The 55,103-nt window shown below is 63.2% G+C and carries 59 protein-coding genes and 1 tRNA gene (2 of these 60 only partly in view); 36 read left to right on the top strand and 24 right to left on the bottom strand.

The genetic code is table 11. From position 1 onward, the window contains the following. From pstC to pstB, 3 genes are all read left to right on the top strand, one after another. A protein-coding gene (gene pstC, locus BMY91_RS16960; protein ID WP_090823988.1) for a phosphate ABC transporter permease subunit PstC crosses the window boundary here: on the top strand, positions 1–203 show its 3' portion. Its footprint begins 730 nt before the window's first position; 203 of the gene's 933 nt are visible here — the last part of the coding sequence; the start codon falls outside the window, past its left edge; its stop codon occupies positions 201–203. Beyond that, a complete protein-coding gene (gene pstA / locus BMY91_RS16955; protein ID WP_090823987.1) occupies positions 204–1,307 on the top strand; it encodes a phosphate ABC transporter permease PstA in 1,104 nt (367 codons plus the stop codon). A gap of 70 nt (positions 1,308–1,377) precedes the next feature. Continuing rightward, a complete protein-coding gene (pstB, locus tag BMY91_RS16950; RefSeq protein WP_011772968.1) occupies positions 1,378–2,157 on the top strand; it encodes a phosphate ABC transporter ATP-binding protein PstB in 780 nt (259 codons plus the stop codon). A 160-nt stretch (positions 2,158–2,317) separates the two neighbouring features. Here pstB and BMY91_RS16945 read toward each other — a convergent pair whose 3' ends face one another. After that, a complete protein-coding gene (locus tag BMY91_RS16945; protein WP_090823985.1) occupies positions 2,318–3,334 on the bottom strand; it encodes an inorganic phosphate transporter in 1,017 nt (338 codons plus the stop codon). Position 3,335: 1 nt separating this feature from the next. Beyond that, on the bottom strand, positions 3,336–3,953 hold the full coding sequence (locus tag BMY91_RS16940; RefSeq protein WP_090823983.1) for a DUF47 domain-containing protein: 618 nt from the start codon (positions 3,951–3,953) through the stop codon (positions 3,336–3,338). Positions 3,954–4,149: 196 nt separating this feature from the next. Between BMY91_RS16940 and BMY91_RS16935 the strand changes: the two genes are divergently transcribed. Next, entirely contained in the window at positions 4,150–4,881 is a 732-nt protein-coding gene (locus BMY91_RS16935; RefSeq protein WP_090823981.1) for a hypothetical protein, read from the top strand. A gap of 236 nt (positions 4,882–5,117) precedes the next feature. On the opposite strand, the gene BMY91_RS16930 is transcribed toward BMY91_RS16935, so the two are convergent. Further along, positions 5,118–5,777: a hypothetical protein gene (locus tag BMY91_RS16930; RefSeq protein ID WP_090823979.1), complete on the bottom strand. Its 660-nt coding sequence runs from the start codon at positions 5,775–5,777 to the stop codon at positions 5,118–5,120. A gap of 238 nt (positions 5,778–6,015) precedes the next feature. Between BMY91_RS16930 and BMY91_RS16925 the strand changes: the two genes are divergently transcribed. From BMY91_RS16925 to BMY91_RS16910, 4 genes are all read left to right on the top strand, one after another. Beyond that, positions 6,016–6,088, top strand: a tRNA-Lys gene (locus BMY91_RS16925). Positions 6,089–6,215: 127 nt separating this feature from the next. Further along, a complete protein-coding gene (locus BMY91_RS16920; RefSeq protein ID WP_090823977.1) occupies positions 6,216–8,240 on the top strand; it encodes an alpha/beta hydrolase in 2,025 nt (674 codons plus the stop codon). A 23-nt stretch (positions 8,241–8,263) separates the two neighbouring features. Further along, on the top strand, positions 8,264–8,962 hold the full coding sequence (locus BMY91_RS16915) for a hypothetical protein (protein ID WP_090823975.1): 699 nt from the start codon (positions 8,264–8,266) through the stop codon (positions 8,960–8,962). Further along, positions 8,952–9,542, top strand: coding sequence for a hypothetical protein (locus BMY91_RS16910; protein WP_090823973.1), 591 nt, complete (start codon positions 8,952–8,954; stop codon positions 9,540–9,542). The genes BMY91_RS16915 and BMY91_RS16910 overlap by 11 nt, the downstream gene beginning before the upstream one ends. Before the next feature lie 66 nt (positions 9,543–9,608). On the opposite strand, the gene BMY91_RS16905 is transcribed toward BMY91_RS16910, so the two are convergent. Further along, positions 9,609–10,229, bottom strand: coding sequence for a class I SAM-dependent methyltransferase (locus BMY91_RS16905; protein WP_090823971.1), 621 nt, complete (start codon positions 10,227–10,229; stop codon positions 9,609–9,611). Positions 10,230–10,365: 136 nt separating this feature from the next. Between BMY91_RS16905 and BMY91_RS16900 the strand changes: the two genes are divergently transcribed. Beyond that, positions 10,366–11,892, top strand: a complete 1,527-nt coding sequence (locus BMY91_RS16900) for an arabinosylfuranosidase ArfA (protein WP_090823969.1) — start codon at positions 10,366–10,368, stop codon at positions 11,890–11,892. Positions 11,893–11,908: 16 nt separating this feature from the next. On the opposite strand, the gene BMY91_RS16895 is transcribed toward BMY91_RS16900, so the two are convergent. Beyond that, on the bottom strand, positions 11,909–12,283 hold the full coding sequence (locus tag BMY91_RS16895; RefSeq protein WP_090823967.1) for a hypothetical protein: 375 nt from the start codon (positions 12,281–12,283) through the stop codon (positions 11,909–11,911). Between the two features lie 152 nt (positions 12,284–12,435). Between BMY91_RS16895 and BMY91_RS16890 the strand changes: the two genes are divergently transcribed. The 4 genes from BMY91_RS16890 (at position 12,436) to BMY91_RS16875 (ending at position 15,814) form a co-directional block, all read left to right on the top strand. Then, a complete protein-coding gene (locus BMY91_RS16890; protein WP_090823966.1) occupies positions 12,436–12,849 on the top strand; it encodes a RidA family protein in 414 nt (137 codons plus the stop codon). Positions 12,850–12,911: 62 nt separating this feature from the next. After that, a complete protein-coding gene (locus tag BMY91_RS16885) occupies positions 12,912–13,916 on the top strand; it encodes a LacI family DNA-binding transcriptional regulator (RefSeq protein ID WP_090823964.1) in 1,005 nt (334 codons plus the stop codon). Between the two features lie 18 nt (positions 13,917–13,934). Further along, complete coding sequence (locus BMY91_RS16880; protein ID WP_090823962.1) at positions 13,935–15,035, top strand: D-TA family PLP-dependent enzyme; 1,101 nt, start codon at positions 13,935–13,937, stop codon at positions 15,033–15,035. A 116-nt stretch (positions 15,036–15,151) separates the two neighbouring features. Next, positions 15,152–15,814, top strand: coding sequence for a biliverdin-producing heme oxygenase (locus BMY91_RS16875; RefSeq protein ID WP_177179938.1), 663 nt, complete (start codon positions 15,152–15,154; stop codon positions 15,812–15,814). Positions 15,815–15,840: 26 nt separating this feature from the next. Here BMY91_RS16875 and BMY91_RS16870 read toward each other — a convergent pair whose 3' ends face one another. Continuing rightward, entirely contained in the window at positions 15,841–16,362 is a 522-nt protein-coding gene (locus BMY91_RS16870) for a flavin reductase family protein (protein WP_090823958.1), read from the bottom strand. A 203-nt stretch (positions 16,363–16,565) separates the two neighbouring features. On the opposite strand from BMY91_RS16870, the gene BMY91_RS16865 reads away from it, so the two are divergent. The 8 genes from BMY91_RS16865 to BMY91_RS16830 all read left to right on the top strand — a co-directional run bounded on the left by BMY91_RS16865 (position 16,566) and on the right by BMY91_RS16830 (position 23,060). Beyond that, positions 16,566–16,868, top strand: coding sequence for an urease subunit gamma (locus BMY91_RS16865; RefSeq protein ID WP_090823955.1), 303 nt, complete (start codon positions 16,566–16,568; stop codon positions 16,866–16,868). A gap of 8 nt (positions 16,869–16,876) precedes the next feature. After that, positions 16,877–17,245 carry an urease subunit beta gene (locus tag BMY91_RS16860; RefSeq protein WP_090823954.1) on the top strand — a complete coding sequence of 123 codons (369 nt, stop codon included), beginning with the start codon at positions 16,877–16,879 and terminating at the stop codon, positions 17,243–17,245. Continuing rightward, positions 17,242–18,972, top strand: a complete 1,731-nt coding sequence (ureC, locus tag BMY91_RS16855; RefSeq protein ID WP_090823952.1) for an urease subunit alpha — start codon at positions 17,242–17,244, stop codon at positions 18,970–18,972. Before BMY91_RS16860 ends, ureC begins: the two co-directional genes overlap by 4 nt. Before the next feature lie 8 nt (positions 18,973–18,980). Next, positions 18,981–19,454, top strand: coding sequence for an urease accessory protein UreE (gene ureE, locus BMY91_RS16850; protein WP_090823950.1), 474 nt, complete (start codon positions 18,981–18,983; stop codon positions 19,452–19,454). Between the two features lie 204 nt (positions 19,455–19,658). Then, a complete protein-coding gene (locus BMY91_RS16845) occupies positions 19,659–20,327 on the top strand; it encodes an urease accessory protein UreF (protein WP_090823948.1) in 669 nt (222 codons plus the stop codon). A 21-nt stretch (positions 20,328–20,348) separates the two neighbouring features. Continuing rightward, the gene (ureG, locus tag BMY91_RS16840) at positions 20,349–20,966 is read left to right on the top strand and encodes an urease accessory protein UreG (protein ID WP_090823946.1); all 618 of its coding nucleotides are present in this window, start codon (positions 20,349–20,351) and stop codon (positions 20,964–20,966) included. A 175-nt stretch (positions 20,967–21,141) separates the two neighbouring features. After that, positions 21,142–22,014: an urease accessory protein UreD gene (locus BMY91_RS16835; protein WP_371261058.1), complete on the top strand. Its 873-nt coding sequence runs from the start codon at positions 21,142–21,144 to the stop codon at positions 22,012–22,014. Beyond that, the gene (locus tag BMY91_RS16830; protein WP_090823943.1) at positions 22,014–23,060 is read left to right on the top strand and encodes a HoxN/HupN/NixA family nickel/cobalt transporter; all 1,047 of its coding nucleotides are present in this window, start codon (positions 22,014–22,016) and stop codon (positions 23,058–23,060) included. Before BMY91_RS16835 ends, BMY91_RS16830 begins: the two co-directional genes overlap by 1 nt. Here the strand turns inward: BMY91_RS16830 and BMY91_RS16825 are convergent. Beyond that, entirely contained in the window at positions 23,057–24,034 is a 978-nt protein-coding gene (locus BMY91_RS16825) for a serine hydrolase domain-containing protein (RefSeq protein WP_090823941.1), read from the bottom strand. The genes BMY91_RS16830 and BMY91_RS16825 overlap by 4 nt on opposite strands. Positions 24,035–24,202: 168 nt before the next feature. Here BMY91_RS16825 and BMY91_RS16820 point away from each other — a divergent pair, with 168 nt between their 5' ends. The 4 genes from BMY91_RS16820 (at position 24,203) to BMY91_RS16805 (ending at position 26,329) form a co-directional block, all read left to right on the top strand. Beyond that, complete coding sequence (locus BMY91_RS16820) at positions 24,203–24,694, top strand: RNA polymerase sigma factor (RefSeq protein WP_254779968.1); 492 nt, start codon at positions 24,203–24,205, stop codon at positions 24,692–24,694. A gap of 1 nt (position 24,695) precedes the next feature. Next, positions 24,696–25,739: a hypothetical protein gene (locus BMY91_RS23190; protein ID WP_090823938.1), complete on the top strand. Its 1,044-nt coding sequence runs from the start codon at positions 24,696–24,698 to the stop codon at positions 25,737–25,739. Positions 25,740–25,904: 165 nt separating this feature from the next. Next, positions 25,905–26,102: a hypothetical protein gene (locus BMY91_RS16810; RefSeq protein ID WP_090823937.1), complete on the top strand. Its 198-nt coding sequence runs from the start codon at positions 25,905–25,907 to the stop codon at positions 26,100–26,102. Next, the gene (locus BMY91_RS16805) at positions 26,099–26,329 is read left to right on the top strand and encodes a hypothetical protein (protein ID WP_090823933.1); all 231 of its coding nucleotides are present in this window, start codon (positions 26,099–26,101) and stop codon (positions 26,327–26,329) included. Before BMY91_RS16810 ends, BMY91_RS16805 begins: the two co-directional genes overlap by 4 nt. Positions 26,330–26,401: 72 nt before the next feature. Here the strand turns inward: BMY91_RS16805 and BMY91_RS16800 are convergent, their stop codons facing one another. Genes BMY91_RS16800 through BMY91_RS16780 form a run of 5 tightly spaced genes read right to left on the bottom strand, consistent with a single transcriptional unit; the run spans position 26,402 to position 31,128 of the window. Further along, the gene (locus BMY91_RS16800; RefSeq protein WP_256212799.1) at positions 26,402–27,436 is read right to left on the bottom strand and encodes a lactonase family protein; all 1,035 of its coding nucleotides are present in this window, start codon (positions 27,434–27,436) and stop codon (positions 26,402–26,404) included. Between the two features lie 2 nt (positions 27,437–27,438). Next, positions 27,439–28,269, bottom strand: coding sequence for an aldo/keto reductase (locus BMY91_RS16795; protein WP_090823932.1), 831 nt, complete (start codon positions 28,267–28,269; stop codon positions 27,439–27,441). Beyond that, complete coding sequence (locus tag BMY91_RS16790; protein ID WP_090823930.1) at positions 28,266–29,306, bottom strand: NAD-dependent epimerase/dehydratase family protein; 1,041 nt, start codon at positions 29,304–29,306, stop codon at positions 28,266–28,268. Before BMY91_RS16790 ends, BMY91_RS16795 begins: the two co-directional genes overlap by 4 nt. Next, positions 29,303–30,274 carry an aldo/keto reductase gene (locus tag BMY91_RS16785; protein ID WP_090823928.1) on the bottom strand — a complete coding sequence of 324 codons (972 nt, stop codon included), beginning with the start codon at positions 30,272–30,274 and terminating at the stop codon, positions 29,303–29,305. The genes BMY91_RS16790 and BMY91_RS16785 overlap by 4 nt, the downstream gene beginning before the upstream one ends. 32 nt (positions 30,275–30,306) lie before the next feature. After that, positions 30,307–31,128, bottom strand: coding sequence for an aldo/keto reductase (locus BMY91_RS16780; RefSeq protein WP_090823926.1), 822 nt, complete (start codon positions 31,126–31,128; stop codon positions 30,307–30,309). Between the two features lie 219 nt (positions 31,129–31,347). On the opposite strand from BMY91_RS16780, the gene BMY91_RS16775 reads away from it, so the two are divergent. After that, complete coding sequence (locus BMY91_RS16775) at positions 31,348–32,229, top strand: helix-turn-helix transcriptional regulator (protein ID WP_090823924.1); 882 nt, start codon at positions 31,348–31,350, stop codon at positions 32,227–32,229. Between the two features lie 52 nt (positions 32,230–32,281). Here the strand turns inward: BMY91_RS16775 and BMY91_RS16770 are convergent, their stop codons facing one another. Then, positions 32,282–32,491 (bottom strand): dodecin, encoded by a 210-nt coding sequence (locus BMY91_RS16770; protein ID WP_011773002.1) that lies wholly within the window; start codon positions 32,489–32,491, stop codon positions 32,282–32,284. A gap of 185 nt (positions 32,492–32,676) precedes the next feature. Between BMY91_RS16770 and BMY91_RS16765 the strand changes: the two genes are divergently transcribed. After that, positions 32,677–33,108, top strand: a complete 432-nt coding sequence (locus BMY91_RS16765) for a universal stress protein (protein WP_090823922.1) — start codon at positions 32,677–32,679, stop codon at positions 33,106–33,108. Between the two features lie 81 nt (positions 33,109–33,189). On the opposite strand, the gene BMY91_RS16760 is transcribed toward BMY91_RS16765, so the two are convergent. The 7 genes from BMY91_RS16760 to BMY91_RS23185 form a co-directional block, all read right to left on the bottom strand. Beyond that, positions 33,190–34,875, bottom strand: coding sequence for a thiamine pyrophosphate-binding protein (locus BMY91_RS16760; RefSeq protein WP_090823920.1), 1,686 nt, complete (start codon positions 34,873–34,875; stop codon positions 33,190–33,192). After that, positions 34,872–35,663, bottom strand: a complete 792-nt coding sequence (locus tag BMY91_RS16755; RefSeq protein WP_090823918.1) for a cyclase family protein — start codon at positions 35,661–35,663, stop codon at positions 34,872–34,874. The genes BMY91_RS16760 and BMY91_RS16755 overlap by 4 nt, the downstream gene beginning before the upstream one ends. 7 nt (positions 35,664–35,670) lie before the next feature. Continuing rightward, positions 35,671–37,302: a phytoene desaturase family protein gene (locus BMY91_RS16750; RefSeq protein ID WP_090823916.1), complete on the bottom strand. Its 1,632-nt coding sequence runs from the start codon at positions 37,300–37,302 to the stop codon at positions 35,671–35,673. Between the two features lie 21 nt (positions 37,303–37,323). After that, complete coding sequence (locus BMY91_RS16745; protein ID WP_090823914.1) at positions 37,324–39,051, bottom strand: flavin reductase; 1,728 nt, start codon at positions 39,049–39,051, stop codon at positions 37,324–37,326. A gap of 27 nt (positions 39,052–39,078) precedes the next feature. Continuing rightward, positions 39,079–40,320 carry a styrene monooxygenase/indole monooxygenase family protein gene (locus BMY91_RS16740; protein ID WP_090823912.1) on the bottom strand — a complete coding sequence of 414 codons (1,242 nt, stop codon included), beginning with the start codon at positions 40,318–40,320 and terminating at the stop codon, positions 39,079–39,081. A gap of 34 nt (positions 40,321–40,354) precedes the next feature. Then, positions 40,355–41,143 carry an SDR family oxidoreductase gene (locus BMY91_RS16735; RefSeq protein WP_090823910.1) on the bottom strand — a complete coding sequence of 263 codons (789 nt, stop codon included), beginning with the start codon at positions 41,141–41,143 and terminating at the stop codon, positions 40,355–40,357. A 124-nt stretch (positions 41,144–41,267) separates the two neighbouring features. Beyond that, a complete protein-coding gene (locus tag BMY91_RS23185; RefSeq protein ID WP_175538765.1) occupies positions 41,268–41,417 on the bottom strand; it encodes a hypothetical protein in 150 nt (49 codons plus the stop codon). Positions 41,418–41,587: 170 nt separating this feature from the next. On the opposite strand from BMY91_RS23185, the gene BMY91_RS16730 reads away from it, so the two are divergent. Beyond that, on the top strand, positions 41,588–42,556 hold the full coding sequence (locus BMY91_RS16730) for an AraC-like ligand-binding domain-containing protein (RefSeq protein ID WP_090823909.1): 969 nt from the start codon (positions 41,588–41,590) through the stop codon (positions 42,554–42,556). Positions 42,557–42,568: 12 nt separating this feature from the next. On the opposite strand, the gene BMY91_RS16725 is transcribed toward BMY91_RS16730, so the two are convergent. Beyond that, on the bottom strand, positions 42,569–43,270 hold the full coding sequence (locus BMY91_RS16725) for a FadR/GntR family transcriptional regulator (protein WP_090823906.1): 702 nt from the start codon (positions 43,268–43,270) through the stop codon (positions 42,569–42,571). A gap of 77 nt (positions 43,271–43,347) precedes the next feature. Then, positions 43,348–44,151 carry an alpha/beta fold hydrolase gene (locus tag BMY91_RS16720; RefSeq protein WP_090823904.1) on the bottom strand — a complete coding sequence of 268 codons (804 nt, stop codon included), beginning with the start codon at positions 44,149–44,151 and terminating at the stop codon, positions 43,348–43,350. A 129-nt stretch (positions 44,152–44,280) separates the two neighbouring features. Here BMY91_RS16720 and BMY91_RS16715 point away from each other — a divergent pair, with 129 nt between their 5' ends. From BMY91_RS16715 to BMY91_RS16695, 5 genes are all read left to right on the top strand, one after another. Continuing rightward, complete coding sequence (locus tag BMY91_RS16715) at positions 44,281–45,792, top strand: four-carbon acid sugar kinase family protein (protein WP_090823902.1); 1,512 nt, start codon at positions 44,281–44,283, stop codon at positions 45,790–45,792. Between the two features lie 25 nt (positions 45,793–45,817). Further along, the gene (locus BMY91_RS16710) at positions 45,818–46,720 is read left to right on the top strand and encodes an NAD(P)-dependent oxidoreductase (protein ID WP_090823900.1); all 903 of its coding nucleotides are present in this window, start codon (positions 45,818–45,820) and stop codon (positions 46,718–46,720) included. Between the two features lie 103 nt (positions 46,721–46,823). Further along, the gene (locus BMY91_RS16705) at positions 46,824–48,290 is read left to right on the top strand and encodes a GntP family transporter (RefSeq protein ID WP_090823899.1); all 1,467 of its coding nucleotides are present in this window, start codon (positions 46,824–46,826) and stop codon (positions 48,288–48,290) included. Then, positions 48,290–49,171: a class II fructose-bisphosphate aldolase gene (locus BMY91_RS16700; protein ID WP_090823897.1), complete on the top strand. Its 882-nt coding sequence runs from the start codon at positions 48,290–48,292 to the stop codon at positions 49,169–49,171. Before BMY91_RS16705 ends, BMY91_RS16700 begins: the two co-directional genes overlap by 1 nt. Before the next feature lie 44 nt (positions 49,172–49,215). Then, positions 49,216–49,608, top strand: coding sequence for a DUF1304 domain-containing protein (locus BMY91_RS16695; RefSeq protein WP_090823895.1), 393 nt, complete (start codon positions 49,216–49,218; stop codon positions 49,606–49,608). A gap of 9 nt (positions 49,609–49,617) precedes the next feature. Here the strand turns inward: BMY91_RS16695 and BMY91_RS16690 are convergent, their stop codons facing one another. Then, positions 49,618–50,037, bottom strand: coding sequence for a VOC family protein (locus BMY91_RS16690; protein WP_090823894.1), 420 nt, complete (start codon positions 50,035–50,037; stop codon positions 49,618–49,620). 43 nt (positions 50,038–50,080) lie between these two features. Further along, positions 50,081–51,109: an Lrp/AsnC family transcriptional regulator gene (locus BMY91_RS16685; RefSeq protein WP_177179937.1), complete on the bottom strand. Its 1,029-nt coding sequence runs from the start codon at positions 51,107–51,109 to the stop codon at positions 50,081–50,083. 126 nt (positions 51,110–51,235) lie between these two features. Between BMY91_RS16685 and BMY91_RS16680 the strand changes: the two genes are divergently transcribed. The 3 genes from BMY91_RS16680 to BMY91_RS16670 all read left to right on the top strand — a co-directional run. Further along, positions 51,236–52,654: an MFS transporter gene (locus BMY91_RS16680; RefSeq protein WP_090823890.1), complete on the top strand. Its 1,419-nt coding sequence runs from the start codon at positions 51,236–51,238 to the stop codon at positions 52,652–52,654. After that, complete coding sequence (locus tag BMY91_RS16675; protein ID WP_090823888.1) at positions 52,651–53,856, top strand: M20 family metallopeptidase; 1,206 nt, start codon at positions 52,651–52,653, stop codon at positions 53,854–53,856. The genes BMY91_RS16680 and BMY91_RS16675 overlap by 4 nt, the downstream gene beginning before the upstream one ends. Positions 53,857–53,935: 79 nt before the next feature. Then, positions 53,936–55,103, top strand: partial view of an acyltransferase family protein gene (locus BMY91_RS16670; protein ID WP_090823887.1) — the 5' portion only. Its footprint extends 188 nt past the window's final position; the window shows 1,168 of its 1,356 coding nt (coding positions 1–1,168); its start codon is at positions 53,936–53,938; its stop codon lies off the right edge, out of view.

Here is a 55,103-nt window from a genome sequence, read left to right as displayed (position 1 = left end):
CCGGCGTACTGACCGCCAGCCTCATCCAGTCCGGCAACCAAACCATCGCCGCCGAGATTGCCCTGAACTTCCCTGAAGCCAGCGGCATCAAGGTCAACACGCTGATCGCCGCCGGCCTGGTGCTGTTCGTCATCACGCTCGGCGTGAACATGATTGCCCGCTGGATCATCACCAGGCACAAAGAATTCTCGGGAGCCAACTAAATGACCGCCACAGCAGTCCGCAAGCGCTCCGCGCTCACCAAGGGCCAACTGCCCAAGTTCGCGCCCTATATTGTCCTGGCCGTCGCATTGATCGTAGGTGCGGCCATCCTGGCGCTCATTGGCTTCAACGCCTTCGGCTGGGGGATCGTCTCAGCCATCCTGTTTGCCGTTGGCCTGGTCTCCTGGAGCGGGGCCGTTGAAGGTGCACGCAAAGCCAAGGACAAGCTGGCCACGTGCCTGGTTGTGGGTGCGTTCCTGATCGCGCTGCTGCCACTGATCTCGGTCATTTGGACCGTTCTGGTCAATGGCATCCCCGGCCTCATCACCCCCGGCTTCCTGGGTACGTCCATGAACGGCGTCACCGGAGCGTTCGACAACAAGGCTGTGGAAGAAGGTGCCCCCGTCCTGGGCGGCATCTACCACGCGCTCATGGGAACCCTCCAGATCACCCTCCTGGCCACGGTCATCTCCGTGCCCGTTGGTCTGCTCACCTCGATCTACCTGGTGGAATACGGCAACGACCGTCCGCTGGCCCGCGCCATCACGTTCTTTGTGGATGTCATGACCGGCATCCCGTCCATCGTGGCCGGCCTCTTCGCGGCAGCGTTCTTCTTCGCAATCGTCGGCCCCGGCACCAAGACCGGTGCGGTAGCCGCCGTCGCGCTTTCCGTCCTGATGATCCCGGTGGTGGTCCGCTCCAGCGAAGAAATGCTCAAGATCGTCCCGAACGAACTTCGCGAGGCCTCCTACGCCCTGGGCGTCCGTAAGTGGCGCACCATCACCAAGGTGGTCATTCCGACGGCGATCTCCGGCATCGCGTCCGGCGTCACCTTGGCGATCGCCCGCGTTATCGGCGAAACCGCGCCCATCCTGGTGACGGCCGGCTTCGCCACCACCATCAACAACAACGTGTTCAGCGGCTGGATGGCCTCACTGCCCACGTTCATCTACACACAGATCCTCAACCCGACGTCGCCGTCCAACCCTGAGCCTTCGGATCAGCGGGCATGGGGCGCGGCGCTGGTGCTGATCATCCTGGTGATGCTCCTGAACCTCGGAGCCCGCCTCATCGCCCGTCTGTTCGCTCCCAAAACAGGACGCTAGCCGGGCCGGCCGCCAGTCTTGACGGCGGCACCTTCAAACTTCCCGAACCCCCAAGGAACAAAGGAACACCATGTCCAAGCGCATCGACGTCAAAGACCTGAATGTCTACTACGGCAATTTCCTGGCCGTTGAGGATGTCAACATCAACATCCAGGCTAAGTCAGTCACAGCCTTCATTGGCCCGTCCGGCTGCGGAAAGTCCACCTTCCTCCGCACGCTGAACCGCATGCACGAGGTCCTCCCCGGTGCACGCGTGGAGGGCGAAGTCCTGCTGGACGGCGACAACCTTTACGGCCCCGGCGTGGACCCCGTGACCGTCCGCACCCAGGTGGGCATGGTCTTCCAGCGCCCCAACCCGTTCCCCACCATGTCCATCCGCGACAACGTGCTGGCCGGCGTCAAGCTGAACAACAAGAAGATCTCCAAGGGTGCTGCCGATGCGCTGGTGGAAAAATCCCTGGTTGGAGCCAACCTGTGGAACGAAGTGAAGGACCGCCTGGACAAGCCAGGTTCCGGCCTTTCCGGTGGCCAGCAGCAGCGTCTGTGCATCGCCCGCGCCATCGCCGTTGAGCCCCAGGTGATCCTCATGGACGAGCCCTGCTCCGCACTGGACCCCATCTCCACCCTGGCCGTTGAAGACCTCATCAACGAGCTCAAGGACCAGTACACCGTGGTGATCGTTACCCACAACATGCAGCAGGCCGCCCGCGTATCGGACAAGACTGCGTTCTTCAACATCGCCGGCACCGGCAAGCCCGGCAAGCTCATTGAGTTTGCGGACACCACCAGCATCTTCAACAACCCTGGCCAGAAGGCAACGGAAGACTACGTATCCGGCCGCTTCGGATAAGGGTTCTGAAGGTTCCGGCTTCTATGGGGGGAGTCGGCACAGAACGACGGCGGCCGTCGCCTTGGGGGTACGGCCGCCGTCGTTTTTTGTTGCCCAACTGACTGGCATTAGTGGTTGTTCTGAGGCCTCAAAACAACCACTAATGCCAGCCAATTGGGGGTTACAGGTCCGCGAGGGGCGAGAATGCCAGTTCCAGGATGAAGGCCATGGCTGCCGTGATCAGGGGAGTGGCCACCCAGAACAGCAGGATCCGCCGGACCAGCTGCCTGTTGACGGCGTGGAACCGCTGGTTGATGCCCGCTCCCAGCACGGAAGCGGTCAACGTGTGCGTGGTGGAGAGCGGCAGGTGGAATCCGATGGCGCCGATGAAGAGCATCACGGAGGTCAGGGTCTGTGCCACGAAGCCCCTCAATGGGTCCACCCGGATGAGTTTGTGGCCGAGGGTGTGTGAGATCCGCCAGCCACCGAACATGGTTCCCGCGGTCAGCATGATGGCGGTGAGTAACAGGATCCACAGCGGCACATCGGCGCCGGTGGATAGCCCCGCGGCCACCATGGCCAGCACAACCACCGCAGCCGTCCGCTGGCCATCCTGAAGGCCGTGACCGAACGCCACAGCAGCAGTGGATACGGCCTGTGCGCGGCGGAAGCGCCGGTTCACCACGTTTGGCTGCGTGTACCGGGCGGCCCACGTTACTGGCCAGACAAGCAGGTACGCCGCAGCGAACGCGATGACGGGCGAAAGAACCAGCGGCAGCGCCACCTGGGTAAACAGGATGTTGTCCATGCCGCCCACCGCGTTTCCGCCCACCAGGATGCTCGCGGCCCCTGCACCGATCAGGCCGCCCACCAGTGAGTTGGTGGAGGACAACGGGATGCCCCGCCACCACGCGTAGACGCCCCACAGAATGGATGCCGTGAGTGCCGAGGCGAGGATGGTGAGTCCACTGGTGCCATCGGGCAAAGTGATCCACGACTGCGTGAAGGCCAGAACGAAGGTGCCGCTCAGCATGGCGCCGACAAAGTTGAAGATCGCTGCCAGGAGCACAGCAATGGATGGCGTGAGGGCACGGGTGCGCGTGGAAAGGGCGACGGCGTTGGAGACATCGCGGAAGCCGTTGAGGAATGCGAATCCCGAGGCCAAGCCAACCACCAGGACCAGGATGGCGATGGTCACGTCATGATTCCTTGACGATGATGCTGCCTACCTGCGTAGCGACCTTCCGCATGTCCTTGGTAACTTCCACCAACTGGTTGGCGATGTCCCGGTGCCGCGCGTACTGCGTGGACTTCATGTCCTTGAGCATCTCGGCCACCCAGATTCGATGGGTCCGCTCAGCGCGTTTGGCGAGCCGCAGGATTTCGATCCAGTAGTCCTCAAGCTCATCCAGGTCCTCAAGTTTCCGCATGGCATCCACCGTGAGCTCGGCCTGGCGGCTGATGATTTCCAGTTGGTCTGCTGCACGCTTGGGCAGCCGATCAAGTTTATAGAGGGCCACGAGGTCGCCCGCGGCATCGAGCTTCTCCATGGCCTCGTTGAGGTGGCGGGACAGGGTGTACATGTCTTCGCGGGGGAGTGGATTCACGAAGCTCGTCCGCATGTGCGTCAGCAGCGCGAAGTGCAGGTCCAAGGACTTGGACTCGTGCTCGTGCAGCTCTTCGGCCAGGCGCTGGTGTTCGCTTGCGGGGGCACCGAGGATTTCGGAGAGCGTTCCTGTGGCGGCCACAATGACGCCGGCCATCTGCGCGAGCAGTACGAGCCCGGCAGGTTCCTGGGGGAAAAGGCGCAGCTTCATGTCGCTTCCGGGCTGGGGACGGATGGGCGGGGGCGGCTTGACTTGACGCAGCCCCATTCGATCCCAACTTTACCGGTCAGGGAGCGGCGTCTGCGAAGCCTGCCGGAACGTGGCGGGCAGTTGTCCCCATCGCTGCTGCTGCGCATCCGTGCGAGACTTGGCAAGTCTTCGATTTAATCCAATCAATGGGGGAATTGTGCGCATCAACAATGTAGTGAAAATCACCGGCCTGGCAGCCGCCGGATTGCTGGCGTTGACCGCCTGCGGCGCAACCACGGCGGGCTCGACGACGGGTGGTTCCGAACCGTCGTCGTCCTCCTCCGTGGCTGCCTCACCGTCAGCCTCGGCGTCCCCGTTGGCGTCAACCTCATCCGAGGGCGCCGGTACTTCGTCGGGCTCGTACACGGTGGCCGCTTGGGCGCTGCCGATCTCCGAGTCCGGGGACAAGCTGGGCACCATCAAGGGCGAAAGCTTCAGTGTGGACATCTACCAGGTGGCCACCGACGTAGCGTCGAAGGACAGCATGTTCGTGGACAAGGAAACCAAGGAGAACCTGTTGAAGAAGGGTGCTCCGATCGTGTACCTGAACTACGTGGTCACCAATACCTCCTCGGCAGACATCCCGCTGAGTCACTCGCTGATCACGCCCTCCGCCAAGTACGCGGACTGGAAGTACTTGGGCGGCATGCCCTCGGACTCCAGCAGCGACGGTTACAAGAAGCACGGACTGAGCAGCACCGGTACCAAGCTTAAGGAAGAGGCCCCGTTCGTGCTCAAGCCGGGTGAGTCGTTCAATGTTGCTGAGAACTTTGGCTACGCGTCCGGTAAGGAAACCGAGATCTCCGCAACCATGACTCCCGCGACTGCGGATGGAAAGCTGGATCACGACAAGAAGCAATCAGCGAACACCACTGTCACGCTGAAGTAGTTCCCCGCCCGCGGTTGCCCGGGTCTGCGTTAGTGCTGGCCCGGGCTTGCTGCGTCCGGGCATAAAAATGGTGCCGAACCGGATACGCCTCTCGGCGGTAGGCCGCTCGAAGCGGCTATAAGTTGAAGCCCGGGGGTTTCGCGGTTCGACACCAGTTTTAGTTTTCACCGTCCGGCTGGGTAAGTCAACATTGACAGTCCGTGGCCGACGTGGGTACGTTTCGCCCCTTTTGTTGCTTAGTCGAGTTCGCCCAGACGCCACGCGTTGGCGGCGTGCTCAAGGTCTTCGGCGGTCTTCACCAGCTGATGTGAGTTGCGCGTGAGCTTGCTCGCGTGGCCCTCGTTGCTGTGCTCCGCGCCATCTGCGAGAGTAGCTTGGCCGAGCGCCACGACGCGGCAGAAAGCAGCGGAACGTTCCAGCGCGACGTCGAACTCGCCGTCGAACGCTCCCGACAGAATGGCGTCAGCCATGGTCTTCATTTCGTCGGCTCCCGGCGGCTCGGCAGCACCGGCAACCACGTTGGCTACCTGCGCCGTGTCGCGGCCGGCCCTGAAGTAGACGGAGATTCGCTCAGGGTTCTGGATGGTGGCGGCGCGGAGGGCGTAAAGCCGCCAGAGCGCTCCGGGGAGGCTTCGGGCGGGGCTTTCGGCCCACATCTCGGCGATCGCTTCGAGGCCCTGTTCATCGGCCAGCTTCACCAGTCGGCGGGTGACCTTGGGGTCGTCGCTGTCGCGGCCACGGCGCACCAAGGCCTGTGCCGCGAGGTGGGCGGCCTCGGAAACGCGCGCGGGGTCTGCCCCGCCTGCGAACGGTTCGAAATCGATGGGCGCGAAGGGCTTGGGCTTGTGGTGTCTGTTTGCTCCGCCGTACGCAGGTGGTCCTGGCTGTTCGCTCATGAGTTCACCGTACTCCTGTGCTCTGGTGGGGTCGAGTAACGGTTGCCGGGCCGCGCTGTTGCTGGCGGCGTGCCTTCAGCACCTGCTTTGCGCCCGCTCTGGACCCGACACGCCGCTGGCGCCGCGCGCCGCCGTCGAGCGTTCACCCAAAGAAGGTGGCGACGGCGCACGTCACGTCGAGTTCCTTGTCTGCGTTGACGTTGGGGTACAGTATTCATGGCTGTTTCTACAGCTGGAGGGGCCTTTAGCTCAGTTGGTAGAGCATCGGACTTTTAATCCGTGGGTCGTGGGTTCGATCCCCACAGGGCCCACCCTCCAAGACAGGCCGGAGACCTTGAGTCTCCGGCCTGTTTTTTGTTTCCCGATCAAGGCACACGCCCTGACATGCCTGGGTTATGCTATTCGATGGATTAACTAATTGGCGAAGGGATTCGGGGCGTGGGATTCTTTGATGACGGCGCGATGGCAGGGATTGCCTTCGACGATAGCGCCGCCGACGCTCTGATCAGCGCTGCTGATTCCGCCGATCAGACTCTACGGTCCGAAGGTGGCTTCCTGGGCGTCGCTACGGATTATGCAATGGAGGACTTCAAGGGCGGCTATGCGACCTTGTTCGCCAACGCTTTGGCCGTCCGGGCCGATGACCGGGGCCGTCTTGCCGGTGTCCTCGCGGCGTTGGTGGAGGACGTTAGGCAGGCAAAGCTCAAAGCGCGGGAAGAGAAGGCCCGGCTGAAGGAACTTTCTGCCTGGCAGCAACGCGCCGACATCCGTGAACAACACTTTCAGCTTTTCCAGAGCGTGGCGAGCGATCCGATGCCCATGGAATGGCCGGTCGTTGCGCCGACGATTTCAGCGGTGTTCTCGGCGAGAGACCGGGCCCGGTTCGCCGGCGGATCGGGGGGCGCAACCAGCTCGGCTGATCCTGGAAAGCTGCGCGAATTTGTAGCCCAGTCCCGCGCCTCCACGAACATCCTGGAAGCGGAGCTGGGCAGAATCCGGAACGCGTGGAGCGGTTTCACCTCAGCGTGTTCGTGGGTGAACAGCGGCAGTGTCACGTTCGTGTCCGGACTCGAGCAACTGCTGACGGAGAACTCTGCTGACGCGACGTGGCTTGAACAAATCGCCGCGGCCTTCGAAACAGCCGGCGCTGGCACCATGGCTGACACCATGCTCAACAGCGCCCTCATACAGTACGCACCACCGGGGCAAGTCGGTTTGAACGACATCGGGGCACTGAACGTCGATCAACTAAAAGCGTGGCTCGCCGTGCCTGCAAACAAAGACCGACTACAAGGGCTCCTGCAACAACCTGGCCTGGACCCCGTCGTGATAGCAAAGTGGTGGGCCGGTCTCGGCCACAAAATGGTCGGCCGGGCAATTGAACCCGGCGAGGCTCAGTTGCTCCTGATCGAGGCCCTTCCCGGGGTTATCGGGAACCTGAACGGTGTCACCGCGACGGCCCGGAACCTCGCCAACCGCAAGCGCCTCGTCACCGAGCAGGACCGCATCAACGCCGAACTGGCCAGGACGCCTCAACTCCTGCGCATCAGCACCGGAGAGTCGATAACTAACCCGGCCTGGACGCAGCTGCAAACGCAACAAAAAGCCCTGAACGGCATCACCGATGCACTGAGGAACGCGGGCGGAACCACAGCTGTCCTGCTGGGTTTCGATCTGACCCACGGCTCACCGAAAGCACAGGTCTCCGCGGGTAACCCCGATACGGCTGACAACGTTACCTACGCTGTGTCCGGCATGAACATCACACCCCAAAGCGGCTTCAATGACTGGGCGAAAAACGCCGCGAACCTCCAGCGGCACCAGCAGTTGCTTTCCGAGAACGAGACGTTCGCGGTGGTGGCGTGGATCAATTATGACCCGCCCACAGTTCCGACTGTGAACAGCGGCGATGCAGCACGGGCCGGCGCCGACCGGTTCATCGTTGACCTGCAAGGTTTCAACGCCGTCAGGGAAGGCTTGGGCAACAGGACCTCGGAGACCCTGCACGTACTGGCCCATTCCTACGGCACCACCGTGACGTCCAACGCCCTTGTGGCCGTGGCATTGAACATCGCTTCCTTCACGATGCTCGGCTCCGCCGGCATCGAAAAAAAGATCCGGAACACCGGAGACCTCCACGTGCCTGCCGGTCAGGTCTACGCCACCGAAGCCGTAGGCGACGGGCTGGCTGATCTGGGCCGCTTCCAACGCCAGGATCCGCGCCTGGAATCCTTCGGCGCGAAAGTGTTCACCTCGGAAGAGGCCATGATCGACGGGACCCAGTACCAAGGCACCACAGAACACAACACACTGGTACACAAAGATGCCCGCGATGGCTACGGATACCTCGATCAGGACACCACGGCCCTGCATGAAGCTGCCCTAACAACAACCGGCAACGGAGACCAGATCCTGCCAGGCGCACGACCCCTATCACCGCCGGCGGGATTTGTTGGCCGTTGAACAACTCAGGAAGAGTGAACCATATGCCCCATGAACCCAAGGCCCGTCTAAAGACCAGCCGCATACTCGCAGCGTTGGTCTGCGCGGCCGTTGCACTGAGCGCCTGCACACCCACCACGGAGAACCCCATGACCGGCACAGCCAATCCCAGCGATCCCGCAACCGTCAAGGCCCAGGTAGAAGAGCTCAAACAAGCCCTCAAGGATCTCCACGCGTTCAAAGTCGAAACCCAACAAGCCATCGGACCCCAGAAATGGGTCGATAAGGGCACTCGTAACATGGATTGCAGAACCTCCGACGGGCAAGACGGCGTGAACTACAGCGTCCTGACCCAAACCCCTGACCCCGTGGACCTGGAAGCATCAGTAAGCGTGGTCAAAGCGTTCTGGGAATCCAAGGGCTTCACCACCCGTACCGAAACCAGCCCCAAGGAACCGGGCCTCATCCGCCTCTACGCCAACGAGAACGGCGGACACCTCGTGTCCTACTTCGCAAACATCAAAGGCTCCGGCCTGGAGATGAACAGTGCCTGCGTCGCCGGGGATCAGCACGAAATCTACAAAGAGCTTTATCCCGAAATTTACGGGACCCCTTCCAGTCCCAGCTCCTCTCCGTCTGTTAATTTGGCTGTCTGGTGCGCCAAAGGAGCTGCCTATGTCGCCTCGTGCTGGCTTGTGGGCTGTGGAACGGTTTCAGAAAAGAGTGAACCCCATGTCTTATGAACCCAGAGCCCGGGTAAAGTCCAGCCGCATTCTCGCCGTGTTGGTCGGCGCGGCCGTTGCACTGAGCGCCTGCACACCCACCGCGGAGAACCCCATGACCGGCTCAAGCAATCCCAGCGATCCCGCGACCGTCAAAGCCCAGGTAGAAGAACTCAAACAAGCCCTCAAGGATCTCCACGCGTTCAAAACCGAAACCCAGAAAGCCATCGGACCCCAGAAATGGGCCGATGAGGGCCTCAGAAACAGCGCCTGCAATGCAGGTGATGGCAGGGAGGGCGTGAACTACAGCGTCATGAGCCAAACCATGGAGACCCTCGACTTGGAGGCGTCAACAAAAGTCGTCAAAACGTTGTGGGAATCCAAGGCCTTCACCACCCGCACCGAATCCAACCCGTTGGACCCAGGTCTCATCCGCCTCTACGCCAATCAGAACGGCGGACACCTCATATCCTTCACCGCGAATGTCAAAGGCTCCGGCCTGGAAATGGACAGCGCCTGCATCGCCGGAGATCAGCACGAAATCTACAAGGAATTGGACAGGCAGGAAGCAAGCGCGAGTCCCTCTCCAATCACGAAGTAGAGCTGAAGAGCCCCGCCCCTTGTTGACTCTGGGCTGGTGCAAATTTATCAATGCGGGTAGGTACGTTCAGCCAACGCGACTGGGAGTGATCAGCCGTTGCGCAATGATGGCCGCGTGGGGACGCACCCCGGGGTCGGCGCGGGAGTGCGTGCCAATCACGGCGAAGCCGGCATCCTGCAGCCGTGCTGACATTTCCTCCACTGACCAAAAGTAGGCGGGAGTCACTGCATGCGGGAATGACTCACCCGCCGGGCCATCGAAGAAACCAATCAGGAGGCTACCGCCGGGCTTGAGACACCGGGAGAACTCGTCCAAAACCTGGCTGATCCCAGCCGGGGGAGTGTGGATCAGTGAGTACCAGGCGAGGATTCCCGCCAATGAGTGATCCGGCGTCGGCAACTGTTCGATTGATCCGACAGCGAATTGAGCCTCGCGGCAGTTTTGTTTGGCCGTCTCAATGAACTCCGGCACCAAGTCCACGCCTTGGATGGCTACGCCCCCGGAGTGCAGGAAGGCTGTCCATTGTCCGGGCCCACAGCCGGCGTCGATAACCTTCCCGGACAATCCCCGAGCCCATGACAACACCAACTCCCTATCGACCGGATGCGTGCTGCTGATGGAGTCGAACAGCGAGATGTACTCGGCTGCACGGGCTGAATAGGCGGTTCGCACAACTCCGGACGTCATGGAACTCAGCCTAGGGATCAGTTGGCCACAGCAAGAAATCTCTTGACTCTCGCACCCGCACCCCGCCAGCATGGTTTCTATAACGTTGTAAATTTGCAAGCAGACCAGGCAGCACCAGCAGACAAGGACCCACCCTTTGGGAAACCAAGACAACCCCACGGCCAAAATCACCATCGACCCCGCGTTCGTCGTGGGCCCCGTCCGGAGGAAGACCTTCGGCGCCTTCGTTGAGCACCTCGGCCGCTGCGTCTACACGGGCATCTTCGAGCCCGGGCACCCCAAAGCCGACGACGACGGATTCCGCACCGACGTCTTGGAGCTCACCAAGGAACTCGGCGTCTCCACAGTCCGATACCCGGGCGGCAACTTCGTTTCGGGCTACCGCTGGGAAGACGGAGTGGGACCCAAAGAAGACCGCCCAACAAGGCTGGATCTTGCCTGGCACTCCATTGACCCCAACCTGGTAGGCGTGGACGAGTTCGCCAAATGGTCGGAGAAGGCCGGCGTGGAGCCCATGATGGCCGTGAACCTGGGCACTCGGGGAACACAGGAAGCCCTGGACCTGCTGGAGTACTCCAACATCAAGGGTGGAACCGCCCTATCCGAACAGCGCAAGGCGAATGGCGCCGTCGAGCCTCACAACATCAAAATGTGGTGCCTCGGCAACGAAATGGACGGTTTCTGGCAGATCGGCCACAAGAAGGCCGGGGAGTACGCGCGGGTCGCCGCTGAAACAGCGCGGGCCATGCGCATGGTCAATCCGGACTTGGAACTGGTTGCGTGCGGAAGTTCGGCGCCCTCCATGCCCACATTCGGCGAATGGGAGCGCGTGGTCCTCCACGAAACCTATGAATTGGTGGACCTGATCTCGGCGCACCAGTACTTCGAGGACTTTGGCGACCTCCAGGAGCACCTGTCTGCCGGGCATCGGATGGAGGCCTTCATTAAGGATTTGGTGTCCCACATCGACCACGTGAAGTCGGCAACAAAATCCGAGAAGCAGATCAACATCTCGTTCGATGAGTGGAACGTCTGGCACATGTCCCGGGACGAGTCCAAGGCACCCACCGGGGATGACTGGCCGGTAGCGCCGGTGCTGCTGGAGGACCGCTACACCGTGGCCGACGCGGTGGTGGTGGGTGACCTGCTCATCACGCTGCTGCGCAACACGGACCGGGTGCACTCAGCGAGCCTTGCCCAGTTGGTCAACGTGATCGCGCCCATCATGACCGAGCCGGGCGGCCGGGCATGGAAGCAGACCACGTTCCACCCGTTTGCGCTCACTTCGCAGAATGCCTCGGGCACGGTGTTGAACCTCGCCGTCGAATCCCCGCGCTTGGACAGCGGGAAGACATCGGGCTTCACGTCTCTGTCGGCAGTGGCGACCTTTGATGCACAAGCCAAGGAGGCCGTCGTCTTCGCCGTGAACCGCTCGGCGACCGACGTGCTGACGCTGGATGCCGCCGTCGGAAGCTTGAACCCGGCGCGGATCATCGAGGCCGTCACCTACACGAACAAGGATCCGTACTGGCAGGCGACAGCCGACGATTCGACGTCGGTCCTGCCGTCCGAAAACGTCAGTGTAAAGCTCGACGGCGGTGGTCTCACCGCTGAGCTTCCGGCCGTGAGCTGGAGCATGATCCGGCTCGCAGTGGAATCCTAGGACAGGCCCGGGGCAACTAGGCGATCTGCTGCGAACCGTCCCGGAAGATTGGGTACGGCGAGATCTGTGTGACTGTGGCCGTAGGGGTGGGCTCCGGTGTCTGCGTGGCAGGCGCCGGAGCGGGTTGGTCCACGGTGACAATCTCCATGGATTCCATGTCCAGGAGGCGTCGGCTCCCGGTGTCGTCCTGAAGCCAGAAAAGGTCTGTCCCCGCTACGGTCTTGACCACGGTGCCCCGGTGGTAGAGGCGGCCGTTGTGCCACGCCTCGATGTACTCGCCAGTGCTCAGCGCATGCGGCACCTCAGCGGTCCCCGGCATCGTGCCGAATGCCTGCGCCAGGCTGGCCTGTGTTTTCAATGCTTGGAACAGATCCCTGTTCGCGATGGTCATGTTTGCTCCCCTCAGCTGGTTGCTTCTCCTATGGGACCCAGCTTGGCCCATGTATGTTGCGGGCGCGTTGCACGGGGATGAGCGCTATGTGACGGGTGACAGGGCTGCGGCACGTGATGGGATGTACTCAACCCGACAAACGAAGGAAGCCCATGCCCAGTGCAGTGACCCTCATTCGCTCCGACCGGCTCAGCTCAGCAGCTCAGTACGCGTACGCGGCAACCGTGCCGGCAAATGCGCGGTTGATCTTCCTGGCGGGGTCCTGTCCGCTGAACGCGGATGGGACCACGGCGGGCATCGGGGACTACAAGGCCCAGGCGGAAAAGTCGGTCGAAAACATGCTCCTTGCCCTGAACGCCGCTGGAGCTGGGATTGGGGACGTGGTTTCCACCCGCGTTCTCGTCGCCTCGGCCCGGCGGGCGGACCTGGTCACTGCATGGGAGGTAGTCCGCGCAGCATTTGGGGACCACGATGTGCCGAGTACGCTCATGGGCGTCACAGTCCTCGGTTACGACCACCAGCTGGTGGAAATCGAGGCCGTCGCCGCCGTGATGGACCCAGCATAGGCGGCCACATCTGCAACGATGTACTCCGAGCCGAGAGTAAACCGTAGAGAAGGAGCATCTCCATGGCCGTCACCATGAACGACGTCGCCCGCGCTGCCGGAGTGTCATTGAAGACTGTCTCCAACGTCATCAACAATTACGAGTTCATCCGGCCAACCACCAAGCAACGTGTCCTGGACGCCATCGATGAGCTTGGTTACGAGACAAACCTGACGGCCCGCAGCCTCCGCTCCGGCAAGACCAGCATGCTCGGTTTGGTCCTGGCGGACCTCTCCATTCCGTTCTACGCAGAGCTGGCCTCGGACATCATGAAAGCGGCGTGGGCCCGCGGCTACCGGGTGCTGGTGGAGCAGTCCGGCAACGAGGCCGACCATGAACGCGCAGCACTCCAGGGCCAATTCCGGAGCCTCACCGATGGCCTCCTGTTCATCCCCCTCGCCCTGGACGCTGAGCAGATCATCCAGGCTGCGGGCGCCAAACCGCTGGTCCTCCTGGGCGAATTCGTGCAGGACCCGCGGCTGGACATGGTCCTGATCCAAAACCACCAAGCGGCTGCGGCGGTGACCAGCCACCTGCTGGCGGCAGGCCGCCGTCGGATAGCTGTTCTTGGTGCGAACGACGGCGATACCACCGGCAGCAACGGCCTTCGCCTCAGCGGGTATCGGGCCGCGCTCGCTGCCGCCGGTGTTGAGTATGACCCGGCGCTGGTGGTCGGATGCGATTGGCGGCGCGACGGCGGTGCTGACGCCATCGCCCGTTTGCTGGACAGCGGGGTGGTTTTTGACGCTGTCTTCGGGCTCAACGATGCGCTTGCTTTGGGCGCACTTCATGAGCTTCTGGTGCGCGGTAAGGACGTTCCCGGCGAGGTGGCGGTTGCGGGCTTCGACGACATCGACGAGGCGCGGTTCGCGTCGCCGTCGTTGACTACTGTGGCGCCCGGCCGCACGGAAATCGCGGAGCGGGCCGTCGAACTCCTCATTGAACGCATCGAAAGCAAAGATGCCGTGCTGAAAGTCCAGCAGCCGGAGGCAGCGTTCGAACTCCGGGTCAGGCAGTCCGCGCCGTAGGCCGTTAGTGTTTTAGGAATGAACGTGATTCCCGCTGAAATCGTCACCCCTGCCGTCATGATCGACGTTGATGTTCTGGACCGGAACATCGAACGCATGGCATCGAGCATGCTCAGCAGGGGACTCAGGCTTCGCCCGCACGTGAAGACGCACAAGACGCTGGAGATTGCCCGGAAACAGCTGGCGGCCGGAGCTGCCGGGATCACGGTCGCCACGATCGGCGAGGCCGAGGTTTTCGCCGCGGACGGGGTGAAGGACATCTTCATCGCCTATCCACTGTGGGTGGACGCGCAACGCGCTGAAAGGCTGGTGGCACTGGCATCCTCGTGCCGCATTGCTGTCGGCCTGGATTCGGCGGAGAGCGCGACGGCGATGGGTGACCGGCTCGGTGCGGATGCTGGAAGGGTTGAGGTGCTGATCGAAATCGACAGCGGCCATCACCGCAGCGGCGTACTGCCTGATGAAGCAGCGGATGTGGCGCGCGCGGCAGCCTCTGCCGGGTTGAACGTGGCGGGCGTTTTCACGTTTCCCGGCCACAGCTACAAGCCGGGCATGCCCACTGGAGCGGCCAGCAACGAGAATGAGGCGCTGGGTCAGGCCGCGAATGCCTTGATGCAGGCCGGCTTTGAGGTATCCACCATCAGCGGCGGATCCACGCCTACTGCCCTGATCCACAGTGAAACAGTGGCCAACGAGCTCCGGCCCGGGGTATACGTGTTCGGCGATGCCCAGCAGTTGGAACTCGAGCGGTGCTCGTGGGACGACATCGCGCTGAGCGTCGCTGCAACCGTGGTCAGCCGCCACGATGCCAAGGGTGGAAACGTGCGCCGTGTTGTTGTGGACGCGGGCAGCAAGATTCTCGGCAGTGACCGCCCGGATTGGGCCACAGGGTATGCCCGGCTTCCGGAATATCCGGAGGCCAGGGTCACTGCCCTGTCAGAGCACCACGCCACAGTTGTCTGGCCGGAATCCTCTGAGCTTCCGGCCCTGGGAACCAGGCTCCGGGTGATCCCCAACCACGTCTGCCTGGCCATGAACCTGGTGGACGAGGTCACTGTGGTGCGCAACGGTGGCGTCGTGGACACCTGGCGTGTGGCTGCCCGGGGTCGCAACAGCTGACGGGTTGGAACTACTGACCTGGATTAGGGCACAAAAGCTTTACCTAATGCAGGTCCTGTGACAGAGTGTCATCAAACGTGCTGTTTGGTCCGTTTCGGTTGATGACTGGAGTATCCATGAACCTCTTCTCCGAGGAGCTCAAGAGCCATACGGCGGCCGCCCACGAGCATGCCGAACAGGCAGGATTTGTCACGGAGTTGCTGGCTGGCCGGATGGACTCCAGCCAGGTTGCGGCCATGCTGCTGCAGAACGTGGTCATCTATCGGTCCCTGGAATCCGCTGTGGGAGCCAACCAGGATCCCCGGCTCAAGGCCTTCGTTGACCCTGCCCTCCTGCGCGTGCCGGCCCTGGAATCGGACCTGGCTGTGCACTACGGGGATGACTGGGAGTCCAGGGTGTCCTCCGGAGAGCTGCATGTGACGCCTGGCGCGAAAGCATACGCCGATCAACTCGATGCGCTCGGTCCGGGCTCTGCCACGTACCTCATGGCCCACCACTACGTCCGCTACCTGGGCGATCTTTCAGGCGGGCAAATCATCTCCGCGCTGGTGCAGAGGCATTATGGACTCAGCCCGGAAGGGCTCACCTTCTACGTTTTTGACGGCATCGGAAAGATCAAGCCGTATAAGGACAGCTACCGGCGCCATGTGGACGAGGCCGCATTCTCGGACAGCGAGAAGCAGGAAATCCTTCGTCATGCCGTGGTGGCGTTTGAAACCAACCGCCAGGTCTTCGTGGATCTGATGGCCCACTACGTGCAGGAGTCCTCGCGGCTTTAGCCGCTGGCGGCCCGCCGCCGCAACATCTACGCCAAGGCCGGTGCGCTCTGGAGAAGCGTGTGGAATTCCCGGTTGTGGTAAACCAGCGGGGCAGAGCTGGACGGGTTGGATCGGATATCCAGGACTCTCGCTGCCAACAGTACCGAACCGCCCAGCGGTGCCCGGTGAATGATCTCGCAGCGGAGCGCCCACTGGGCCTCCCTGAGCAGGGGCTCTCCTGTGGGCAGCAGTTCCCAGTCCATGCGATCAGTGAAGCGCGGGGCTGCGGGATCGGCGAAGGTGCGCACGAGCTCCAGCTGATCGGCTCCCACCAGATGCACCACAATTGTCTGTGCGGCTGCAATGAAGGATGCTGAGCGACCACCCGTAACGGAGAATGCGAGGGTGGCCGGATCCACCGCCACGGATGCCACTGAGGATGCCGTGAGCCCTACCGCCCCTTCCGGCCCGCTCGCCGTCACAACGGCAACCCCCGCTGGATGGGCGCGGAACGCAGCCCGGAACAGTTCGCCGACCGGTGCGGGTGGCAGGGACTGGGAATGGGTCATTAATACACCTCTGATGGGACTGGCTGGTGATGGCGCCGTTCTTGGAGCGCACACCGGAATAGATGCTAGGACCTCAACTTATGTTGAGGTCAATTCGATGGAATCCGACCCCCGCCTGTGACGCTGTGGAAACGTGGCCGAAACTTCCGCTCCTTACGCTGATCACCATCTGTCCTTAATGTGCCCAGGTCTCAGGAGAATCCATGCATCTTTTGCCCCGCGAGCAGGAGAAACTCATGATCGTGGTGGCCGCCGACTTGGCCCGGCGCCGCCAGGTACGCGGGCTGAAGCTCAACTACCCCGAGGCTGTCGCCATCATCAGCTACGAGCTCATTGAAGGTGCCCGCGACGGCCGGTCCGTTGCCGAACTCATGAGCTACGGAACCACCGTCCTCCGCCGCGAAGACGTGATGGAAGGCGTGCCGGAGATGATCCACGACGTCCAGATTGAGGCCACTTTTCCTGACGGCACCAAGCTCGTCACCGTCCACAACCCCATCCGTTAGGAGCCCCCATGATCCCCGGTGAATACAGGCTCCAGCCAGGATCCGTCGCGTGCAACAGCGGCCGTGAGGCAACCGCCGTCGAGGTAATTAACCGCGGTGACCGGCCCGTGCAGGTTGGTTCGCATTATCACTTTGCCGAGGCCAACAGGGCCTTGGAATTCGATCGCGAAGCTGCCTTCGGCCGCCGCCTGGACATTCCCGCGGGCACGGCTGCGCGCTTTGAACCCGGCGACCGTAAAACGGTCCAGCTGATCGACCTTGCGGGTTCCCGCGAGGTCTTCGGCCTCAGTAACGCAGTCAACGGAAAGCTCGACGGCGGAACTGCCGTAGCCGGGGAACCCCGCCCGGGCGTCGCAGCGGAAAGGGACCACCAGTGAGCTTCGAGATTCCCCGCCGGCAATACGCCGAGCTGTACGGCCCGACCACCGGTGACGCCATCCGCCTGGCCGACACTGAGCTGTTCCTCGAAATCGAAAAGGACTACACGGTGTACGGCGAGGAGGTGGTGTTCGGTGGCGGCAAGGTCATCCGGGACGGCATGGGCCAGAACGGACAACTCATCCGCGCGGAGGACATCCCGGACACCGTGGTCACCAACGTGGTGGTCCTGGACTACACGGGCATCTACAAAGCAGATGTGGCCCTAAAGGACGGCCACGTCTTCAAGATCGGTAAGGCAGGCAACCCGCAGATCACCGACGGCGTGAACATCGTGATCGGCGCCAGCACGGAAATCATCGCGGGTGAACGGAAGATCCTCACAGCCGGCGGCATCGACACCCACATTCACTTCATCTCCCCGGAGCAGGTCCCCGCGGCGCTCTGCAATGGCATCACCACGATGGTTGGCGGCGGCACCGGCCCTGCCGAAGGAACCAAAGCCACCACCATCACGCCCGGAGCCTGGCACATCTCGCGGATGCTCCAGGCCGCCGAGGGACTCCCCGTCAACATCGGCCTGTTCGGCAAAGGCCACGCCTCCGCCGTCGAGCCCCTCGCGGAGCAGATCCGGGCAGGTGCGGTGGGGCTGAAAGTCCATGAGGACTGGGGATCCACCACCTCCTCAATCGACATGTCCCTGCGGGTTGCCGACGAATTCGACGTTCAGGTGGCCATCCACACCGACACCCTCAACGAGTGCGGCTTCGTGGAAGACACCATCCGCGCGATCGATGGCCGCGTCATCCACACCTTCCACACCGAAGGCGCAGGCGGAGGCCATGCCCCGGACATCATCAAGATCGCCGGGCTGCCCAACGTGCTTCCCGCGTCCACCAACCCCACGCTGCCGTACACCAAAAACACCATCGAAGAGCACCTGGACATGCTCATGGTCTGCCACCACCTCAACCCGGACATCCCCGAAGACGTGGCCTTTGCAGACTCCCGCATCCGCGCTGAAACCATCGCCGCGGAAGACGTCCTCCACGACCTCGGAATCTTCGCCATCACGTCCTCCGACTCCCAAGCCATGGGCAGGGTTGGCGAAGTAGTGACCCGCACCTGGCAGGTTGCCGACGCCATGAAACGCCAGCGGGGCGTCCTGAAGGATCCCTCCGGAACCACCCACGGATCCGCCGAATCGGACAACTTCCGGCTCAAGCGCTACGTAGCCAAATACACCATCAATGCCGCCATCGCCCAAGGAATGGCAGACGTGATCGGCTCTGTGGAAGAAGGCAAATTCGCCGACCTGGTGCTATGGGACCCCGCCTTCTTCGGCGTTAAACCCGAGCTGGTCATCAAGGGAGGGCAGATCGCCTACGCACTCATGGGCGACGCCAACGCCTCCATCCCCACACCGCAACCCCGCACCATGCGGCCCATGTTCGCCACGTACGGCAAAGCGCTCCAGCAAACATCCATCACGTTCCTGTCCCAGGCCGCCATCGACGCCGGAGTGCCCGCCGAACTGGGCCTCGAACGCATCATCAAGCCCGTCTCCGGCATTCGCAACCTCACCAAAGCGGACCTGAAATACAACGGCGAAACCCCGGACATCGCCGTCGACCCCGAAACATACAAAGTGACGGTCGACGGCGCCGAAGTCACCTCCCAGCCCTCCGACGTACTGCCCATGGCGCAGCGCTACTTCCTCTTCTAGGAGCCACCTTGATCATCGAAAAAATCCTGGGCAACCTCCACGAACAACCCGCCGACTACGCAGGCCACCACAAAGAAAAGGTGGTGCTCCCCAGTTCCCTGCTGGTCAAACGCATCCAACGAGTCACCACCGACCACGGCAAAGAACTCGGCATCCGACTCCCCACCGGCACCGGCGACCTCCGCGACGGCGACATCCTCGCCAACGACGGCTCCAACCTGATCGTCGTGTCAGTGCTGCCCACCGACGTCCTGGTCGTAGGGCCGCGGAGCATCCACGAAATGGGCGTCGTGGCACACTCACTAGGCAACCGGCACCTGCAAGCACATTTCTTTGACGCATCATCCGAATACGGGGCCGAAGTCATGGTGTGCCAGTACGACCACACAGTCGAGGACTATCTGAAGAGCGTCGGCGTCCCCTACAACAGGCAAGAGCGGGTCATGCCGGTGCCCTTCCGCCATGCTGCGCATTCGCACTAATACCGCGGCAAGGTCGCGTACCGGGGGCGACTGTGGCTGGGGCGCCGCCCCGGATTTTGGGCCGTGCCCGTCCCCAGCCGCTCCCAACCTTCGCAAGCTCAGGTCGGGGCCCTCGCCGCAGTGGGCCCCCCGCGTGGCCCTCCACACCGCGGCCCAAAAATCCGGCGCGGCTCCGGCTTTTCACCTCACCTTTCGGAGCGACTCATGACCTCCTATCAGCTTGCTCTTCAACAGTTGACCGACTCCGCGTTGCCTACGGGGGCTTTTGCTCATTCTCTTGGGTTTGAGAGCTACATCGAGCGTGGGCTTGTTCGGGATGAGGGGTCTTTTGGGGAGTGGTTGGGGGCTTTTGTGGGGCAGCAGTTGGTTTATTCCGATGGGTTGGCCCTGCGGTTCCTGTATGAGGGCGTGGATGTTGGTTTGTTGGATGGGGTGTTGTCTGCGCAATTGTTGGCCAGGGAGGTTCGGGAGGCTTCACTCAAGATGGGTGGGCGGTTGTTGGAGATTGGTGGGGAAGTGTTCCCGTCGTTCGAGTTGGAGGAGTATCGGGGGCTTGTCCGGGCGGGGAGTGCCGGGGGGCATCAACCCTTGGCTTTTGGGGTCATTGCGCGGTCTTTGGGGGTTCCCTTCGAAGCAGCCCTTGCTGCCTATGTGTTTGCCACGGTCACTTCGCTGACGCAGAACGCCGTGCGAGCCATTCCATTAGGGCAGAACGCCGGGCAACGGGTACTTCGGCAGGCGCACGACGTCGTTGCTGCCGCCATCAAGGATGTAGCACGGCTGTGCTGGGACGACTTCGGGGCCGTGAGCCCCGGACTGGAAATTTCACAAATGCGGCACGAACGGCAACGCGCCCGCATGTTCATGAGCTAACTAGTGCAAAGGACAAAAAACATGACAGAACCCATCAAAATCGGCGTCGGCGGGCCCGTCGGAGCCGGCAAGACGCAACTCGTGGAACGCATCACCCGGCACATGAGCGGCGACATCTCCATGGCCGCCATCACCAACGACATCTACACCATCGAAGACGCCAAAATCCTGGCCGCCAACGGCATCCTGCCAGAGGACCGGATCATCGGCGTCGAAACCGGCGGCTGCCCCCACACCGCCATCCGCGAAGACACCTCCATGAACACCGCAGCCATCGAGGAACTCAAAGCGCGGCACCCGGACCTCCAGGTCATCTTCGTCGAATCCGGCGGCGACAACCTCTCCGCAACCTTCAGCCCCGAACTCGTCGACTTCTCCATCTACATCATCGATGTAGCCCAAGGCGAAAAAATCCCCCGCAAAGCCGGCCAAGGCATGATCAAATCCGACCTCTTCATCATCAACAAAACAGACCTCGCGCCCCACGTCGGAGCGGACCTGGCCGTCATGGAGCGGGACTCCAAGGAATTCCGCGGCAACAAACCGTTCTGCTTTACGAACCTGAAGACGGACGAAGGGCTGGACGAGGTCCTCAACTGGATCCGCCGCGACGTCCTAATGCTCGACTTGGCGCAGTGATCGTGTGTGTTCCGGCGGCTTCGCCGGATATGAGGGGCCGTGCCCGCTTCGCGATGCCCGCCACGCCGCCCCTTATATCCGGCTTCGCCGCCGCAGCGATCCAGCCACCTTGCGTGGGCGGATTATGAGTACGCACTTAGTGGTCTCGAGCATCGACTCCAGTCCTTGGGGGAACGTGGGGCCTGACTCCACGTTGGCCTTGGGCGAAGGGCCGGTTCGGGGGCGGTTGGAGCTCGGGGTTTCTGTGCGTGGTGGGAGGTCCGTTGCTTCGCGGCAGTTCCATGAGGGTGCGCTGCGGGTGCTCAGGCCGCACTATTTGGACGGGTCCGTGCAGGTTTGTTATGTCATGGTCAATCCTGGTGGGGCATATTTGGGGGCCGATCTGTTCCTCATTGATGTGGAGGTTGAGGCCGGGGCGGAATTGTTGTTGACCACGCAATCGGCCACCAAGGTTTATCGGACTCCGGGATCGTTCGCTGAGCAGCGGATGAACATCAGGCTGGGGGAGGGTTCGCGGTTGGAGCTGATGCCGGACCAGTTGATTGCGTATCGGGAGGCGAGTTATCGGCAGAATTCGCACATCAGCCTCCACCCGACGTCGAGCCTTGTCATGGCGGAGGTCATCACGCCGGGGTGGTCCCCGGACGGCGCATCCTTTAAGTACGAAGAGGTGCGGCTGCGCAACGAGATCTGGGTCGAGGACCCAAACGGTGCGAAGTTGTTGGCGCTGGACAACCTCCTGCTCCGGCCACCCCTCAACGACGTGACGGGGATGGGGTTCATGGAGGGCTTCAGCCACGTGGGCTCGTTAGTTGTGGTGGATCCACGGGTTGATCAAGCGCTCGCGGATGACCTGGCCCGAATAGCCGAGGATTTTGCCGCCTACACCGGCGTTTCTTTGACCATGACTATTGCCGGGAGTACCGGGCTTGTGCTGCGATCGTTGTCGAACAGCACTGAGGAACTCAATTATTTGCTGGGTGCCTGCACCGGCGTTCTGCGCGAACGTTGGTATGGTCAGGCGCCCTTGAACCTGAGGAAGTACTGATGACTGCGCTGACCGAGTTCGCCACCATGTACCGGGAGCGGGACACGTTGTCCCTGCGGACGCGGCTGTTGTTCACGTTCGGTGCCGTGGCCGCGTTGCACCTTGCCGCCGTCGTGCTGTTGCTGGCCGGTTCCGCAGGTGCGGCACAACCGCTGGCGCTGGGGCTGGTGATCACCGCCTACGTGGCCGGCATTAAGCACAGCTACGACTGGGACCACATAGCAGCGATCGACAACTCGACGCGCAAGTTCGTGGCGCAGCACAAGGACCCCGTGAGTGTCGGTTTTGCCTTCAGCCTGGGCCACAGTTCTGTGGTGATCCTGGCGGGGTTGCTGGTGGTGGCCGGCGCTACGCTGATCGGGCAGTTTATGGAGGACGGCACCACGGGCAACAAGGTGCTGGGCCTGATAGGAAGTGGAGTGTCCGGGCTGTTCCTGCTGACGATGGGGCTGTTCAACGGATCAGCGTTCGTGCGGGCCACGCAGGCGTACCGGAATGTGCAGGCTGGCGGCGAGGTCCGTCCCGAGGACCTGGAGGCGAAGGGCTTCGTGGCCCGGCTGCTGGCCAAACCGCTGTCCAAAGTGGAGCGGCCACGGAACATCTACGTGATCGGCTTCCTGTTCGGGCTGGGGTTCGATACCGCCACCACCATCGGGCTGCTGGTCATCACCACGACGGCGTCCCTCGCCGGGGTCTCGCCGCTCGCCTTGATGGCGCTCCCGCTGGCCTTCACGGCCGCCATGACGTTGTGCGATTCAGCCAATGGCGTGGCCATGATGAAGATGTACAAATCTGCCATTCACAACCCGCAGCGCAAACTCGGCTTCAACGCCGTGATTACCGGTATCTCAGCTGTCTCTGCGCTGTTCATCTCCGTGATCACGCTGGGCGGTTTCATCAACGCCGCGTTTGAGCTCCAAGATCCCATTACCACCTGGCTTGGGGGGATTGATCTTGGCGACGCCGGTCTGATTCTGGTGGGGTTGTTCGTGATGGTCTGGGCCGTCTCCGCATGGCGAGGGCGGAGTGCCAAGAGCCGGAGCTAGGAAACTGCCACCGCGTTGAACAACTCGGTGGTGTCCACGCCGAGGTCCGGGGTGTCCAGCACGTTGGTCAGGAACACCACGCAGCGGTCCTGCTCGGGCAGCATCCACCACTCGGTTCCGGACCAGCCGGGATGCCCATAAATTCCTTTGGCCAGGAGTTCGGATTCGTTGGCGGGCATCTGGAAGCCCAAACCGGTGTGCCGTGCCGGTGCGGGCCGCGTGGTGATAAATGGTACGCCCGTGGTTCTCGGCCGACGCATGGCCGCGAGAGTGTTTGGATGGACCGCCTTCCCGGAATCCCGGAGCAATTCCGTGCCAAGGTTGAGCAAATCCGTGGCCGTTCCGAACAGCCCCGCCCCGGGGTGCCGGTTCTTGAACATGGCATCCACGGTCAAGCCGGCCGCGTCAGTACCGTGGACGGTATGCGGGTTGCAATCGCTGCCGAACGTGAGGCCGTTGGCGCCGGTATCGCTGGCCAGGGCGAGGACCTGGTCTTCGAACGCCCGCCCATCGGCCCACTCGGCCATGGCCGCTGCGCCCTCGAACGCGATGTTGCAGTACTGGACCAAGGAACCTGCGTAGAAGGTTTGCCCCGCGGCGGTGAGTGCCTCGCGGAGGGGGACTCCGTCGTCGAGTTCCGGATCTGTGATGCCGGACCGGTGGCTGAGCAATTGCTCCAGCGTCACGGTGTCCGTACGACCTGAACCGAAGGCCGGGAGGAGATCGCCCAGTGAGCTGCCCAGCGACAACTTCCCACGTTCCACCTGCCGCATCACGGTCAGGGCGCTGATGGGCTTGGTCACTGAGAACAGCGCAAAGTGATCGTCAGCTGTGGCTTGCCTGCCGGCGTCGGCCCCGAACGCCACAACGTCCTCGATGCCCTGGCTGGAGGCGACTCCGAGCACCGCAACGGGCACGCGTCCACCATCAACCTGCTTGCGGGCCCAGTCTGCTGCCGGTCCTGAGTGCACCATCGTTGTGTCACGCTTTCGCTTGGGGGTTTGTGATTCGAATCTATCGTGGCCGTCTGAAGAAACTTGGCAGCATCTGTAACCGTGGCGCCCCGGCCGGAAACTATACAAGTATCCTGTGCAGTTCAGGGCTCTAATACCAGGGGGAAAATCGTGCTTTCAGAGCGCGAATTGGCGTTCATCGCCATTCACAAGGACAGCTATCCATCCGTGTTCAGGTTTGTCCGCAGGCGGGTGGAATCAGTGGAGATGGCTGAAGAGATCGCCGCCGACGTTTTCCGGGTCGTCTGGCAAAAGTGGTCGGATGATGCCCGGCCCGACGTCGCCTACTTGCTGACCGTTGCGCGCAACTTGGTGGGCAATGCCTACCGCAGCCGCGATCGGCAGCAAGCCCTGCAGGAAAAACTGCGCACGACGGCGGTGGAACGCTATGGCGATCACTCCGAGAACGTCGCGGTACAGGATGCGATGGATCGTTTGCGGGTACAGGACCGCGATATTTTGCAGCTGGCCTACTGGGATGGCCTGGGCACCACTGAAATCGCGCGGGTTCTGCAGTGCAGTGAATCCGCCGCCAAGGTCCGTCTGCACAGGGCACGGACAGCTTTCCGGAAGCAGATGCCTGCCGGTGCCGAAACGACTACACAGAAGATGGGAGTCTGAGATGGATTCGATCAAGAGCCAGATTTCCGCGATCGACCCGCTTGCGAACCAGCCAACGGAGGTCAATTCGGAAGAGGCTTTGGCGCGCATGCTCACTGGGCCGCGCGTCTTCAGCGACAACAATCCGACGGCCACCGTAGTGTCCCTTGAGGACCGCAGGCGCCGTAAAGCGAGGATTGCGGGTGGGCTGCTGCTCGGTGCTGCGGCCGTGACGGCAGGGGTCCTGGTGGCGGCCAACTTCGGCCCGCTCACAACTGCTCCCGCCCCGGCGGTGAGCGTCAACTCTTCTGAAGCGACGCCCACCCCGAGTGCCTCCGTATCGCCTACCGCCACGCCGTCGGTCACCCCCACGCCCTCGTCCACCCCGGAGGCGACTCCAACAACCGCGCCAACCCAGGCGCCGGCTGCCACCGTCCCCGCAGCGGCCACCACCGCGCCGGTAGTCCCGCCGGTGCCGACGTCGCAGACGTTCACGTTCCCGGACGGGCATTTGTCCTTCACATACCCGGTGGGGTGGAGTGTCCGGGCGGAACAGGGGCCCTTCGATCCGCCCGGGACCGCGGAAGCCTCGCGGATCGTGACTGTCTTCGATGGCGCTGGGGCAGAGGTAGCCCGCATCTTCAATGGGAACTACGCGGATGGGACGGGCGGCTTGGTGGATCGAACCATTCTGGACCGGGCTCTTGTGCCGGGAGTTCGGGATAACTCGGGTGGGAGCGTGGAGTTCGGGTTCTCCTCGAATCAGGCGCAGTACATCCCCTATGAAGGGCCTGCCTATGAGGGCATGCCGTCACCTCGTACCGGCCCTGCGGATGGTCCCCCAACGTACATCATGGACGTGCGACTCTCCTCGGAGCTCAACGCTGGAATCAGCTCTTCCGGTACCAACCAAGTCCGCGTTCCTAACGGCATCATGAGTGCTTACGCGGTTTTCGATCCCGCCAAGCAACCAACTTTCGCCACTCCCGGAGCGGCCAAAGCCTGGATGGGCAGCACCCAGTACGCGCAACTGAAGGCGATGTTCCTGAGCCTGAGCTACAAATAGGCCCTACTTGGGGTGGGGTTCACAACTCACTGTGCTGATGCATGATGCTGGATAAAAATGTTATGCATCCGTCCATAACAAAGCGGTTGTGACTTACATAGGGTTGAAGAGATCTGCTTCACACCACGCAGTGCCCCGATCTATCCCCAAGGATGAGTTTCAACGATGAAGAGCATCGCCCTCCTGCGCGAACGAGCCACCCGTGTCATGCCCACCGGGTCCCACTGCCCGGCGTCGGGACTGTGGAGCCCGGACTCCGATCCCGATGCCGTTCAGGTCTTCCCTGAAGGCCACCTGCTGCCCGCCCACAACGGCGTGGCAACGGTATGGCGGCGGCGGACTGCCGCCGAAGTTTCAGCATGACCAGCACCATCCTGAACCGGCCGGCGGATTACCGCCACGTCCCGGCCGCGGAATGGTCCGAGCTCAGCAGCGGTGATCCTGTGTGGATCTACGACGTCGCGTGGGGTGCCGGGACGGGTCGCGTCGACGACGTTTCCAAGCACCAGGAACTGCTTTGGGTAGTCCTCGAGCCGACGGGCCGCAAGCTGATCTGCGGGACGGACGACGTTGAGGTCTGGTCCGTCTAAAGACCCGCCGAGATGGCACATCATGACAATTTCTGAGCGGATGATTGTCATGAAGTGCCATCTCGGTGTCAGTTAAGGCGCCGGAACCAGAGCGCTGGGCGAGCCTGTCTCCACCCGGCCCGTGGGGCCGTCCGGCAGCCCGGTTTCCGGGTCTACCCTGAAACTCACCACGGTGTTGGACCGCTCGTGCGCCACGTACAGCCAGCCATCCGTCACCAGATGGTGGCGGGGCCAGTCGCCGCCGCTCGGCACGTCCGCGAAGGGCTCGATTTCGGTGCCATCGGCAGACACCTTCAGCACGCAGATCCTGTTGGATCCCCGCACACCCACATAGGCGAAACGGCCATCAGGGGATAGCGCGATTTCCGCTGCGGAGTCACCGTCGAACGGTTTGTTGACGCTGGCCGGAACCACAGCGGTGAGCTCGTAGGTGCCGTCCGGTTGTGTTCGTATGCCCGCTACTTCAATGGAGTATTCCGTATCCACCAAGACGGTCCCGCTGTGATGCCGGGCCATGTGCCGTGGGCCGGAACCTTTGGGCAGGATCACGTGATGGTCCGGCAGCAGCCCCTCGCCCGGCGCATACTTCCACACACGGACCAGGTCATGTCCCAGATCGGTGGTCATCACACGGCCGTCGGGAAGCATGAGGCTGGAGTGCGCCCGGCTGGGCCGCGCTGCGTCCGTAGGGGCCGGAGAATGGGGGTCGACGGCGGCTTCCGCGCTGGTGCGCGAGCTGATGGCGCCGTCGTGGTCTAGTTCGTAAAGGACAACCTGCCCGTCGCCCCAGCTGGTGGCCACTATGAAGCGGCCGTGTGGATCCACCGCGACGTGGCAGGTGGCGTCGCCGGCTGGCCAAGGCTCGCCGAAGGACTCGAGTTCCGCTTCGCCTGACCGGCGGTACGCACGCACGGTCTTGCCTTCCTCCGCAACGGCGTAAAGCACCGGAAGCTTCGGGTGCCAGGCGATGAACGACGGTGAATTGGCTTCCACGGCCAAGCCCACGGAAGTGAGTTGGCCGTCATTGTCTGCTGCCAGGACGGTGATGCCCTTGCCGTCGCCGTTCCTGTCCGCCGTGTAGCAGCCGGTCCAGATCAAAGCACCCACGCCTAATGCCCCTGAACGTCGGAGTCCACGCCGGCGTCAGGCCCGCCGTCGAGCGTTTGCAGGGTGGCGAGATCGTCCTGGTCAAGCTGGAAGTCGTAGACGTCCAGGTTTTCCTTCATCCGCTGTGGGTTGGCGGTCTTGGGAATCGCCACCAGCCCTTGCTGGACGTGCCAGCGGAGCACCACCTGGCCCGGTGTCTTTCCGTACTTTTCGCCGATACTGGCCAAAACGGGAGCGTTGAGCAGATCGCTGCTGGCACCCAACGGGCTGTAGGACTCCGTGATGATGCCGTGCTGATCGTTGAAGGCGCGGGCCACTGAACGGGGGATGGAAGGACTCACCTGGATCTGGTTGACCGCCGGCACAACGTCGGTTTCGGAGAACAACCGGTCCAAGTGCGCTGGCTTGAAGTTGGAGACGCCGATGGAGCGTACCTTGCCCGAGGCCTGAAGCTCCTCGAAGGTCTTCCACGTGGAGATAAACTCACCGCGCCGGGGGAGGGGCCAGTGGATCAGGAGCAGGTCAACGTAGTCCAATCCCAGGCGTTCCAAAGAACCGTCCAGCCCGGCAACAGCCTTTCCGGAACCCTGGAATCCGCCGTCCAGTTTGGTGGTAATGAAGAGTTCCTCACGAACCACCCCACTGTCGCGGAGGCCCTTGCCCACACCCTTCTCATTGCCGTACTTCACCGCGGTATCGATGTGCCGGTAGCCGTGAGCCACCGCCTCCACCACGGCATCAGCAACCTGGGCATCATTCAGGGGCCAGGTGCCGAGGCCGAGTTGCGGGATCTTGTGCCCGTCGTTGAGTTCAATGAGTGGGGCAAGTGTCATGGGCGTGCGTTCCTCTCGTAAAGCCGGTCACTGAGCTCCATATAGTCCTCTTTCACCACTTGCAGCTCAGGATGCTGATCATGCCACGCGACGATCTCGCGCGCACCGTCGGCGAAAGGAATCGTGGCCCGGTAGTCAGGGACCAGGGCCTTGATCTTGGTGTTGTCGAACACCACGGAGTGCGAGCGGTCGCCCAGCAGGTTGGGACCCAGCTCTGGACTATGTGCCGCAATGGTCTCCGAAGAAACGTGAAACAGCTCGGGTTCCGCAACACCCGCTGCCCGCGCAAAAAGGCGATAGATCTGGTTCCACGGCAGGTATTCGTCTGAGGTGATGGTGTAGCTCTCGCCAACGGCCTGCGGACGGCCCAGAAGCCCAACAAAGGCCTTGGCGAAATCGCGGCTATGGGTAAGGGTCCACAGGGAAGTGCCATCCCCGTGCACCATGACCGGCATCCCTGCCCGCATCCGGTGGATGTCAGTCCACCCACCCACCATGGCGATCTTGGTCCGGTCATAGGTGTGGGACGGCCGCACCACCGTCACTGGAAAGTCCTGCTCGCGGTAAGCCTCGAACAGCAATTCCTCGCAGGCGATCTTGTCCCGCGAGTACTGCCAGAAAGGGTTCTTCAGCGGGGTCGACTCCCGGATGGGAAGAGTCGTTGGAGGCTTCTGGTATGCCGACGCAGAACTGATGAAGACGTACTGGCCCGTCCGCCCACGGAACAACTCCACGCCGGTCCGCGCCTGGTCCGGGGTGTAGGAGATGAAGTCCGCAACGGCGTCGTACTCCCTGCCCTGAAGTACCTCACGCACAGCCTGGGCATCGCGGACGTCCGCATGCAGGACCTCTGCGCCGTCCGGGACCGGCCGCCCGGCTGACCGCCCCCTGTTGAGGATGGTCAGCCGGTGGCCCAACGCGACGGCGCGTTCAGCCGCCGCCGCACTGATGACCCCCGTGCCGCCGATGAAGAGGATGTTCCGCGGTGAGACGGTGTCCGCCGCTTGTCCAAGGCTGCCGGGGAGGAGGGTGCTCACCAGGCGTAGTCTTCGGGAGCGGGGCGGTGTCCCGGGAAGATGTCGTCCAGACGCTTGAGGGCGTCATCGTTCAGGGAAACGTCCAGTGCCCGGATGGCCGCGTCCAGTTGCTCCTGGGTGCGTGGGCCAACGATTGGCGCTGTCACGGCCGGCTGGTGAAGCAGCCAAGCCAGCGCGACATCGCCAGGCGCATGGCCGAGTTCGTCCGCGAAATCCTCGTACTGACGGATCTGGTCCTCGTGCTTCTTGAGGGTTTCGAGTGCCCGGCCCTCGGTGCGGCGGACGCCCTGCTCTGCCTTCTTCAGCACCCCACCCAACAAGCCACCCTGCAGTGGGGACCAGGGGATCAAACCAAGGCCATACTGCTGCGCTGCCGGGATCACCTCAAGCTCCACCTCACGCTTGAAGAGGTTGTAAATGGACTGCTCGCTGACCAGCCCGGTGTAATTCCGCTTGCGGGCAGCTTCCTGCGCCTGGGCGATGTGCCAGCCCGCAAAGTTGCTGCTGCCCGAGTAGAGGATCTTCCCCTGCTGGATGCCTACCTCGATGGCCTGCCAAATCTCATCCCACGGCGTATCGCGGTCGATGTGATGGAACTGGTAGATGTCGATGTAGTCCGTCTGCAGACGCTTCAGGCTCGCATCCAGCGCGCGGCGGATATTCAGGGCGGACAACTTGGACTCGTTAGGGCGGTCCGTCATGGTGCCGTACAGCTTGGTGGCCAGGACGGTGCGCTCGCGGCGCTCGCCGCCCTTCGCGAACCAGCGGCCGATGATTTCCTCGGTCCAGCCGCGGTGCTCCGTGCCGCCGTACACGTTGGCGGTGTCAAAGAAATTGATGCCGGATTCTAGGGCAGAATCCATGATCGAGTGGGCGGTTGCCTCGTCCGTTTGCGGGCCGAAGTTCATGGTGCCCAGGCAGAGACGTGAAACCTTCAGGCCGGAACGGCCCAGATGCGTGTACTGCATAACTGTTGATTCCTTTGTTTGTTCGGGGGTTCTTAGAACTGGGTGAAAGCTGCGACGGCGGGATCGGAACCTATGCGGGCGCCCGCCTCGAGCGCCGTGATTGCTGCCAGTTCGGATTCGCTGAGGCTGAGGTCGGCTGCGCCAAAATTCTCGCGCATGCGGTGGGAGTCTGCGGACTTGGGGATCACGATGGTTCCCTGCGCGAGGTGCCAGGCCAGGATCACCTGTGCAGGAGTAGTGCCGTGGGCCGCTGCAACGAGGGCCACTTGCTCGGCGTTGAGGTCCTTACCCTGCCCCAGCGGGCTGTATGCCTCAACGGCAATACCCAGATCGCGGCACTTGGTGGCAAGTTCGTCCTGCTGGAACGTCGGGTGGACTTCGATCTGGTTCACAGCAGGCACCACCTCCGCTTCCTTGAGCAACGTGTCCACGTGGTCCGACAGGAAGTTGGAGATGCCGATGGCCCGGATCTGCCGGTCCTGGTACAGCTTTTCCATCTCCTTCCACGCCTGTGTGAAGAGGCCTTGCGACGGGACCGGCCAGTGGATCAGATAGAGATCGATGACCTCAAGGCCCAGGGCATCCCGGCTCCGCTGGAAGGCATCGTGGGCTTCCCCCTGTTCGCCGTTGCGGAGCTTGGTGGTGATGAAGAGGTCTTCCCGGGGGATGCCCGAAGCGGCAATGGCAGCACCGACGCCTGCCTCGTTACGGTACGCGGCTGCTGTGTCGATGTGGCGGTACCCCGCTTCCAGCGCGTCTTCCACAACCTTCTGGGTTTGGTCCGCAGGAACCTGGAAGACACCAAATCCCAGCTGGGGGATGGTGACGCCGTTATTCAATGTCAGCTCTGGCATGACGGTCTCCTTCGACGGGATGGCTTAGTCCGGGGCGCTCCACGTTCCTGGATTCCTTGGTGAAGGCGGGGTCCAGAAAGCGTTTTCGGAGGCTCTGTACTGAGCCTATGCAGTTTTGGCGGCAGAGTCAGCAATCCAGCCTGATCCTGTTTTTCCTAGGTCTGGTAGTCCTACCCAGAATGGTGGTCTTTCACACACCGCGGACGGCAGAATGGACGGATGGGTCAAAGCGCCGAGTTCGGTAAATTCCTCAAAGTCATGCGTGCCCGCCTCTCACCTGAAGATGCCGGGGCGCAGGAGTCCAGCGGCTCCCGACGCGTGCCCGGGCTCCGGCGCGAAGAGGTTGCCCGTCTTTCCGGCGTGAGCACGGACTACTACACGCGGTTGGAACAGGGCCGCAATATCCACCCCTCCAAGGCCGTTCTGGAATCGGTGGCACGGGCCTTGCGCCTTGACGCCGGGGAGCAGGCGCACATGATGGACCTGCTGGAGCACTGCGCCAGCTCCGCCGCGGGCAATCCCGGTCCCGTGCAAAAAGTGCGGCCGGCTTTGCGGCAACTGCTGGACGCCGTGGGGGATGTTCCCGCCATGGTGCTGGGCCGGCGGGCAGATGTCCTGGCGGGTAACCGGATGGCCCACCTGCTCTTCACCGACTTCGCGGCCCTCCCAGCGCCGGAGCGAAACCTGACGCGCTGGATCATTCTGGATCCCTCGGCAGGAGCGTTGTTCAGGGACTGGAAGACGGTTGCTGCCGAGGCCGTTGGATCGCTGCGCATGGACGTGGGCCGGCACCCGAACGATCCCCAGACCAACCAACTTGTAGGCGAGCTCGCCGTCCACAGCGAACACTTCCGTCAATGGTGGGCCGGGCACAGGGTGGCCACCCGCTCAGCTGGTACCGTGCGGTTGCACCACCCGGTGGTGGGAGACCTCGAACTGAACTTTGAAAACCTGGGTCTCCCGGACGACCCCGACCAAGTGCTGAGGGTGTATTCCGCGAAGGCCGGCTCGCCGTCGTCGGACGCTTTGACGCTGCTCAACTTTGGTGACGTAGGCACCCAAACCCACGTACCGGAACCCGCCCGCCGGGACGACAGTTAGTGCCAATGTTTTCCAGAAACATTGGCACTAACTGTCAACCCGCGTAGGGGGTCTAACGCTCCAGGCGGAAACCAAGCTTGATGGTGACCTGCCAGTCGGCCACTGCGCCGTCCTCGAGGTGGCCGCGGATTTCCTTGACCTCGAACCAGTCGAGGTTCCGCAGGGTTTGGGAGGCTGTCGCGATGCCGTTCTTGATGGCGTCGTCAACGCCCTCGGTGGAAGTGCCTACAATTTCGGAAACGCTATATGTGTGGCCAGCCATGGTGCTCCTCATCATCGTCCCTGAATCTCTGGAAACCGGCCCGCGTGGCAGGCCGTCCATGCAGATTAGCCCACGGATGTCCGTGCGGCCAGAGTCCCCTTGGCCCGGCTTTCTCCCCAGTCCTTGCCGGTGAGTGTAGATTTCTTGCAGCACCACCCAGTGAATCCCCACAACCAGGAGTACTCATGTCAGAAGTAATTGTGGTCGGCGTTGACAACAGCGAAACGGCCAAGCGGGCAGCAGTGGCAGCAGCGAAGCTCGCCACCGCCCTCGGTGCCGAACTGCACGTGATCAGCGGCTTCTCCGACGACCGCATCGAAGAATTCGGCAGCGGCAGCGACCGCATCACCGTCTCCTCTGCGGATTCCGCGGAATACGTAGCCCGCAAGGTTTCCGAGGAGCTTGACGTTCCCGCCGGCAACATCAAGTACTTCGCTGCCCGCGGCACTCCTGCCAACGCCTTGATCAACTACGCCGAGACCAACAACGCCTCGCTGATCGTGGTGGGCAACAAGCGCATGAAGGGCCTGGGCCGCGTCCTGGGCAGCATCGCCAACAGTGTGGCACACGGTGCTCCGTGCGACGTCTACATCGTGAACACGGACGTGGACGCATAAACCACCCACGCGGGTAACAGAAGATGCCGTTGCGGGCGTCCGCAACGGCATCTTCTGTTTCCCCGGTGGGCGTTCCCTGCGCTAGTGGCCCTGGAACGCCTCAGCCAGCCACCACGAGCCGCCGTCGGAGGCGATTTTGGCGTCGATGACGAGCGGGCGGTCTTGGGTGCCGCCTTCATAGCCGGCTATCCACGGGCGGATGGCCTCCAGGTCCGCAAGCGTCCGGACGGTCACGCCTTCGGCCCCGAATCCGCGGGCAATCGCGGCGATGTCCGTGTCCGGGAACATCACGCTGGACAGATCCTGCTCCGAATGTTCCGCAGCGAAGTGGTGGACTTCGGCTCCGTAGGCGGCATCGTTGTACACGATGCACACCAGCGGCAGCTGCAGCCTTGCTGCGGTTTCCAGCTCACTGATTCCCATGAGAAATCCGCCGTCGCCCGCCCCGAGGATCGGCAGCCGGTGCGGTTGGGCCAGTGCGGCGCCGATGGCTGTGTACAGGCCCAGTCCGATCGCCTGAAAGGCCTGCGTGAAGCAGAACCCGAACTCGTCCGGCACCGCAAGGTATTGGCTGGGATAGCCCATGAAGTTGCCGGAATCGACCGCCACGATCCTCTCCGCCGGGAGCATGGAATCGAGTTCGCGGGTGAGGACGCGCGGGTCAATTGAGGTGGCCGTGGACAGGTCTTCCGTCTCCACATCCCGCCACCGCGAGCCCTGTTTGATGGCCAGGGCGTTGGCTTCGGTGCGGTACTTTTCGGCCGGTTCGGGTTGCAGGCCGCCTAGCGTCTCCAAAGCATCCACGGCGGCCAGCGCCGAATCACCCAAGACGCCCAGAGTGATAGGCCGGTTGGCGCCCAGGGCGGAATCCTCGACGTCGATCTGCACCACCTTGGCGCCGGCGGATATGAGTCGCCCGTGCCGCATGGTCCACATGTTCAGCGCGCAACCCCAGCCCACGATCAGGTCCGCGCCGCTGATCAGCTCCGCTGTGACAGGAGATGAGAAGCCGCCGGAGATACCCAGATTGTGCGGGTCGCCGTTGAACAGGCCGCTCGCCACCGCTGACGTTGCCACCAGCGCCCCGGCGTGCTGCGCCAGCGCCAGAATTTGCTCGCCCGCACCACGCCCACCACGCCCGGCGACGAACACCGGCCGCTCAGCCTGCGCGATCAGGGCGGCCAGTTGCTCCATGGCGGCTGCGTCGGGGCGCACCTTCAGCTGTTGAGGCACGACGACGGCGCCCACCTCGTCCCCGGCGGTGGGGGTTATGGCATTTTGGACATCCAACGGCAAGCTGAGGACCACGGTTCGGCGCTCATTCACCGCAGTCCGGAACGCCCTGACGGTATCGGCAACGGCTGTTGCGGGGGAGTGGATGCGTTCCGCTACCGCACCCACGCTGCGGGCCAAGGAGTCCTGATCGATCTTGAAGTTGGAACGGATGGCCGCGGCCTGGGTATCGGCAGTCAGCACGATCATGGGCGTCCGGCTTTTCGCTGCCTCACCGATCCCCGTGATGGCGTTGCTCAGCCCACAGCCTTGGTGCGTGGTGACCACGCCAACCTTGCCGGACATCCGGGAATAGGCATCTGCCATGGTGGCCGCGCCGCCCTCGTGCCGCGCGGCGGTGAACGGGATGCCTTCAGCCATGAGTGCGCTGGTCACGTCGAAGTTGCCGCTGCCTACCACTCCAAAGACATGCCCGACGCCGAGCTTCGCCAGCGTCCTGCCGACCAGCGTGGAAACCCTTGGCTGCTCACTCATGCCGTCTCCACCGCGACTTTTTCCACCAGTGCATACACGCGGCTGGGGCTTCCGGTGCCACCAACAATCGGCAGCGGAGCCACCACCAGGGTGGCACCCGTGACGGGGAGCCGGTCCACATTCCGGAGTGACGTGACGCCGTACTTGTCCGCGCCCAGCAGGAACGAATGGACGGGGAACATGGGATCCAAGGCGCCCGCCTGTCCCGCATCAATGCCCACGGTTTCCACGCCGAAACCGCTGATCGAGGCATTTCCGGCGAGCCACTTGGCACCTGCCGCAGAGACCCCGGGAGTGTGGGGTCCGGCGTCGTCCGCGTTGACGAAAGCGGCAGCGTCAGCGCCACGGGCCGCCCACCCGGTCCGGAAGATGATCCAGCAGTTTTCCGGGAACGCGCCGTGATCCTCCTGCCACTGCTCAAAATGCTCTGGTTCCAGGAGGAAATCCGGGTCCGCGGAGACGTCGGCGGTCTTGTCGATCACCGCTACGGGACCCACCAAGCGGTGTGGTTCTATCTGGTCCACTGACTTGCCGTCCTTGCCTGTGATCCAGTGGACCGGTGCGTCCAGGTGCGTCCCGGCGTGCTCACCCACGGTGACGTCGTTCCACGCCCAGGCGGGGCCGGCGTCGTCGAAATTGCTCACCGGCGACACGGAGAGTCCCACGGTGTTCGCGAACGGCTGGGGCAGGTTCAGGATGGGGGTTTCGGAACTGAGCGGTGTGGTGAGGTCGAGGATCTCCACCGAACCATTCGAAAGGGCTGCGGTGAGCCCGGCCAGAACAGACATTGTTCTCCTATCGCTTGCTTGGTTTCAGTGCTGCTTGGATGCGGGAAAATCGTGAAGGCTTGGCGGTCAGTTTCTGCGCCACCAGGTGTCCGGAGCCCCCGGAAAGCCCGGGGCCGGGGTGGGTTGACGCGCCGATGTGCCAGAGACCCTCGACGGCGGTCCGGTGACCTGCCGCTTCCGGGAAGGGGCGCCAGAGGAGGTTTTGGAAAAGCTCAGCGGAGCCACCGTAAGGATCGCCGTTCACAGCGTTGGGATTGGCAGCAGCCAAGTCAGTTGGGGCGATGACATCTGACGCGAGAACCGTGGCTTTGGTGCCGGGTGCGAACTGCTCCAGCCGGGTGAGGATCCGGTCCAGGTAGGCCTGTTTCAGTTCTTCGGTCCAGCCGCCGCTGACGTCGAGTTCTCCTGCAGCGTCACCCACCGGAATGAAGGGGACTTCCTGGAGTTGCAGCCACAATGTGGCCTTGCCCTCCGGTGCCCGGGACGGATCCAGGACGCATTGCTGGCCCACCACCACCGTGGGTTCCTTTGGCAGCAACCCGGCCTCAGCCTGGGCGCACGCGATCCCCGTGCTGTCCGAGCCGTTGCTGATGTGCACCAGCGGAACGCGATTGAGCCTGGGATCAAGCCACTCCACGGGCTTGTCCAAGACCATGTGGATTTGCATGGCTCCGCGGCCGTTTTGGTATTTCCCTGCGGCCCGGGCGGTCGCCGCAGGAGGCTGGCGGAGCAGCTGTGTGTAGAGGGCCTGCGGCGAAACGTTGGCGAGCACGATGTCAGCAGTGACCACACCCTGGGAGGTTCGGACGCCGGTCACAGCTGTGCCCGAAACCAGGATCTCCTCAGCCTCGGTGCCCAGCAGGATCCGGACCCCGTTGTCACGCAACAGTGACTCAAAAGCCGCTACAAACCGCGAAGCCCCGCCTTTCACCACAGGGAGCCCGAAGCCATGCATGCTCATGGCCATCACTGGCAGCATCACACCGCCAGTGGCCTGGTCCGGACCCAGCCCGGCATGAAGCAACCAGGGTGACCAGAGCTGATCCGCTTCCCAGCCATCAAAGCGGCTCCGGACGTAGTTCCGGCCGCTCATCACGGAGTCCCGGACAAAGGCCTCCGTTCCGGCCAGCCGCCCACGCCGCACGGCCCCGAAGGCAATCTTCGCTACCTCGGCAAACGATCGCAGCTCAGCCCCAAACGCCCCGAAGACGGTGCCGGCATTGCGGCCCAGATCATCGAGCATGGCCAGGTAAGCTGCCTGATCCCGTGGCTCTTTGAAAGCAGCGGCTGTCTCTGCCGGAGCCCGGTGCGCGATCACCACGCGGTGGGCGCCCGTGGCGGGATCCGCGGCGACGCTTGCCGTCACCTCAGCCGTGGTGTTGCAGTATTCCAGCCCCCTGGCGTGCAGCTCCTTTCCCAGCGCCGAATACGCGCCACCTGACACAAACAGTGGATGCCAGGAAGAGAAAGTGTCGTGGACAAAACCTGGCAGGGTCCGCTCAGCCGAGTGGATGAACCCGCCCAGCCGGTCCGCGCGCTCGATGATGCACACCCGTTTTCCGTCCAGGGCGAGCTCGGCTGCCGCCACCAGGGAATTGATGCCGGAGCCAATGATCGCGATGTCAACAGGATCGTCCATAGCCGTTCCTTTCACGGGTGCCTAGAAATCCGGGTGGCTGGCGGTGGCGTGGTACTTGCCGGCATGGAACACCAGGGGAGCGCCGCCGTCGTAGCTGTAGCTTTCCACTTCACCCACGTAGATGACGTGGTCGCCGGCGTCATGCCGCGAGACCGTGCGGCACTGGAACGTAGCCACAGCGCCGTCCAATAACGGGACACCGGCGATGCCCTCGGTGGTCTCCGCGCCGGCGAATTTGTCAGTGGCAGGCGTGGCGAACTGGCGGGAGAGGACGTGCTGGTCGCTGGCCAGGATGTTGATGGCGAAGTGCGTAGCGTCCTCGAAATCACCCAGGCTGGGCGCGCGTTTGCTGGGGCACCACAGCACCAGCGGGGGCTCCATGGACACGGACGTGAAGGAATTCGCGGTCATGCCCACCTTCCGGCCATCGGCGGCCACGGTGGTCACCACCGTGACGCCTGTGGCGAACTGGCCCAGCGCCCCCCGGAAATCCCGGATGTCGAAGACGGCGGTATCGTCTTCCTTGCGGGCCTGCATGAAATCGGCGGCGGCGGTGGGGTCGAACCACCACGGGTACGACGTCCGGGGATCGTCAAAGCCGCCCACAATGCTCGCCGCCAGCGCCGGATGCCCGGCAGCCTCGCGCAGTAGCGTCTGCTGGTGGTCCCTGCGGGGCTTAAGGAGATCGTTGGTCCACTCCACCGCCCATTGCCCCCAGCCGCGCCAGAACTCGTCAAACGTCCGTTCCATCCACGCGCGGTCAAAGGGCTGCTGCCCGCGGCGAACAATCGAATCGAGATAGTACTTGGCGGCCAGCGTGGCGTTGTTGGAACCCTGGCCGGTGAGGGGATCGTTGAGGACCACGGCGTCGCCCAGCCCGAACACCAGCTTCCCGTTATCGAGTTCGCCGACCGCGGACCTCACCGTAGGCGTGATACGCCCCAGGAGCGTGGCGCCGCTGTCGGTGAGCTCAGCGCCCACGAAGTTTTCGGTCTCGTGCGGGAAGTGGTCGCGCAGAATCTCCAGGGAGCGTTCAAGCTGCTCTTCGGGACTTCCGACGTCGGTCCAACGGTCCATGGGGCCGCCCACCACGCCTTCGAACACCATCATGCGGCACGGGCCGGAGACAGTGAGGCCCGGAAACGTGAAGAACTCGCCGACGCCGGGGGCCATGGACATGCGGATGGCGTCGCCCTCCGGTTCGGTGCTGCTGGAGGACGTGACGTAGTTCAGTGCCAGGACCCGTTGCGGCCGGTCAAAGGGCGACTTTGCCTTGTCCCGCGGGAAAATTTGGCCGATCTCGCCCTTGCCCGTGCTGACGATGACCAGCTCGTAGTCGCGGGCCAGTTCTTCGAGCATGCGCGGGGTGACCTTCTCTATCCGGAAGTCCCCGCCGCCTGCCACGAACGTCTCAATCCAGAGGGCACTCTTGATTCGCTGGTCAATGGATCGGGCGGGACCATCCAGGGGAGCTTGCCACTCGATGGGTTCCTCGGCTTCCACACGGAGCCGGATGGAGTTGATGTCCGGCACTGATCCGGAATCGTAGAACTCCGTGAGTGCCGTTCCCAAGTGGGCCTCGGCGTCCAGGGCTGTGGAGAACATGCACTGGCTGGACATGACTTTGCCGGTGCGGATTTGGGCTGCCGAACGGTCTGACAACAGCGTCACCGCATAGCCGTCCCGCTGCAGCCCCAAGGCCAGTTGGGCGCCGGATTCGCCGGCCCCGACGATTGCTATTTTTCGCATGGTTGAGTCCTTGATGGCAGGGGTGTGCTAAGAAACCTTGGCGGCAGAAAGGCTGGCCAGATAGTCGGCGGCTTTGTCCGGGTACATGAACCAGTCCTGGAATTCCGGGGGATGGTTGAAGCCATTGGCGAAGCGGTGCGCGATGTGCGGCTCTTGGTTTGCTGCGCCCAGGAGCTCCAGGACGTGCGGCGGTGGTGGGGCCAGGAGGGCATTTGTCCAGTGTGCAACGTGCTGTGCGTAATCCCAATAGCGCTCGAACGTGGTCTGCATAAACGGCGCATCGAAGACGCCACCACCGTGCTGGATGATGCTCTCCAGATACGACGCCGCGCACTTGCTCGCATTGTTGGAGCCCTGCCCGGTGATGGGATCGTTCAAAACCACGACGTCGGCCAGGCCCAGTACCTGCCTGCCGCTGGGCAGCGTGGCAATCGGGTGGCGGACGGTGGGGGCGAACCGGCCCTGGAGGACGCCGTTGGGATCGGTGAGTTCGACGTCCGTGGCGCGCTCGGCCTCCCACGGCAGGAAGGTTTTCAGGATGTTCGTGGAGTTCTCCAGATGCTCCTCCGGGCTGAGCCCCTTCCAGGTGTCCATGGGGCCGCCGGGTACGCCTTCGAAGACCATGATTTCGCAGGGGCCGGTGGTGGTGAGCGCGGGGAAAACGAAGTACTCGCCCACGCCGGGGATGAGATTGAATGAGACCGCTGAGTATTCTTCGCGGGGCTTCAGACCTGTCACGTAGGTCAATGCCAGTGCTCGCTGGGGAGCGTCGTAGGTGCTGCGTTCGGCATCGCGGGTGAACAGTTGGGCGATCTCACCTTTGCCGGCGGCCACGATCACCAGATCCGAGTTCTGCGTGTACTTCTCCAGCTCGGCTACGCCCGCGTCTTCGAAGACCAGCTCTCCGCCGCGTGCCGTGAACTCCTCCATGAACCGCGGGAATTTCACCCGCTGATCGATGGACTTGGCGTGGTTGTCCAGCCGTGACGCCCAGCTGATCGCCTTCTCGCCGGGGAGTTCGGGGTGCGGGATGGTGAACGAGATGCCGTCCACGGTGGGTGCATCCGGCCAGAAATCGAGCCCCAGTGCCCGCTCGTGCTCCAGGGCATTGTGGAAAATGCACTGGCTGGAAGCTACTTTGCCCCCAGCGATTTCCTCGGGCGTGCGGTTGGAAATGGTGGTCACTTGGTAGCCGGCGTCCAGCAGCCCGATGCCCAGCTGCAGCCCGGACTGGCCTGCTCCGACAATGGTGATGTGACGTTGCGTCATGGTGTTGCCTTTCTCTCTTGGTCTGTTTGCGGTGTCAGTTGGCGGCCAGCAGTGGGATGGTTTCTTCGGCGCGTTCGGGCCCCAGCGCGGAGTAACCGCCGTCCACGGCCCAATCTGCCCCCGTGACGAAGCTGGCTTGGTCGCTGGCCAGGAAGGCGACGACGTCACCCACCTCGTGGGGGCGGCCCACTCTCTTGAGTGCATGGAAGGGTGCCGCGACGGAGTCGGTCTTCTCCAGGCTTCCGTTGCTCAGGGAGTCCATGATGTTGCTCCATACCCAGCCTGGGCTGACCGAGTTGACCCGGATGCCGTCCTCTGCGAAATCCACGGCCATGCTGCGCGTTACCTGGACCAACGCTGCCTTGCTGGCCGGGTACAGCCAGCGGCCGGTCTGGGCTACCGAGCTGGAGATCGAGGTGAAGTTGATGATGGCGCCATGTCCGGAAGCCTTGAGGTACGGCCGGGCCGCGTTGCTTGCAACCACCGCGCTCACCAGGTTGACGTTGAGGGCTTCGAGCCAGTCGGCTCGGCCGGAAGCGGCTCCGTCGTCCTTGTACGTGCAGGCGAGGTTGACCAGGATATCCAGGCCGCCGTGCGTGGCTGCGGTGCGGCTGAGGAGTTCGTTCACGGCGTCGTCATCGGTGATGTCTGTGTGGGAGTAGTGGACTCCCTCGCCCAGCGCAGCGGTGAGTGAACCGCCGTCGGGGTCGATATCCGCAACCACCACCGTGGCTCCGGCGTTCCGCAGTGCGGTCACCACACCCTGGCCCACCTTGGTGGCTCCACCGGTGACGATCGCTGTTCTGCCTTCGAGTGCTGCCATGTGCCAAACCCTTTCCCGCGATGACGATGTTACGTAAATATGACGTGCGTCATATTTACCCTGCAAGTGACTCTAGGCAGCCACTTCCGGAGGGAATATCCACGTGGCGCGGGAATTATCCGAATTACGCAGGGTCTTCCTCTTCCTCGTGCCAACCAACCCAGGCCGCGGAAGTGAGGTGGGTTTCCCTGGCCTGAAGCTCCGCCGCCCAGAGTTCGAAGTGGCTCCTGTCCCATTCGTCCCTGCGGTCATGTACCACCTTGATGTTCTTCACTGGTCCTCACCTCGCTTCGGCTGTTGGTATGGTTTGTGAGCTGCGTCATACTTGTCTTAAAAGCGACTCTAGACAGACGCTGCACTCCGGAATATCCACTTGGCGCGGGGATCATCCGAAAGGCGAAAAGCTCAACCGTGTGACGCAATTACCCGTGAAGTAGGTGGCGGATGGTGAGGATTCTTCCTCGTGACGTTCTGCGGGGACGGCCAACAACGGCAACAACTGACGTGGACGAGGCCCACGCCAGGATCTCCGAGCTGTTCTGCAGCCACGAGCTCGCGCCGCGGACACGTACTTCAGCAGTAGATATGAAACTGCGCTCGCTTCATCGGGGCGACGTGGGGATCGAGTTCCTGGACTACGGTGCGGATGTTCGGATCGAACCCGAGGGCCTCAAGGACTTCCATCTGGTGCAGATCCCGCTTGCAGGGCATGCGTCCATGCAGGTGGGCTCCAGCGCGGTGGAATCAAGCCCGCGGATGGCGACAGTCCCACCCATCGACCGCGCATTCTCCATGAGCTGGGACAGCGGCAGCCCGCACTTGATTGTCTATGTGCGCCGTTCAACGGTGGAGCGCGTGGCGGGGCAGCTTTACGGCGATGGCACCGTGGATCTGGGCTATGGCATGGACCTTTCAGGTGCCGCCGGCCGCGCGTTCTTGAGGTCCGTCGTCGAACTTCATGACGACATGATCAGCCGGCCACAATCCATGGCTCCCGCATTTGTTCAGGGCTTGCTGGCGGACAGCATGGTCTCGCGGCTGCTGATGGCCATGCAGCCTTCCGCGGAGGAGCCTCGGGATGCCGATTCCGAAAGCCGTCTGGTGCGCGAGTGCCGCGAACTGTTGGAAAAACACGCTTTTGAGGAGTTGACCGTCCCGGACATCGCCGAGTGCCTGGGTGTTTCAGTCCGGACCCTGCAAACGGCCCTCCGTGCGGAAGCCGGCGCGACGCCGTCTGAGTTGCTTCGAAGTATCCGGCTGGACCGTGCCCGCGAGATGCTGCTCGAAGCGGGCCCACGCGAACAGACCGTCACCGCGGTGGCGGAACTGTGCGGTTTCACGCATCAGGGGCGCTTCTCTGCGCTGTATCTGAAGACCTTCGGCGAACTGCCCTCGGAGAGCCTCCGCCGCTGACATGGCTGGCGCCTACGCCTCCAGCACGTACGTCTTCAGGTCATCCAGCGTTTGCTGCATGTGTGCGTCCATAGCGAGCCGCGCCTCGTTGGGATTGCGGGATTCCAGTGCGGCGGCAATCTTCCGGTGGTGGCCAATGGCATGTTCCTGGATCTCAGGGAAAGCCGAGGTCTCCGTGCGGCGGGCCTCGAGGACTCGATGAAGCGGTTCGAAGAGGACGGCCACAAACACGTTGCCGGAGGCATGCAGGATCACGTCGTGGAAGGCGAGGTCGGCTTCCACAAAGCCGGCCAGGTTGTTGACTTCGTGCGCTGCTTGCATCTTCTCCACGTGCTCTTTGAGCGCGGCAAGCTCAGCGTCGGAGATGCGTTCGGCGGCCAGCTCGCAGGCGCCGGTCTCCAGCATCCTGCGGAGTTCGATCAGCTGAATTGCAGCGGCCGCGTCCTTGGTTCCTTCCGAGGCGGCGCGCAGTACAGCTTCAAGTGACGCCCACTGGTTCAGGGGATTAACGAACGTTCCGCGGCCGCGCTCAACGCTGAGAATCCGCTGCGCTTCAAGAGTTTTCATGGCCTCACGCACGGTCATGCGGCTCACCTCGTGCTTGGCGCTGAGCTCAAGCTCGCCCGGGACTACCGTTCCCGGCGGAAACTCGCCTGCCACGATGCGGTCCAGCAACTCATCAGCTACGACGCCCACCAGCGACTTGCGTGCCATGTATCCCCATTTCCTGTACTTCAGACCGCCCTGCGCTCCGTGGATTTTCCCCCGGGACCGGTTGGTTGTCAGACATCTTACGCTGGCAGTGGCCAGCTCGTTCTCCAAAACTCACGCAACGCCCCGGCACATTCCTGCGGCTGCTCCCAGTGGACGTTATGACCGGCGCCAGGAATGGCTGCCAGGTGCCGGTCCGGACCTTCGGCCACGAACTGATGCATCTGGTCCATGGATCGCACACGGTCCCCGGTTCCTGCGAGGACCATCAGCGGCGCGTGGACGCGCCGGGGCACTGAAGGTTCGACGCCGGTCATGGCCGCCATTGCGCTGGCGGACAGCACCGGGAAGGGCACCTCGAATCCCTTGCTGAGCAACTCCATGTCCTGCCCGGACAGGTCTCCGTACCAGGCGTTCATGAGCTTCGCCTTGGTAGCTGGGTCGAAGAACCCTTGCTCCAGTTGGGACACCAGAAGGCTCTTGAAGCCCTCGTTTTGCGGTGCGGGAACCATGCCCACCAGGGTCACTGTTGCCACCAACTCCGGCCTGTGCGCGGCGAGGGTCAGGGAGACGCTGCCACCCATAGAGTGACCCACCAGGTGCACCGGGCCGGTTGCGCGGTCCTCCAGAAATGCCGCTACTGAAGCCGCAGCCGAGTCCAGTGTCCAGTCGAATACCGGCGGCAGTTCCTCTCCCGGGTGGTAGCCGGGCAGGTCCACAATCCACAGTTCACGGCCGGCGTCGAGCAATTCCTGTGCCAAGGGGTCCCAGTACACGGACCCGGACGCCCAGCCATGGATCAGCACTGCGGGAACGGGCTCACCTGCGGAAACGCCAGGTGTGCGAACGTCCACGAACGGGAGCGGAACAACACCGTCAGCCATGCACCCAGCCTAGTGACGGTGGGCACCTTGCGTGGTGAGGAGCCGTGTGTCACACTAATTCAAATGTTAGATGTCTGACATCTTACATTCACTAAACCGCAACAGAGATTTCCCACGATGGAGTGCACAGTGACCCTTGAAGCCGACGTTCTGGCCGCTTTCCCGGCGGAAGTCCAGATTCCTGCTCAGTTGGTTGCCGACGCCGTTGCGGCGTCCTCGGCAACGTCCCCCCGCGTCCTTGTGGTCCTCGACGACGACCCCACAGGCACGCAGTCAGTTGCCGATCTTGCAGTCCTCACACGCTGGGACGTCGCGGACTTCACCTGGGCTTTCACCCACATCCGTGAGAACCAGACCAAGCCTGCTGTCTACGTCCTCACGAACACCCGAAGCCTGGACCCGGCCGAAGCCGCAGCGCGTAACGAGGAAATCGTCCGCAATGCGCTGGCCGCAGCAGCGCCCGCAGGTTTGGCGCTGGGCTTCGTGAGCCGCAGCGACTCCACCCTCCGCGGCCACTACCCGCTGGAGCCGGACGTCATCGCCGCCACCGTGGCCGCCGAAACCGGCGAAGCCACCGACGGTGTGGTGATCGTTCCAGCATTCCCCGACGCCGGACGCGTCACCATCGGCGGCGTGCACTACATGCGTGGCGCAGCAGAAAACCTCGGCTCCCTTACTCCCGTCGCAGAGACAGAATTCGCCAAGGACGCGAGCTTCGGTTTCGCCAACTCCGAGATGGCCAAGTATGTGGAGGAGAAGTCGCAGGGCCGATTCCCGGCCAGCGATGTGATCGTCCTGGACCTGAACATCATCCGCGCCGGAGCATCAGCGCAGGATCCCACCATCTCCGCCAAAGCGATCGCCGACGCCTTGGAATCCGCCACCAACTCCACGCCGGTCGTGGCCGACATCGTCACTGAGAACGACTTCCGTGCCCTCGCCCTGGGCTTGGAGGAAGCAGAACGCCGCGGCAAGAAACTCCTCTACCGTGTTGGTCCGCCCTTCGTCAGGGGCCGCATTGGCCAGGAGATCCGCACGGCGCTGACGTCCGAGGAGGCCTTCGCGGGCAACACGCCCTCCACAGCCGGGGGCTTGATCGTGGTCGGCTCGCACGTTGGCGTCACCACCCGGCAACTCAATGACCTCACAGCCGCGCACAGCTCGGCCCGGACCATCGAGATCGACGTCGAGAAGCTCATTGCCGGAACCAAAACCGAGGGCGAAGCAGAAGCTGACGCCTACATCGCAACCGTCGTGTCCGACGTCGTCGACGCACTCCACCAGGGCGACGTCATTGTCCACACCAGCCGCCTCCTCATCAAAACCGACGACGCCGCAGCGAGCCTGAAGATCGCCCGCACCGTCTCGGCCGCCGTCGTGGCTGTAGTGAACCGGACGCTGAAGACCTTCCCGCCGCGGTTCGTCATCGCCAAGGGCGGCATCACGTCCTCGGACGTCGCCGCGCACGGCCTGGAAATCCGCCACGCGATTGTCCGTGGCCCCATGCTCCCGGGCATCGTCTCGCTGTGGGAGCCGGTGGACGGTCCCGCGAAGGGCATTCCGTACATCGTCTTCGCCGGCAACGTGGGCGACGACCAATCACTGACCCACGTCACCCGCAAGCTCAGCGCCACTTTCTGACAGCCAAAATTCAATGGAGAACACCATGACCAGCAGCAACTACACCATCACCGTCCTGGGCCTCGGCGCCATGGGCCTGCCCATGGCCACCCGCTTGGCCTCGGAACTGACCGTCCACGGCTTCGACATCGCCGAACCCCGCCTGGAGCTCGCCGCCGCAGCCGGCATCAAGACGTTCGCCTCAGCCCGCGAAGCTTCGCAGGATGCCGACGCGTTGCTCCTGGCCGTCCGCAATGGCGAACAGCTCAACGATGTCCTCTTCGGTGAGAACGGCGTGGCCTCGGTGCTGAAGCCGGGCGCCGTGGTGATCCTCGGCAGCACCGTGGGCACGGAAGCCATCCCGGCCACGGTCGCCAAGCTGGCCGAATACGGCGTTTCGCTGGTTGACGCTCCGCTGTCCGGCGGCCCCAAGCGCGCCGGCGAAGGTGACCTGCTGATCGTTGTCGGCGCCGAGCCCGAGGCACTCGAAAAGGCTCGCCCCGCCCTTGAACTGCTGGCGTCCACCCTGAGCATCGTGGGCGACAAGCCCGGCGATGGCCAGGCACTGAAGACCGTCAACCAGCTCCTGTGCGGCGTCCACATTGCCGCCGCCGCAGAAGCCATGGCCCTCGCCGACGCCCTCGGCCTCGACCATGCCAAGACCCTCGCCGCGCTGGAAGCAGGCGCCGCCGGTTCCTTCATGCTTTCCAACCGCGGCCCGCGCATCCTCGAGGCCTACACCGAGGAAGGTGCCGAGGTCCTCAGCCGCCTGGACATCTTCGTCAAGGACATGGGCATCGTGGGCAAGGCAACCCGGGCCGCCGGCCTCGCCGCACCCGTTGCTGCCGCTGCTGAACAGCTTTACCTTCTCGGCCAGGCCCAGGGCCTCGCCGCCGCCGACGATTCCGCCGTCATCAAGGTTGTTGCGCCCTCCAAGCGCACCGCCTAACCACTCCCAACAAAGAACCCGCGACGACGGCGGTCCCCCCTTCGCCGTCGTCGCCACCTCCGCCGGTCTTCCCTAGACTGGTATGTCAAAGGAGACACCCCCAATGAATCCCCTCGTTAACTCGTTGATGGTTCAGGCGGCCGACGCCCCCGCCATCAAGCCCGCAGTGGAGCTGGGAACACCGCTTCTACTGACCATCGCTGCGGCCGGTATCGCCCTGTTGCTGGTGCTGATCATCCGCTTCAAAATCCAGGCTTTCGTAGCCCTGCTGGCCGTCAGCATCCTGGTGGGCGTCGCTGCCCAGATTCCGCTCAAGGACATCTTCACCGTGGTGACCACGGGCGTCGGCAGCACCATGGGTAAGGTGGCATTGCTGATCGCCCTCGGAGCCATCCTTGGCCGCATGATCGAGGTTTCCGGCGGCGTACAGTCGCTGGCCACCCACTTCACGGAGAAGCTCGGAGCAAAGCGCGTTGCTGTCGCTCTGACGGCCGTGGGCTTCCTGGTGGCCATCCCCGTGTTCTTCGAGGTTGGCGTGATCGTCCTGGTGCCCATCGTCTACGCCTTCGCCAAGATCGCGAACGTTCACCCCATCAAGTTTGGCCTGCCCATGGCCGGCATCATGCTGTCCATCCACGTTGCAGTCCCGCCGCACCCGGGCATCGTGGCCGGCGCCGGCGTCTTTGGCGCGGACATCGGACTCATCACCATGATCTCGCTTATCATCTGCATCCCCCTCGGATTCCTTTCCTACTGGGTTGCCAGCATCATGAACCGCAAGGACTACGAGCTTCTCCCCGGCGTGAAGCAGCAGGTGGAAGAGTTCGGTTCCGATTCCCTGGTCCACGTGGGCCACGATGGTCCGGGCGCCCGCGCAATTGCTCCTCCCCGCCCCGGCCTGATCATGTTCCTGATCGCCGCCCCGATCGTCCAGATCCTCCTCGGCACGGTGGGTACGCTGACCATCGCCAAGGACAACTACTGGTACGGCGTGGCCGCGTTCATCGGCAACCCGTTCTTCGCACTCCTGGTCGCTGTGGCCCTCTCCTTCTTCCTGCTGGCCGTACGCCGCAACTGGTCCCTCAAGGAAACCGGCGAAATCTTCGAAGGCGCACTGCCTCCCATCGCATCCATCCTCATGGTGGTCGCCGCAGGCGGCGTCTTCGGTGAAGTCCTCCGCACCTCGGGGATCGGGGCCGCGCTGTCCCACACGCTGGACAGCCTTGGGCTTCCGGTGATCGTTCTCGGCTTCATCATCTCCCTGGCACTGCGCGCCGCGCAGGGTTCGGCCACGGTGGCAATCGTGACCACCACCGGCCTGCTCACCTCAGCTGTGATGGAGGGCGGCTACTCGCCAGCCCAGATCGCAGTGATCGTGATCGCCATCGGTTTCGGTTCGCTGGGCCTGTCCCACGTCACTGACGCGGGCTTCTGGACCGTGATCCGTTACTACGGCCTCACGGTTTCCGACGGCCTCAAGACCTGGACCGTTCTCACCACCATCCTGGGCCTGGCTGGTTTCGCCCTGACATACGTTGCCTGGATCCTGGTGGGAGGCCTGGCCCACTGATGCGCGCCCAACTCGACCAGCTGGTCGGCTCAGCACTGGCATCCGGCTCCGCCGTTCCGGCCTTCACCTGCTACGACTTCACCACCGCATTGGCTGTAGTGTCGGCGGCGGAGGAAGCCCGGCTGGGCGTGATCCTGCTGGTGGCTCCGAAAACTGCGTCCACGCCCAACGGACTGCGCCTCATCTCAGCCCTGCGTGGCCTCGCCGACGACGCCAGCGTCCCGGTTTCGGTCCAACTTGACCACGCCTCGGACCTCAAAGTCATCCTCGACTCAGTGGCCGCGGGTGCGGACGCCGTCCTGGCCGACGGTTCGTCCCTGCCCTACGAGGACAACATCGCCTTGGTCCGCGAAGTCCGTGCCGCGCTGGACGCGCAAGGCGCCTCCGACGTCGTGATCGAAGCGGAACTGGGCGGCCTTGCGGGTGATGAGGACAAGGCGTTCGGTGCCGATGATCCAGCGCACGACGCCGGCACTTCAGTTGCGGGACTCACCAACCCTGCACAGGTGGCTGACTTCGTGGAGCGAACGGGTGCGCAACTGCTGGCCATTGCCGTGGGAAACGTGCACGGCAAGTACAAGGGCGAGCCAAATATCCGCTGGGACGTACTGCAGGAGGTGGCGGCTGAGACCGATGTCCCGTTGGTGCTGCACGGAGCATCGGGCATCCCCGCCGCGGAACTCGCAAAAGCTCCCTCCCTGCACGTGGGCAAGGTGAACGTCAACACCGAACTGCGCACGGGAATCCTCGCGACGCTTGAGGCTGAAACTGCTTCGCACCGGGCCGACGGCGAGAATCTTCAAGGCCTGCTGGCCCGTTGGAACGGCTCGGCCGGAACGTTCGCCGGCAGCACGCTGCAGCTGCTCAGCGCAGGCTCGTAGCGCGGCACACAATCCCGTCATGACAGGGAGGCTAGGATCAAAACATGATCCTGGCCTCCCTGATTTTTGCGACGATTGCCGCCCTTCTCCACGTCTACATCTTCACCATGGAGTCCATTACCTGGACAAAGCCGGCTACGTGGAAGCGGTTCAGCCTCACCACCCAGGCTGATGCCGAAACCACCAAGTCGCTCGCCTACAACCAGGGCTTCTACAACCTGTTCCTGGCCATCGGCGCGTTGGTTGGCATCATCGCCGTCTGGGCCGGCGCTCCACAGGTGGGTTGGACCCTCGTCTTCAGCAGCTGCGGCTCCATGCTCCTGGCTGCCCTGGTCCTCGCTGCGAGTGGCAAGAAGTACCTCCGCGCAGCAACGCTCCAAGGCACCACACCGCTGCTCGCCGTCGTGCTCGGAGTGTTGGCGGTAACGCTGGGCTAGCCCGCAGAACTAGTGCTCCGGCGGGCCGGCCTGGGCTGCGGCTTCATCCATCCAGAGCACTTCCCAGTGGTGGCCGTCCAGATCGCGGAAGGCCCGGCTGTACATGAACCCGAGATCCTGGGCGTCGTAGGTTTCGGACCCGCCGGCTTCCAGGGCCTTGGTGGCCAGCGCATCCACAGCTTCACGGCTGTCGGCAGACAGGGCGACAATTGCCGCCGTCGAGTTTTTGGTGTCCGCAATGGGCTGCTTGGTGAACTCGCTGAACTTGGCATGCGTCAGGAGCATTGCGTAGATGGTGTCGCTGAAGACGACGCAGGCCGCTGTCTCATCAGTGAAGTTCGGGTTGATGGAGTAGCCAAGGGCCGTGTAGAAAGCCTTGGATGCTTCAAGATCGCTCACGGGCAGATTGACGAAAATGGACGTAGTCATGCGTCTGATCCTGCCGGGGTTTCGGCGCCCCGTCCAGACTTGGTCAGTCCCGTCCAGGCCCCTCCCTCCACAGCGGCAGCGGCACCACTCTCAGGCTGCGTCCCGACTCGTCGAGAATATGGCCCAGGCGCTTGTACGTCCGGACCACCGCTTGCCGGGAGATCACAATGCTGCCGGGTGCCCGTTCCGCGAGTTCGCGTTCAAAAGCCTGTGCCTCCAAGTAGTCGCGGACCCACAGTGTGACCACCAGGTTTTGCGCACCAAGAACCTGGGCGCTGAGCCGGCAATTCGTTTGCGCGGCGAAATAGCGGCCGACGTCGTCCACGAACTGGGCCGGGACATTGAGCATGAGAGTCACCTCGCGGAGGCCTCGATTGGCTGCCGTGGACGCGTCGCACCTCAGCGTGATGTATCCGGATGCCAGGAACCGTTCCACCCGGCGTCGGGCGGTTTGGGGTGAAACGCTGCAGGCGGCACCCAGCTCGGCCCAACTTGCGCGGCCGTCGTTGGCGAGTACCTCAAGCAACGCGGCATCCAAGCTATCCGGCGAGTAGCCTGCCGGTGCGGGCTTGGCTTCGGAGGAGACCAAACGGGCGCGTGCGGGTTCGAGTGTTCCGCTGCGCCACTCCGAGGCCTGCCGGTACAGCTTGGTGACGAAGACGACTTCGCGGTGGGTGACTCCCGGCAGCGCAGGAAAGGCTCCGGTGACGATGTCCATGAGTTCCTCGTGGCTGGATGCGAAGCAATCCATGAACACATCGTGGGAGCCGGTGACCATGGAGACGGTACCGAACGCGGGCTCCGCGCACAGCCTGTGGATCAGGGCTTCGCTCTCGCCGGGCAATGACGACAGTTGGATGAACGCCGACCAGCCCGCACTGAGGTAGCGCTGTCCCGGAGACGGTGTAATCCACGCCGATCCTTGCTGCGCCAACACGTTCCAGCGCCTCGCGACAGTGGGAGCTGACAAGCCCAGGGCGTCCGCGATCCGGCTCCATTCCGCCCGCGGGTTGATCTGGAGGGCATTGACGATTTCGAGGTCGAGCTCTGAGATTATGGCTGATTCGTTCAATGTGAGCTGCCTTGTGTGAGATTCAAACAATCTGGAAGCCAGTGTAATCGACGGCCATATCGTTGTGACTCGCATCACCAACGGCACCTACGGCCATCTCAACCGGATCAACACCCAAGGAAGCTCATGGCAAGCAAGACAGCACCACCTGCGGCCGCGGCCATCACGCGCAGGACCATCGCAGGAATGATTCTGGCAATGGCGCTCATCGAATCACTCAGTGGCGTGACCCAGGGGTACCTGAACCCCATCCTGCCCGCGCTGGGACCGGTCTTCGAGATTGACGACCCCACCATCAACGGCATTTTCCTCATCTCCAACGTCAGCTTCGCCGTCCTGACGCCCATCATTTCGAGGCTCGGGGACAGCTACGGCTACCGGCTCGTGCTCCGCTGGTCCACGGGCGTAGTGACGGTCGGCGTATTGCAAATGGCGCTGTGGCCGTCGCTGTGGACAGTGACGCTGGGCGTCGTCATGCTGACCTGCGTGGTGGGGTTCATCCCGCTGATGATGGGAATCCTCCGTGTCACCAGCCCGGCACACACCCGTACCGGCGTCAGCGTCATGATCGGCATGCTGATGATCATGGTGGGCGGCGGCGGCCTGCTTGCCGGAATTGTGGGCGTCACCGATCCGACGCTGGGATTCTGGGTGGCGGTCCCGTTCGCGGTGATCGCTTTCGTATGCTCCTTCCTGCTGCCCGACGCCGGGGTCCCGACCCGTGAGGGCATTGCCCTGGCACCGCTGTTGGCATGCTCGCTGGGTCTCATTGGTTTTGTTGTGGCGTTGTCCATGGCGCCGGAATGGGGCTGGCTGGATGCACGTACCCTCACGGCCGGCCTGTTGGGGCTCGCCCTGCTGGCGTTCTGGGCAAGGCGTGATTACAGCGGTACCGCCGGGCAGCGGTTCATGGACCTGCGCATGCTGGCCACTCCGCGGATCCGAGCCATCTCCGTAGCAACCTTCTTCTTTGGCTTTGCCTCCATCAGCTACTTCGGTACCAACGGCATCTTCCTGCACTCCAACCCGGAGAAGACGGGTTATGGGTTCAGCCTCAGCCCGCTGATGATCGCGATTGTCCTTGCCCTGGCATCCGTCCTGTCCTTGGCATCTTCCCTGCTGACAGCGCGGGCGATGCGACGGTTCGGTGAACGGGCCACACTGGTGTTCGCCGGCGTTCTGCTGGCAGGCGGATTCTTGGTGATGATGCTCGCGCACGGCTCCTTTGCCGGATACTGCATCGGCTTCGCCATGTTCAACCTGAGCTTGGGAATGTATCAAGCGGGCACCCGTTCCCTGTCCGTTGAAGGTGTCCCCTTGGAAGAAACCTCAACGGCCGCAGGCCTCAATGAATTGGCTCTCTCCGTGGGCATCGCAGTAGGCGCGGCAGTGGTCAAGCTGTTGTCGTCAGCATCAGTGGAGTCCGGACGCATCACCGAAACCGGGTTGTTCACCATCTGGGGAGCCCTGGCTGTGGCGGCGCTGATCGCCGCCGCGGCCAGCGCCCGGTACCCCAAGCGACAGGCCGCCGGGGTGACCGCATGATCGCCGGGCTGAACAGCGTGACCCAAGGTTCCGCCGTCGTGCTGTCCTCTCCAGCAGACATCCACGCCACCCTGGACAATGAGGTGCAGCGCTGGAAACCGGACATTCTGGACCTGAGCCACGCCATCCATGCCGACCCGGAGCTTGGTGGGCAGGAGTTCCGCGCGGTCAAACGGGTTAAGAGGGTTCTGCGCAAGGCGGGTTTCACGTTCGATGAAGCGCAGCCTGAGGAGCCCACGGCTTTCAGTGCCCGCTGTGGATCCGGCGAACTCGTGGTGGCACTGTGCGTGGAGTACGACGCCCTGCCCGCAATCGGCCATGCGTGTGGGCACAACGTCAACGCGGCCAGCGCCGTGGGGGCGGCCCTGGCGTTGGCCGCGGTGGCGGAGCAGCTGGACATCACGGTCAAAGTTCTTGGCACGCCGGCGGAGGAGACCACCGGAGGAAAGGTGGATTTGATGGAGGCAGGCTTCTTTGACGACGTCTCGCTGGCCATGATGGTCCACGCCGGCGCTTCAGATGTGGTGGGAGGCTCGTCCCTGGCCATGTCCATGTGGGACGTGCTGTTCGAGGGCCGTCCGGCTCACGCAGCAGCGGCGCCATCTGAGGGAGTCAACGCGCTGGACGCGTTGGTGGTGGCACAGTTGGCCATCGCTTTGGCACGCCAGCAACTGCCGGTGGGCTCCATCGTGTCGCTGATCGTCACCGAGGGCGGCAGCGCCGTCAACGTTATCCCCGAGCGCACCCGGGCGAGCGTTGAAATGCGGGCGCCCGGGATTGATCAACTGCGCGTCATCCAGGACAAAGTCCGGCGCTGCCTGGAGGCTGGCGCCCACGCGAGCGGCTGCACGCTGCAGGTGACTCCCAAGGGCAATGACTATGCGGAACTGCGCCAGGACCGGTATCTGTCCACGGCTTACCAGGAAGCGATGAAAGCCAGGGGAAGGGAGGTTGTTTTCAACGCCGATCCTGTGGCCTCCACGGACATGGGAAACGTCTCGCAATTGGTGCCGTCCATCCACCCGATGGTGGGTTACGACGTCCGGGGCGCCGCCCACCACACTGCCGAGTTCGCTGCATTCGGTGCCTCCGCCGGAGCTGACCAAGCAGTTCTGGACGGATCGTTTGGCATGGCAGCGGCGGCCTGTGCGGCGGCCCTGGACCCGGAGCAACGCGAACGCCTGCTGCACAAGGCGCGGTAGGGGCCAGCCTGCTGGCTCCATAGTCCGCACGGGCGGACAATGGAGTCAGCACGCAGAAGCGTGCCTCGTTGGGAGAGCAATGGAGAGGGACACGTATCCTGCGGTCAGCGCAGCAACGGCTGCGCAGAGGGACCCGGCGATCGACCTTGTCCGCTTCACCTGCCTGCTGCTGGTGGTGGCATGCCATTGCATGATGGTCAGCCCTGTTTTGCACAGGGACGGAACGGTCACCACCCACAACGTCCTCATGGAAGAGGGCTGGTTTGTGCCCGTTGCCTGGGCGCTCATGATCGTGCCGCTGTTCTTCGTGCTGGGAGGCGTGACCGGGCTGCAGTCCTGGCGGCGTTTGCGTGCTCGCGGGGGAAATGGATTCGACTTCGCACAAGTCCGGCTCCTGCGCCTGATCCGCCCGGCGATGGCGCTGCTTGCGGTCATGTGGAGCGGGCTCTGGATTGCGTTGCTGCTGGGTGTCCACCCGCAAGTGATCCAGCTGATGACGGCCGGGGCTGCGATGCCCTTGTGGTTCCTGGCGGCCTACCTGACGGCGCAACTCAGCGTTCCGCTCATGGCACGCTTTCACGAGCGGGCCCCAATGCTGACTTTCGGCGGTTTGGTGGCACTGATCATTACGGTCGATTCCCTCCGCGGGGCACTTCCGGTGCTGGCCTTCGCCAACATGGTTTTTGTTTGGTGCGCGGTCCAGCAACTCGGATTCCTCATGGCTGACGGCTTCTTCGAACACCGAAGCCGGGCATGGCTGGTGGGCGTCATCGTCTCCAGCAACCTCTTGCTGGGACTCGTCACCGGGGTGGCTGTCTATCCGGGAAACATGGTGGTGAACATCAATCCGCCCAACTTGTGCCTCTTGCTGCTGGGCATTTCCCAGACGGCCACGTTGCAGCTTCTTCAGCGGGGCATCCGGTGGATTGCAGGTGTTCGTTGGATCCAGTCCATCATTGCCGTTGCCGGCCGCCGGTCCATGACGGTCTACCTATGGCACCTTCCCTTGCTGGTAGGCATGTCAGGATTGCTGTTGCTCACCGAAATAGCCAAGCCCTGGGCCGGGACCGCAGAGTGGTGGTGGGCGCGGATACCTGTGTTCCTCGCGGTAGTCACCCTGCTGGTGCCAGTGGTGCTGATTTTTGGGCGTTTGGAGAAGCGTCCGACGGCGGCCAGCCACGCCCGGGGTCCGTCGCGTGCCGCTGTGGTGACGGCCGTCGTCGTGGTTTTGATCCCGGTGGCGGACG

Origin of the sequence: Arthrobacter sp. yr096 (assembly GCF_900108925.1) — a bacterium.
GTDB lineage: Bacteria > Actinomycetota > Actinomycetes > Actinomycetales > Micrococcaceae > Arthrobacter.
Note: the sequence above shows the minus strand (reverse complement) of the source record. Positions and strands in the feature narration are given on the sequence as shown.

What these genes read in the sequence shown, in the direction of transcription:
- BMY91_RS16770 (WP_011773002.1), bottom strand. Translation starts at nt 32,491, where the DNA reads ATGGCTGGCCACACATATAGCGTTTCCGAAATTGTAGGCACTTCCACC.
- BMY91_RS16785 (WP_090823928.1), bottom strand. Translation starts at nt 30,274, where the DNA reads ATGCAGTACACGCATCTGGGCCGTTCCGGCCTGAAGGTTTCACGTCTC.
- BMY91_RS16755 (WP_090823918.1), bottom strand. Translation starts at nt 35,663, where the DNA reads ATGTCTGTTCTGGCCGGGCTCACCGCAGCCCTTTCGAATGGTTCGGTG.
- BMY91_RS16895 (WP_090823967.1), bottom strand. Translation starts at nt 12,283, where the DNA reads ATGACCATCGCGAACAGGGATCTGTTCCAAGCATTGAAAACACAGGCC.
- BMY91_RS16675 (WP_090823888.1), top strand. Translation starts at nt 52,651, where the DNA reads ATGATCGCCGGGCTGAACAGCGTGACCCAAGGTTCCGCCGTCGTGCTG.
- BMY91_RS16830 (WP_090823943.1), top strand. Translation starts at nt 22,014, where the DNA reads ATGACTGCGCTGACCGAGTTCGCCACCATGTACCGGGAGCGGGACACG.
- BMY91_RS16720 (WP_090823904.1), bottom strand. Translation starts at nt 44,151, where the DNA reads ATGGCTGACGGTGTTGTTCCGCTCCCGTTCGTGGACGTTCGCACACCT.
- BMY91_RS16740 (WP_090823912.1), bottom strand. Translation starts at nt 40,320, where the DNA reads ATGACGCAACGTCACATCACCATTGTCGGAGCAGGCCAGTCCGGGCTG.
- BMY91_RS16865 (WP_090823955.1), top strand. Translation starts at nt 16,566, where the DNA reads ATGCATCTTTTGCCCCGCGAGCAGGAGAAACTCATGATCGTGGTGGCC.
- BMY91_RS16810 (WP_090823937.1), top strand. Translation starts at nt 25,905, where the DNA reads ATGAAGAGCATCGCCCTCCTGCGCGAACGAGCCACCCGTGTCATGCCC.
- BMY91_RS16845 (WP_090823948.1), top strand. Translation starts at nt 19,659, where the DNA reads ATGACCTCCTATCAGCTTGCTCTTCAACAGTTGACCGACTCCGCGTTG.
- BMY91_RS16690 (WP_090823894.1), bottom strand. Translation starts at nt 50,037, where the DNA reads ATGACTACGTCCATTTTCGTCAATCTGCCCGTGAGCGATCTTGAAGCA.
- BMY91_RS16745 (WP_090823914.1), bottom strand. Translation starts at nt 39,051, where the DNA reads ATGCGAAAAATAGCAATCGTCGGGGCCGGCGAATCCGGCGCCCAACTG.
- BMY91_RS16705 (WP_090823899.1), top strand. Translation starts at nt 46,824, where the DNA reads ATGAATCCCCTCGTTAACTCGTTGATGGTTCAGGCGGCCGACGCCCCC.
- BMY91_RS16760 (WP_090823920.1), bottom strand. Translation starts at nt 34,875, where the DNA reads ATGAGTGAGCAGCCAAGGGTTTCCACGCTGGTCGGCAGGACGCTGGCG.
- BMY91_RS16930 (WP_090823979.1), bottom strand. Translation starts at nt 5,777, where the DNA reads ATGAGCGAACAGCCAGGACCACCTGCGTACGGCGGAGCAAACAGACAC.
- BMY91_RS16915 (WP_090823975.1), top strand. Translation starts at nt 8,264, where the DNA reads ATGCCCCATGAACCCAAGGCCCGTCTAAAGACCAGCCGCATACTCGCA.
- BMY91_RS16825 (WP_090823941.1), bottom strand. Translation starts at nt 24,034, where the DNA reads ATGGTGCACTCAGGACCGGCAGCAGACTGGGCCCGCAAGCAGGTTGAT.
- BMY91_RS16910 (WP_090823973.1), top strand. Translation starts at nt 8,952, where the DNA reads ATGTCTTATGAACCCAGAGCCCGGGTAAAGTCCAGCCGCATTCTCGCC.
- pstB (WP_011772968.1), top strand. Translation starts at nt 1,378, where the DNA reads ATGTCCAAGCGCATCGACGTCAAAGACCTGAATGTCTACTACGGCAAT.
- BMY91_RS16890 (WP_090823966.1), top strand. Translation starts at nt 12,436, where the DNA reads ATGCCCAGTGCAGTGACCCTCATTCGCTCCGACCGGCTCAGCTCAGCA.
- ureG (WP_090823946.1), top strand. Translation starts at nt 20,349, where the DNA reads ATGACAGAACCCATCAAAATCGGCGTCGGCGGGCCCGTCGGAGCCGGC.
- pstA (WP_090823987.1), top strand. Translation starts at nt 204, where the DNA reads ATGACCGCCACAGCAGTCCGCAAGCGCTCCGCGCTCACCAAGGGCCAA.
- BMY91_RS16710 (WP_090823900.1), top strand. Translation starts at nt 45,818, where the DNA reads ATGACCAGCAGCAACTACACCATCACCGTCCTGGGCCTCGGCGCCATG.
- BMY91_RS16725 (WP_090823906.1), bottom strand. Translation starts at nt 43,270, where the DNA reads ATGGCACGCAAGTCGCTGGTGGGCGTCGTAGCTGATGAGTTGCTGGAC.
- BMY91_RS23190 (WP_090823938.1), top strand. Translation starts at nt 24,696, where the DNA reads ATGGATTCGATCAAGAGCCAGATTTCCGCGATCGACCCGCTTGCGAAC.
- BMY91_RS16680 (WP_090823890.1), top strand. Translation starts at nt 51,236, where the DNA reads ATGGCAAGCAAGACAGCACCACCTGCGGCCGCGGCCATCACGCGCAGG.
- BMY91_RS16775 (WP_090823924.1), top strand. Translation starts at nt 31,348, where the DNA reads ATGGGTCAAAGCGCCGAGTTCGGTAAATTCCTCAAAGTCATGCGTGCC.
- BMY91_RS16870 (WP_090823958.1), bottom strand. Translation starts at nt 16,362, where the DNA reads ATGACCCATTCCCAGTCCCTGCCACCCGCACCGGTCGGCGAACTGTTC.
- BMY91_RS16735 (WP_090823910.1), bottom strand. Translation starts at nt 41,143, where the DNA reads ATGGCAGCACTCGAAGGCAGAACAGCGATCGTCACCGGTGGAGCCACC.
- BMY91_RS16905 (WP_090823971.1), bottom strand. Translation starts at nt 10,229, where the DNA reads ATGACGTCCGGAGTTGTGCGAACCGCCTATTCAGCCCGTGCAGCCGAG.
- BMY91_RS16805 (WP_090823933.1), top strand. Translation starts at nt 26,099, where the DNA reads ATGACCAGCACCATCCTGAACCGGCCGGCGGATTACCGCCACGTCCCG.
- BMY91_RS16885 (WP_090823964.1), top strand. Translation starts at nt 12,912, where the DNA reads ATGGCCGTCACCATGAACGACGTCGCCCGCGCTGCCGGAGTGTCATTG.
- BMY91_RS16750 (WP_090823916.1), bottom strand. Translation starts at nt 37,302, where the DNA reads ATGGACGATCCTGTTGACATCGCGATCATTGGCTCCGGCATCAATTCC.
- BMY91_RS16765 (WP_090823922.1), top strand. Translation starts at nt 32,677, where the DNA reads ATGTCAGAAGTAATTGTGGTCGGCGTTGACAACAGCGAAACGGCCAAG.
- BMY91_RS16940 (WP_090823983.1), bottom strand. Translation starts at nt 3,953, where the DNA reads ATGAAGCTGCGCCTTTTCCCCCAGGAACCTGCCGGGCTCGTACTGCTC.
- BMY91_RS16875 (WP_177179938.1), top strand. Translation starts at nt 15,152, where the DNA reads ATGAACCTCTTCTCCGAGGAGCTCAAGAGCCATACGGCGGCCGCCCAC.
- BMY91_RS16695 (WP_090823895.1), top strand. Translation starts at nt 49,216, where the DNA reads ATGATCCTGGCCTCCCTGATTTTTGCGACGATTGCCGCCCTTCTCCAC.
- BMY91_RS16780 (WP_090823926.1), bottom strand. Translation starts at nt 31,128, where the DNA reads ATGCCAGAGCTGACATTGAATAACGGCGTCACCATCCCCCAGCTGGGA.
- BMY91_RS16880 (WP_090823962.1), top strand. Translation starts at nt 13,935, where the DNA reads ATGAACGTGATTCCCGCTGAAATCGTCACCCCTGCCGTCATGATCGAC.
- BMY91_RS16730 (WP_090823909.1), top strand. Translation starts at nt 41,588, where the DNA reads ATGGTGAGGATTCTTCCTCGTGACGTTCTGCGGGGACGGCCAACAACG.
- BMY91_RS16795 (WP_090823932.1), bottom strand. Translation starts at nt 28,269, where the DNA reads ATGACACTTGCCCCACTCATTGAACTCAACGACGGGCACAAGATCCCG.
- BMY91_RS16700 (WP_090823897.1), top strand. Translation starts at nt 48,290, where the DNA reads ATGCGCGCCCAACTCGACCAGCTGGTCGGCTCAGCACTGGCATCCGGC.
- BMY91_RS16860 (WP_090823954.1), top strand. Translation starts at nt 16,877, where the DNA reads ATGATCCCCGGTGAATACAGGCTCCAGCCAGGATCCGTCGCGTGCAAC.